Origin of the sequence: Dactylosporangium sp. NPDC005572 (assembly GCF_040605515.1) — a bacterium.
In the GTDB taxonomy this organism is placed as follows: Bacteria; Actinomycetota; Actinomycetes; order Mycobacteriales; family Micromonosporaceae; genus Dactylosporangium.
This window is the reverse complement of record NZ_JBEXCY010000083.1, coordinates 1-45,972: the sequence shown is the minus strand read 5'-3', so window position 1 is coordinate 45,972 and position 45,972 is coordinate 1. Positions and strand designations below refer to the sequence as shown.

The following is a 45,972-nucleotide window of genomic DNA, read 5'->3' as shown; positions in this document are numbered from 1 at the left end:
ACACGGGCGGCCCGTCGAACTCCTCGTCGAACGTCGCCAACTGGGTCAACTACCCGTAACGATCCGGTGCGCTGTCCCGGGCCGGCGGCTGGCCCGGGGCAGCGTCGGTGCCGGCTGCGCGAGTCCAAAGCGTGTACCGCCGAGACGAAATCGATCGCGTGCGATCGCGTGCTGCGCCGATTTTCCACGCTCGACGTTTGAGTCATCGTTGCGCCGCTTGTTGCAACTTTTGGAGGTGTTTAGGTGCACAGATTTGCGAGGCTTGCCTCTACTGCATTGATTGCATCGGTGTTCGCGACCGGCTTGACTGTTGCCTCGGGGCAGGTCGCTGCCCAGGCGGCGGTCGTGTGGAATGAAGAATTTAACGGCGCCTCCGGGCAGGGAGTCGACTCCTCGAAGTGGAGTTTCGACACTGGCGGCGGCGGTTTCGGCAACCAGGAGCTCGAGTACTACAACAGCGGCACCAGTAATGTCTTCCAAGATGGTCAGGGTAACCTCGTGATCGAGGCTCGCCGGGAAAGCGGCGGTCGTAGCTGCTGGTATGGCACCTGTCAGTGGACGTCCGGGCGGATTCAGACCTCCGGTAAGTTCACTCAGTTGTACGGTCACATTGAGGCCAGGATTCAGGTCCCCAAGGGGCCCGGCCTGTGGCCAGCCTTCTGGATGCTCGGTGGGGGAACCTGGCCGAATGGCGGCGAGATTGACATTATGGAGAATGTCGGGCGCGACCCGAATACGGTGTACGGCACGGTTCACGGTCCCGGATATTCGGGCGGAAGTGCAGTTGGTGGCACGCGCAACATCGGCCAGCCGGTAGGGAACGCCTTCCATGTGTTCGCGATCGACTGGTCTCCGAATCTGATCGTCTGGACGCTCGACGGTGCGGAGTACTTCCGGGCGACTCCAGCCAGTCTTCGCGGCAACCGGTGGGTTTTTGATCACCCGTTCTTCATCATCTTGAATCTGGCGGTCGGTGGCAACTTCCCAGGCGCTCCGAACACCAGCACACCGGCGATCAACCGAATGCTTATCGACTACATCCACGTCAGCACGTCGGGGGGTCCGCCAAGCAACCCGCCAACGAATCCGCCCACCGGTAGTGTCAGTGCACTCCGGGGTGTCGAGAGCGGGCGTTGTATTGATGTGCCCGGGGCTAACTCTGCGAACGGGGTCCGCCTGCAGATCTACGACTGCAACGGCACAGCTGCTCAACAGTGGACGGTTGCTTCGGACGGCACCATCCGCGCCCTTGGAAAGTGCATGGACGTTGCGGCGGCAAGTACGGCGAATGGTGCTGCGGTGCAACTGTATACGTGTAATGGCACCAATGCTCAAAAGTTCACCATCTCCGCGGCTGGCGAACTGAGAAACACTGGTTCCGGCAAGTGCGTTGATGTGGTTGGTCACGGCGTTGGGAACGGGGCGCAACTTCAGCTGTGGGACTGCGTCAGTGGCGCAAATCAGAGGTGGTCCAGGATCTGATCAAACACGGACCATGCTGATTGAACTGGGCATCGGAGTGCCACCGCAGTGAAGGTGGTTCCGATCCAAGTTTGATGAACGCATTTTGTCCCTGCGTCAAGGGCCAGTATTGCTAGTCGGCATTTGACGCAGGGACCCGGTCCGCGGCATCAGTACCGTGGTGATCAATCTTGTGGCGACTCACCCGAACATCGAATTTGACCACTGTTAGTGATCGAGAGGAAAACCGGGGTGATCTCGAAACCTGCGATTGTGTTTCCAGCAACGTTCGCCGCCGCGCTTGTCGTCGGTTGCCTGGTGACTCCAGGTCATGCCTTGGCGGCGTCCACAATCTACGAGGCGGAACAGGCTACCGTCTCACGCGGCACGGTGGACTCCAATCATGCTGGCTTTACGGGCACGGGCTTCGTCAACACCGCAAACGAGGTTGGTGTCTACGTCGAGTTCGCGATATCTGCCGTAACGTCGACAAGTGTCAACATCGGCTTCCGGTATGCGAACGGAACCACCGTGAACCGTCCAGGTAGCATCAGCCTCAATGGCAAAGCCGTGGCCACCCTTCCCTTCCCGGGCAGAGGGAACTGGGACGACTGGGAGATCGCGTCGGTTCCGGTAACCCTCGCGCCCGGCGCGAATCTGGTACGCATCACCGGAACCAATGCCAATGGCCTGGCAAACCTCGACTCGCTCACCGTTTCGGACGGGCAGACCGGCGAAACGAACTGGGCCGACGCTATGGTTGACTCCACGATGCGGCGGTTCACTCCGTCGAGTGTAGGCGGCTGGAGCTACCCGGTCGGACTGTACATGATGGGTCAATACGAGGTTGCCCAGCGCACGACCGACCCGATCCGTCGGGCTGCGCTGATCGGCTACATCAGGAGCTGGGCCGACCGGTTCGTTGACAGCTCGGGCCACATCAACAACGGATTCACCAACCTGGACAGCATGATGCCCGGCCAGGTGATGATTGCAATGTACCGCGAGACAGGCCAGGCGAAGTACCGCTTAGCCGCCAAACAGATCCACGACCGACTCGTCCCTGGCGGTGGCTACCCCATCACAAGTGACGGTGGATTCTGGCACGCTACGAATCTGGCCCGTCAGTTGTGGGCAGACGGCACGTTCATGGCAGACCCATTCATGGCTCAGTACGGCCGGTACGTCGGCGACAGCACCCAGTCCTTCGATATCGCCACGAAACAACTGGTCGTGTACGCCAGCCACTTGCAGCAGCCCAATGGACTCATGAAGCACGCCTATGACGAATCGAAGGCGGCGTCTTGGGCGAACCCATCGACCGGCTTGGCCTCTGAATACTGGTGTCGTGCCGTGGGCTGGTTTGGTGTCGCCGCCATCCAGGTGCTCGATCTAATCCCGCCTGACCACCCGCGCCGCGCCCAGCTGGTCTCCATTGTGCAGAACCTGGTAAGAGGCTTTGCCACCTACCAAGACCCAGCCAGCGGTCGCTGGTTCCAGGTCGTTGACAAGAGTGGTCGGGGAGACAACTGGACCGAGACGTCGTGCTCGGCGATGTATGCCTACACCATCAACGCGGCGGTGAGACACGGATACGTACCTGCGACCTACCAACCAAACGCGGATTCAGGCAAGCGGGGTGAGCTGGACCGGATCTCGCTGCACAGCGACGGGCTGACCTACCTATCGAACATCTCCATCGGTACCGGTGTTGGCAGCTACCCCTACTACGTCAGCCGCCCCCAAGCCACCAACGATTTCCATGGCCTTGGCGCGTTCCTTCTCTTCTACGAGGAGGTGTCGCGCTAGCAATGTGCAGTGATCGATGAGTTTGCGGGCTTTGCCGAACATCGACGTCTGTGAGGGATTGCATGAGAAAGAAAGTACTGATCGCAAGCACGATCGGTCTCCTGGCGAGCGTCGCGCTGCAGGCGCTGCCGGCCTCGGCCGCACCGACCCGCTATGAGGCTGAGGGGTCGAACTGCGGCATGTCTGCAGGCACAATCGACGCCAATCACGCAGGCTACAGTGGCACCGGCTTCGCCAACGTCGCCAACGTCGTCGGTGCGTGGCTGCAGTGCACTGTGACCGCCAGTGCGGCGGGCAGTGCCACCGTTGGCATCCGCTACTCCAACGGCAGCGGCGTGGCTCGCCCCGCCGATATCAGCGTGAACGGCTCGGTGGTCCAAGCGGCGAGCAACTTCGACGCCACCGCCACCTGGGACACCTGGGCAACCAAAACCGTGACTGTCAACCTCAACGCCGGCGCCAACACGATCCGGATCGCGGCAACCACAGCTGCTGGGCCCGCCAACATCGACGCCATCGACATCGACACTGCCACACCGCCGAGCTTTACCGACTACCAGGCCGAGAACGCCACCATCACACAAGGCATGGTCGCGAACGACCATCTCAACTACACGGGCACCGGATTCGTCGACTACACCAACGTCGCCGGGTCGGCGGTGCAGTTCAACGTCACTCGCGGCACTACCGGTACCGTCCAGCTCACCTTCCGATACGCCAATGCCGGCGGTGCCAACCGGCCGATGGACATCACCGTCAACGGCAACGCCGCCGCGCTGGGCCTAGCGTTCAACCCGACTGCCAACTGGGACACCTGGGCCGACCAGACCATTTCAGTCGCTCTTAACGCTGGGACCAACACAGTTCGAGCGACCGCCATCACCGCCGGCGGTGGCCCCAACCTGGACAGGCTGCGGGTCACCGGCCAGTCCGACTCGCAAGCCCCGTCCCCGCCAGGCGCGCCGTCCTGCAGCAATATCGCAGACACCCATCTCGATCTTACCTGGCCCCCATCAAGCGACAACGTGGCGGTCACGGCATACGACATCTACCGTGATGGCAATCTGTTGCGTTCCGTGGGCAATGTAACTTCGACCACCCTGACGGGTCTGACACCAAACACCACATACAACCTGGTGGTCTTCGGCCGAGACGCGGCCGGCAACACCTCGCTGGCCAGTCCGCAGACGCCTTGCACCACTCGGCCCAGCGCCGACGGCCAACCGCCAACCGCACCAACGAACCTGGCAGTGAGCAACCTCAGCGGATCCAGCGCGACCCTCACCTGGACCGCCGCAACAGACAACGTCGGGGTCACCGCCTACGACATCCGCATCGGCAATACCGTGATCACATCGGTAGCCGGTACTCCACCCGCGCCAACTGCTCTTGTTACCGGTCTGGCATGCAACACCACGTACACGCTGAGCGTTGTCGCCCGCGATGCCGGCGGCAACATATCACCGCCCAGTAATACCGCCACCTTCACCACTACCGGGTGCAGCGGCGGTGTACCGTCCGCGATCGCCACGTACTCCGGCGGCTGGACCATCCCGTGGGGCATTGCCTTCGCCCCGGACGGCCAATCCGCTCTCGTCACCGAACGGGACGACAAGGTCGTGGGCGGACAGTTCCGGGTATACCGGCTTGCCACGACTGGCGGTGTCAAGACGCTCGTCGGCAGCGTCCCTAACGTGGTCACGACCAACGGCGAGGGTGGCCTGCTTGGCGTCGCTTTCGACCCGAACTGGGCCACAAACAGGTTCGTCTACTTCATGCATTCCGCTGCGGAGGGTAACCGGATCGTCCGGATGACCTACACCGGCTCGTCGTTGAGCGGTTATACAGTCCTGCTTCAGGGCATCGCCAAGAACCAGTACCACAACGGCGGCCGCCTGGCGTTTGGCCCGGACGGATACCTTTACGCCACCACCGGCGACGGACAGACCTCCAGCCGGGCCCAGGATCTCAACTCGCTCAACGGCAAGATCCTCCGGATGCGCACCGATGGCACGCCGGCGCCCGGCAACCCGTTCGGCACGCTCGTCTACAGCTACGGCCACCGCAATCCGCAAGGTCTCGCTTGGGACTCACAAGGCCGTCTATGGGAGGCAGAGTTCGGGAACGTACAGTTCGACGAACTCAACCTCATTAAACCGGGCCGCAACTACGGCTGGCCAACCTGTGAAGGCACCTGCGGCGTGGCCGGCATGGAGAACCCGAAGCGGCAGTGGTCGACCGGCGAGGCTTCGCCGAGCGGCATCACGATCGTCCGTGACGTGGTCTACATGGCCGCCCTACGAGGTCAGCGGCTCTGGCGAATCCCAATCCTGACGGGTGAGACTACCGGCACACCGACGGCTTACTACACCGGCGCTTACGGCAGACTCCGCACCGTCATCAAGGTGCCCGGTGCAGACGCATTCTGGCTCACCACTACCAACTGTGACAACAACGGCGGCGCAGCCAACGGAGCCGACATCATCCTCAGAGTTACCGTCACCTGATCTGCAGCCTGGTTGGCCGGGGCGACTGAACATGTCCCGGCCAACCAACAACGCCCATCCAGCCCACGTCGCCCGAGGCCAGCGCCGGATTGGGAACCTTCCACAAGTTGAAGGTTCGCGATCAGCAAGGTCGACAGATGCCTGCCGACACAGAGAAGGCACGCCGTACCGTTGGTAAGTACTTCGCGCCCGGTCCCGAGCCGGGCGGACCTCACCGAGCAACCGTTTGCTGCAGTGAATGTGCAGCGCGTGGAGTCGAGTAGTCGACGTTCGGTCTCGCATCACGATGCATCAGGTGGCACGATCGGCAGTGCGCGCTACCTTCGGGATATGCCGATCGGCAGGAGTGCACCGTACCGGTTCGCGATCCTCGGCCCGGTTCGCGCCTGGCACGGCACGGACGAGATAGACCTGGGACCGCCTCAGCAGAGGATGGTCCTGGCGGCACTGTTGATGAGCGCCGGTGCCTCGGTGCCGCTGGGGCACCTGCTCGACGCGCTCTGGGACGGGGACTATCCGCGTTCCGCGGAGCATACCGTCCGTACTTACATCTATCGGCTCCGCAGAAGTCTGGCGCAGGTTGATGCCCGCTCGCCATTGATCCGCTCGATTGGTGCGAGCTATCTGCTCGAGGCCGGCGCGTACGATGTTGATCTGGCGGACTTCCGGCGTCTGACGGACTCTGCGGAGCGTGCTCGCCGAGCCGGTGACTCCGGCGGCGCAGTCGAATCGCTGCGCCATGCCGTGGAGCTTTGGAAGGGCGAGGCGTTGGCCGGCCTGACTGGCCGCTACGTCCAACAGTCCCGCGACGCCTTGGACAAGCTGCGGCTCAACGCTCTGGAGACCTTGAATGGACTCCAGGTCGAGCTTGGCTCCTACCAGAAGGCGATCGAGGATCTTATGCCCCTGGTCGCCGCGTACCCACTCGACGAGCGGTTCCGGCGACTGCTCATGCTTGCCCTTCACAACACTGGCCAGCAAGCCGCAGCGCTGGCCGTGTATCAGGATACGCAGCGTGTCCTCGCTGCAGAGCTAGGCATCGACCCAGGTCCTGCGCTGCAGGAGTTGAACTTGCAAATTCTGCGGGGCAGCGCACCGATGGCGCCTCTCGGGCCGGCCGCCGCAGCTGGACCAGCGCAGCTGCCCGCCGACCTCCTGGACTTCACCGGACGCGAAAAGCAGATGCGCCAGCTTGATCTGCTTCTGCCGACGGGCGACGCGCCGCCGGGAGGCACTGTTGTGGCCGTGATCCATGGCATGGGAGGGGCGGGGAAGACCGCACTGGCAGTGCACTGGGCGCACCAGGTTGCCGATCGGTTCCCCGACGGCGAGGTCTACCTCAACTTGCGCGGGTTTCACCCAACCGAGCAAGCAATGTCGGCTGGCGAGGCGCAGCGCGTGGTACTCGAATCGTTCGGCGTCCGGCCGGAGCAGGTGTCAGCCGACCCTGATGCCCAGACTGCCCAGTATCGAACGATGTTGGCCCGCCGTCGAGTGTTGATTCTGCTCGACAACGCGGCTGACGCCGAGCAAGTCCGACCGCTGGTGCCCGGCTCGGCTGGCTGCTTCGTACTGGTCACAAGCCGCGCCAGAATGTCCGGGCTCATCGCCCGGGAGCAGGCCCGCTCGGTCGAGGTACATGCGTGGACTGACACCGAGGGGCGAGGATTCCTGCGGTCAAGAGCTGGACTGGCGAACGACGAGCGTGAGTGGGTATCCGCACTGCTCGAGGCATGCGGCCACCTGCCACTGGCGCTGAGCATTGTTGCGGCACGGATCGTCATGAACCCGCAGTGGTCAATGACGGATGTCATGGGACAGCTGAACGATGGCGTACTTGGAGTGCTGGGTGATCCCGACCAGGCAGTCGACCTGTCGGCCGTCTTCTCCTGGTCGCTCCGCCGAGTGAGTCGTTCTGCCTCCCGTGCGTTCACTATGCTGGCCCTTCACCCAGGCCCGGACGCAGCACTGTCCACCGCGGCCAGTGTATTGGCGTGGCCCGTCGGCCAGACACGGGCTGCGATGGCTGAACTGACCGAGGCGAACCTGGTTCGCGAGCACCGACCCGGGCGCTACGTCATGCACGACCTGCTACGGGAGTACGCGGCGGAACTGGCGCGCACCACCGAGGTCGATACCGAGCGGCGGGCAGCGGTGCACCGGCTGCTCGATCACTATCTACACGCAACATACGACTCAGTCGTCGCGCTACAGCCACAGTGGCAACCGCCGAAGCTACCGCCTGCACTTGTCGGCGTCGTAACGGCCGCGATAACGGACCATCACACCGCTCGGGAGTGGTTGACGACCGAGCACCACGCCTTGGTCGCAATGATTCGACTGGCCGACCGGTACCAGTTTGAGGAATACATCGAGCGGTTCGCGGCGACAGTATCGGACCTGTTCCAGCGACATGGACATTGGCGAGAGCAGGTCTACTTGCAACAGCTGGCCCTGGACACCGGGGAGCGTACTCGGCACGTTCGGGCACAGGCCGATGCTCGGCGCAGTCTCGGCAGTGCATACGCACGACTGAACCGGCCCAAGGACGCCGCCAAGCAGCTATCAGCAGCGCTGGAGCTCTATGACGGGATCGGTGACCTCGCCAGCCGAGGGCGAACCCACCGCGCCGTGGCCTACTTACATGGCAATCAGCGTGAGTACCAGCTTGCGCTCATCCATAGCGAGCGGGCGCTGCACTTGTACCAATCGATTGGCGATGAGGCAGGCATTGCCAGCGCGCTCAATGACCGCGGTTGGTGCCACGCTCTGTTGGGAGACCACCAGCGTGCTCTTGCTGACTGCCGCGGAGCAATGGCGGCGTTCCAAAGGGCGGGCAGCCTCGACGGTATGGCCAGCACGCTCGACAGCCTCGGCTACATTCATGCCCAGCTCGGCGCCTTGCCGGAGGCCGTTGAGTCCCACTGTCGCGCTGGCACGCTGTTCAGGCAGCTTGGTGACCGGTACAACGAAGCAATCTCGCTGGTGCATCTCGGCGACTGCTATCGGAACGCCGACGATTTTTCGGCGGCCGAGTTGGCGTGGAAGCGGGCACTCGAGCTGTTCGACGATCTGGGTCACGTCGGGGCCAACCAGGTCCGCATCAAGCTGGATGGTCTCGCCGGCAGGTGATCCACGGCGGTCGCCCTCTCGCTACCTGGGTGGCGGTATGCGCCGCCCGCCGAGTCGCGCCCAAGCCTGTGGGTGGGTCCCCTGCGAGGCGGACTGCGGCTCGATCTCTGCACCTGTGGCTCAGGATCGGCATCGGTTCGGTACCAGGCTCTAACGTCACCGATTCGGCGTCGATATCGGACTGGTGGACTGCTGTCGGTCCTTAAGCCGAGGGGAGTAGCCCGTCATGACGACGATCGATGTCGAGCCGCAATGGGCCGACCGCGGTGCTCAGTCTCCAGAGGAACGAATGCGCACCCTGTACGAAGCGACTGCTAAGCCGCTACTGTGGTACCTCCTGAAGTTGACCTCGGGGCGTCGGCAACTCGCCGAGGATCTGTTGCAGGAGACGTTCCTACGAGCCTGGCGGTTCGTCGATCGGCTGCCGACCAACCCGGGTCAGGCGCGGTCTTGGTTGTTCACGGTCGCCAAGCGGGTCGCCATTGACGCCGCCCGGGCCGACCGGGTCAGACCGCTCGAGATGAGTGTCGCGGACATGGAGATATTTGCTGGTATCGCCGATCCTACGGAATCCGTCGTCAACGTGGGGCTGATACGCGGCATCCTGCAAAAAGTCAGCCACCGACATCGAGAGGTGCTGGTCGAGGTGTATTTACGCGGTGCTTCGCTTCGCGAGGCTGCCGAGCAGTTCGGCGTCCCGCTCGGCACGGCCCGTTCCCGCGCGTTCTATGCACTGCGTTCGGCACGCGCGCAGATACCTGACGGCCGGGGCGCGGACGGCGCGTGCTGACCTGCCACCGCATCAGTGACTCTGGCGACATACGCCTGAGATCCGCCGAGTAAGCCGGCGCCGTGCGATGGGATGCCATCTTCAGGGCGTCCCATCGCAAGCTGTTCGAGGGGTTCACCAGCCAGGCGACCTGGGCAACCCTGACCAAGGCGTGACCGAGTCCGTCGCCGGCTCGGCGGACCTGCGGATCGGCGTCGCACCGCTGCGGCGAGTTGTTTGAGATCCAGGCCGGGCCTGTTTGGCATCCAGGCCAGCCCGGAGCAGGATACTGCGGGCGGGCCGTCGTTGCCGATTACCCGCCACCGTACACGCGGGATAGAGCGCAGATCACCCGTGACTACTCGAAACTGAGCTCCCCCGCTTTGATGGAGCGGTGGTTACCGGCCTCCGGCTGCGGCAGGGGTGAGCAGGTTGGGCGCCGGTGTCGCCCGCGGGTCTTGGCGGGTTGACCCGCCGCGCCAGCCGCGGCGCAGGAACGCGCCCTGCCAGCCCTCCGGTGGGTTGTGGCGGGTAGCTCGAACGCTTCACCGGCCAGAAGGCCACCCTCACCACCAGAAGCCAACCAGCCGCCGCCTGTTGGCCCGGGTGGGAGGAGGCACCAACCATCCCGACAACGTTCCTGACGTTCCTACGTCAGGGCATCAAGTTCTATCTATGTCAGTAAGGAGATCCACGTGGTGCCGGACAACCTGGGTGCTGCCGAGGCTGAGCGGATCTACTGTCGAGCGGCACGTCGTTTCCGGTAGCCGGCGACGGCGAGTGGTCCGAAGACGGCTATGAGCCCGACCGCCCAGGCCAGGGTGCCGAGCAGGGGGCGCGTGAGCGGGCCGCCGTGGGCCAGCACGCGCATCGCCTCGGCAAGCAGCGAGACCGGGTTGCCCCGCGCGATGGGCTGGGCCCAGCCGGGCAGATCGGCCAACGAGACCATGCCGGTGGAGAGAAACGAGATCAGGAGAAATCCTGCGTTCAGACCGGACGTCAGGGACTCGGCGCTGGTGGCTCGTACCGCCGCGGCGAGCACCAGCGACACGACGCCTAACGCGAATACTAGTGGCAGGACGAAGAAGCCGATGATCGAGGCCGGGCCCGTGTTGAACCGGAAGCCCATGACTATCCCGACCGCGACTACCAATACCAGTGTCATCAGGTTGCGGAGGGAGTCGGCGGCGATTCGGCCTAGCAGCGGCGCCGCCGCCGAGACGGGCATCGTCCGCAGGCGGGTGTCGAACCCCGCCTGGAGGTCGATGGTCGTGGTCGCGCCGGTGCCTAGTGTGGAGAACAGGACACCCATGACGGCGAACAGCGGCAGGCCGAAGTTCACGAAGGCCCGGTATCCCTGACCCGGCAGGACGATCGTGCCGAAGCTGGCTGTCATGAGTAGCAGCAGGAGTACGGGGAAGACCACGGCGATGAACAGGGCGGTCGGGTAGCGAAGGGTGACCAGCAGGGTCCGGCCGGTCATGACCATGGTGTCGTGCAGCAGGGAGGCCCGCGCGGGTGGCGGTACGGCGATAGTCACGCGGCACGTCCGATGGCACGGGTGGCGAAGCCGAGCCCGACGACGAGGAGGCCGGCCAGCCATGTCGTGGCGATGAGCAGCGGCCGGGTCAGACCGACGTCGGTGTCGGCGAGGGCCCTGATGGCGTCGGCGACGCGGCTGACTGGCTGGTGTTCCACCACGGGTCGTAGCCAGGACGGGAAGGCCCAGGCCGGGGCGAAAGCATTGGACAGTAGCAGGGCCGGGAAGTAGATGAGGTTGCTTGCTCCCTGGACGGCTTCCACTCGGCGCAGTGTGAGACCCATCGCGATGAAGCAGGTACACAGGACCGCGGCGAAGGCCAGCGACGCCAGTATGAAGCCGGCCGAGGCCAGAAGACCACCACGGAAGCGGAACCCCAGCGCCACGGATGCCGGTACCAGCGCCCCGATCGACAGCGCCGCGCGGGTTACCTCGGCCCAGAGCAGCCCGAACACCGGGGCGGTACGGCGGATCGGCATGACGCGCAGGCGGCGCAGCGTCCCGCCGGTCACGTCTTCGGCGGCGAGTTGCGCGCTGGACATCGCGGTGAAGAAAGTGGCCTGGATGATGATCGCGGGCAGCAGGTAGAAGATGTAGTCGATGCCGGCGCGGTCCATGACCTTGCCGAACACGGTGAAGAAGAGCAGGGCGAACAGCAGTGGCAGGATGACCGCGCCCATGATCGAGGCCGGTCGACGGGACATGAGCCGCAGGTGTCGCCCAGCGAGCACTGTCGAGTCGAGGCTCATGTCGCCACCTCGGCGGTTTCGGGGTGGGCGCCCTGGCCGGTGAGGCGCAGGAACACGTCCTCCAGGGTCGGGCGGCGTAGACCGATGTCTTCTATGTCCACATCGGACAGTGTTGTGGCCGTGGCTTCGTCGAGCCGGCGTACCACGGCCACGAGGGTCTCCGGGCCGGCTGCAGGGAGGCTGACCCCGTCGGGAAGGACGGTCACCTCGCCGAGGTCGGCCAGCTCGCGGGCAACCCGTTCGCGGGTGGCGTTGTCCGGCAGCGTGATGTGGCAGACAGAGCCGCCGGCCCGCTGTTTCAGTTCCCCGGCCGTACCCTCGGCGACGACCCGGCCGTGGTCGATGACCGCGATCCGGTCGGCCAGTTCGTCGGCCTCGGCCAGGTACTGCGTGGTGAGCAGGACGGTGATGCCGTTGTCCCGTAGCTCGCGCACCATGTCCCAGAGTGCGATCCGGCTGTGTGGGTCGAGGCCGGTCGTCGGCTCGTCGAGGAACAGCACGGTCGGCTCGCGGGTCAGCGACGCGGCCAGGTCCAGCCGTCGCCGCATGCCGCCGGAGTAGGTCTTGGTCCGCCGGGCGCCGGCCTCGACCAGGTCGAAGCGTTCGAGCAGTTCCCGTGCACGTGCCTTGGCCTGCTGCCGGCCGAGTTTCATGAGCCGGCCGAAGAGGACGAGGTTCTCCAGCCCGGTCAGGTTGTCGTCGAGCGCTGCGAACTGTCCCGTCACGCCGATGACGCCGCGGACCTGTGCTGCGTCACGGGTCACGTCGTAGCCGGCGACGCGGACCTGGCCGGCGTCGGGCCGTTCGAGGGTGGTGAACACGTTGATGGCGGTGGTCTTGCCGGCGCCATTGGGGCCGAGGAGCCCGAAGATCGTGCCCTGCTCGATCCTGAGCGACAGACCGTCCAGTGCGCGCACGGTGCCGAACGTCTTCATCAGGTCGTTCGCCTCGACCATGACAGAACTCATGAACCCTCCAGTGGCATCCGCCGCACCAGGCCGCCGTGGTGGCCGACGGAGTTGCTTCCATCATGTTTGGTGAGGCTAACCTAATATGCAAGACCTGATGTTCCCATTTGCCGACGACGGAAAGATCGACACATGTCTGAGACGTACCCCGTCCTCGCCCGTGAGCTGCGGGACCTGCCGCAGGAGATCCTCGATGTCGCAGGGCCGCCAGTACCGATGGTGGACCCGCCGTACCGGATTCGTGCCGCGGAACCCAACGGCCCGGACACGGCGATGATCACGGCGTGGATGAATCAGCCGCACCTCGCCGCGGCATGGGAGTACGACTGGCCGGAGGAGCGTTGGTACGCACACCTGCGTGCGCAGGTCGACGGCACGTACTCGCTGCCGCTGATCGCTGAGTTCAATGACACGCCGATCGCCTACTTGGAGATCTACCGCACTGCCAAGGACCAGATCGCCGGTACGTATGACGCGGACCCGTACGACCTCGGCATGCACGCGGCGATCGCGGTGACGTCGATGGTCAACAAGGGTCTGGGTCCACGACTGCTGCCCCAGTTGATCCGCAGCATCTTCGAGTTGGAGCCCAAATGCCGTCGCGTGGTCTTCGAGCCGGACTACCGCAACGCCGTCATGCGCCGGCTGTCGGCGTTCGGTGGTGGCGTGTTTCTGGGCGAGCACTACATGCGGGCGGACCGCAAGGTTGCGTTGTACGTGGTGCCCCGCACCCCCGACGACCTTCCGTCGTTCCCGCTCCCGGAGCGTGAGCCGCCTATCCGGCCGAGCGCATCATGACGTCATGATGCGCCACCGCCCCGGGGGTTCACGTCATTTCCAGTAGGCCTGCGCCTTGATGGACTGCTTCGGCAGTGCGTGCCGGCCGCGCATGGTCTGCGTGATCGATCGGGTTGTGAGGCCGTCGCAGCCGATCCAGGCGAACGCGTCGGGCGGGCAGGTGATCTGCTCGGCGGCCTCGCGCAGCAGTTGACCGTCGTTGATCCGCTCCAGCCAGGTGATGGTGGTCGTGTCGCGCGCACGCACCGGGATGTCCTTGTCGGAGTCGTGCTGCCATTCCAGCCAGACCCGGGCGGGCGTGTCGCCGATCGCGTCGAGCAGGGAGTTGATGGCGGGCAGCGATGCGGTGTCGCCGAAGATGACGAACTCCGACGGGAGCGGATCGGGGACCTTAAATTTCGAGCCCATCACGGTCGCCTCGATTTCGGCCCCGGGCTGGGCCTGCCGTGCCCATCGGGCCGCGGGTCCCTCGTGAAGCGCGAACTCGATGTCGAAGGTGTCGCTGGCGGAGTCTGGGTCCACCAGCGTATAGCCGCGCTGCTGCAGGGTCCCGGAGCCGTCGGCGAACCACAGGCGGACCCATTGCGTGGGATGGATCGGGTGGTCGGCGAGCAGGCCGCCGCCGGTGAAGCCCAGCCGGAGGTAGGAATCGGTGATCTGCCGGGTGGAGGTCACGGTGAGCCGGTAGTCGCTACCACCGAACGCCTTGAGGACCAGACCGTTGAAGCCTTTGCTCATGGCGCTTAGGTTAGCCTGACCTATCTTTTGCCAAAAGGTGGGAACGTCAGGCCGGCTCGCCATGCGACGGAGTTCGTTTCAGAGTTGCGGCACCACGAACGGCAGGACGCTGCGCAGCTTCTCGCAGGTCTCCTCGAACTCCCGGTCGGGGACGGATCCCTTGACGATCCCCGCTCCGGCCCGCAGCCACGCCTGGCCGTCCTCCTGGAAGACGGCCCGGAGCACCAGCGCGGCGTCGAGGTCGCCCTCGGAGGATGTCATCACCACACAGCCGGAGTAGAGCCCGCGCGGCTCGTCGAGGCGGTTGATCGCGTCGACAGAGCCGGCCTTCGGCACGCCGGACGCGGTGATCGCCGGGAACAGCGCCTCGAACGCGTCCCAGCCGGTTCGGGCCTCCGCGAGCTGCCCCTGTACGGTCGAGGCCAGGTGCTGGACGCTGCCGCGCTCGGCGACGCCCATGAATTCCGACACCCGCGCGCTGCCGGGTACCGACACCGAGCGGATCTCCTCCAGTGCGGTGCGCACCGAGATGGCATGCTCGTAGACCTCTTTCGGGTCGGTGACGAGCTCGGCCCGCGCCGCCAGGTCGGCGAGGCTGCCGAATCCGAATGCCCGGGTCCCGGCGAGAGGGTTGGTCGTCACCAGGCCGTGCTTGTCGATGGTCACCACGAGCTCCGGGCTGAAACCCGCGCAGTGCAGGCCGTCCAGGCCCAGCAGGAACGACCGCGCAGGGGTATTGGCCCGGCGGCCGGCGACATAGGTGGCCGGGAAGTCGACCGGGCCGGGCAGGGGAACCCGCCGGGAGAGGATGACCTTCTCGTACCGGCCTGCGGCGATCTCCGACAACGCCAGGCGGACGTGGTCGCGGTAGCCCTGCTTGTCCTGGCGTACGTCGACGAGTTCCGGTCCCGGTGCGGGGAACGGCCGGTCGGAATCGATGACGGCGCGGATGGCGTCAGCCTCCGCGGGATCGATACTGGTGATCTCGACGCGGTCCGCGCTGGCCCTGACCTCGACCGACGGGATGAGCAGCCGGGCCAGCCGCCTGGCGGGGCGTCCGCCGGTGTCGGTGCCGCCGGCGAAGTCGAACCCGATCCAGCCGTATGCGCGCCATTGTGGCATAGGTAGGGCGGCCAGCGCGGTGGCCAGGGCTACCGCTCCTCCATTGTGGACGGTCTCGGTGCGGCGGGTGCCGTCGGGCAAGACAATCTCCACCCGGTCCGAGTCGAGGGCGATCCGGCACCGGGTGCCTCCGGCGTAGACCCATTCACCGGCCCGCTCGTACACGACGTACTCGTCGTGCAAACCGGACCGGGCGAGGCCCGCGACCAGCGCGATCGGGTCGGTCTTGGTGATGTCCGGGGCAGCGCGTTCCCCGATGATCATGGGCGTCTCCGGCGCGTCGAGTAGGTTAGGCTAACCAAACATAGTGCGGACGCTTGACCGTGTCACCCTCTCTACTTAGCCTAGCCTTACCTAAATATCCATCGAGTAGGGCCAACTTCACGCAGGTTCGGCACGGGGCGACCTTCGAGCTGTGGTGGCTGACCAGGCCGAGCGTCGGCGGTGCTCCGGTGCTGATCCTGCGCATGGCCCGGGAGACAACATGACCTCACCGATTCAATCGTTACGCCTCGATGGGTTCGTCCCGGTGCCCGACGACGTCGCCGCCGGCTACCGGAAGCGCGGGCTGTGGCGCGGCGTCCGGCTCGGTGACCTCCCGCGGGTCTGGGCCGACCGCTGGCCGGACCGGCCGGCCGTGCTGGGACACAGCGCGCTCACCTTCGCGGAGCTGGATGAGCGGGTCGGCGCTGCGGCGGCCGGCTTCGTCGGCCTCGGCCTCGGACCCCACGACCGGGTGATCGTGCAGATGCCCAACACCGCGGACTTCCCCGTCGTACTGTTCGGGCTGCTGCGCTGCGGCGCACTGCCGGTTCTGTGCCTGCCCGGCCATCGGGAGGCCGAGCTCACGCATCTGGCCACGCTGGCCAGCGCGACCGCACTGATCACCGCGGACATCGTCGCCGGGTTCGATCACCGCGAGCTGGCCGCTCGGGTGTGCGCCGACGTACCGGCCATCCGGCACGTCGTCATCGCCGGCGAGGCGGGCCCCTACCGATCGCTCGCCGGGCTGATCGCCGACCATCGCCACGCGGCGGGCGAAGACTGGCCCGGGTCGGCCGCCGACCCCTCCGAGCCCGCCCTGCTGCTCATCTCGGGCGGCACGACCGGACGCCCCAAGCTCATCCCGCGAACCCACGACGACTACGACCTCAACGCCCGGGCGAGCGCGGACGTCTGCGGGCTGACCGCCGACGACGTGTACATGGCCACCCTGCCCAGCGCCCACAACTTCCCGCTCGCCTGCCCGGGCATCATCGGCGCGCTCGGCGTCGGCGCGGCGGTGCACCTCCTGGCCGACCCGAGCCCGGAGTCGGCGTTCGCGGCCATCGAGCGGCACCGGGTGACCGTTACTGCGGTTGTGCCGCCGCTGGCCCAGCTGTGGGTGGCGGCCACCGAGTGGGAGGACGCTGACCTGTCCAGCCTGCGGTTGCTGCAGGTGGGCGGAGCAAAGCTGGCCGCCGTGACCGCCCGTGCCATCCCGGACGCGCTTGGCTGCACCGTGCAACAGGTCTTCGGGATGGCCGAGGGCCTGCTCAACTACACCCGCTCGGACGACTCCGCCGAGGTGGTGGCGACGACCCAGGGCCGGCCGCTGCTGGCCGAGGACGAGATCCTGGTCGTGGACACCGAGGGCCGTCCGGTCACCCCGGGAACCGTGGGCGAGTTGCTGACCCGCGGTCCGTACACCATCCGCGGCTACTACCGGGCAGCGGAGCACAACCGTCGCGCGTTCACCGCGGACGGCTTCTACCGCAGCGGGGACCTCGTGCAGGTGCAGCCTAGCGGCCACCTTGTCGTAACCGGGCGGGTCAAGGACGTGGTGAACCGCGGCGGCGAGGGCGTCCCGGCCGACGAGCTCGAGCAACTCCTGCTCGGGCACCCCGACATCCGGGACGCTGCCGTGATCGGGCTGCCCGACGCGACGCTGGGGGAGCGGGTCTGCGCCGTCGTCGTCCCCCGGGCGGCAGTGGTGCCGACCCTGGCCGGCCTGATCGAGCATCTACGGGCGAGCGGGCTGGCGACCTTCAAATTCCCGGACTCGCTGCAGGTCCTGGACGCGCTGCCGCTGACCGCCGTCGGCAAGATCGACAAGAAGGCGCTGGTCGTACGGTTCACCGCGACATGACGCCGGTGCAACCCGGCCCGCCGCAGATGTCGCGCGAGCAGCAGCGGATGTGGTTCCTGGCGAAGGCGCACCCGCAGAGCAGCGCGCTCAACCTCGGAATCGCGCTGCACGTCGTCGGCGCCCTCGACCTCGACGTCCTGGACGCCGCGATCCGGGACGCGGCCGAACGGTTCCCGGTCATCACCGCCACCTACACGCTCGACGCCGCAGGTGAGCCCCGGCCGGTCACTGACGGCGTAGTCACGGGTCTGGTCAATCAATGGACCGTCTCCGAGCCGGCCGGTGGACCGCCCGCCGCGAGCGAACCGGTGCGGGTGCTCATCCGGCGCGAGTTCGGGCACGTATTCGACGTCGAGCGCGAGCCGCCGGTCCGGGTGAGCGTCATCCGGTTGACCGCCGAACGGCACGTCCTCGTCGTCGTGGCGCATCGCATCGCCTGGGACGAAGGGTGCTGGGGCGGGTACTTCGGCGCGCTCACCGACGCCTACCGGAGGGTCTCCCAGGGCATTGCGGGCGACGTGGCCGCCGGCGCGGACCCCTTTGCCGACCTCACGGCGGCTTCGGACGTCCGGCTGGTGCCGATCGCCGATCCGCCGGAGCCGATCGAGTTCCCGGGTGAGACCACCGGCGGCCGCGTACCGCGGACGGACTCGGCAATGACCGAGACCGTGCTGTCCGTGGCGCAGACCGTCGCGCTGGACCGCCTGGCTCGCCGCGCCGGCACGGATCTGGCCGCGGTGCTGCTGACCGCGTTCCAGATCGTCGTCACGCGCGCCTGCCGGGCCGAGGAGCTCCTGATCGCGTTGGGCAACGTCGCCGCCGCGGCCGTCCTACGGGGCCGGGTCGACGAGCGCCGGCGGCTCGGCGAGCTGGTGTCCCAAGTCGCCGCCGACGCGCGGGCGGCCCAGCGGCACAGTGCCGGCGACCCGCTGGTGCGGCTTCGCTTCGCCCGGCTCCGTCCGCCGGCCACCCTCTTCGCGCCACCCGGTGGATCCGCGACGATCCTGACCTCCCACACCGGGCACACCGATGTCCCGCTGAGCCTCGCCTACGAGATCCGTGACACTGCCGCCGGACGGGAGTGCGTGCTCCGGTTGGAGTACCAGGTGGATGTCATCCAGCGGGCGGTCGCCGACGCCATGACCGAGCAGACGGTGTGCGTGCTGACGAGGTTCACCGACGACGCGCTCACGCGGCCGATCGGTGACCTGCCGGTGCTGCCGGACCGGGCCCGCAACCGCGTGCTCGCCATGTCGCGCGGCGCCGAGGACCACACCGCACCGACGACGCTGCCGGAGCTGTTCGCCCACCAGGTCCGCACCCGGCCCCGGGCCCACGCCGTCGTCACCGATACCGGTGCGATCACGTACCGCGAGCTCGACGCGCTGTCCGACCTCGCCGCGGACCGGCTGGCCGCCCAGGGAATCCGCGCCGGTTCCCGGGTGGCGTGCGTACTGCCTCCGTCGGCCGACCTCGTCGTTGCCGCACTGGCCGCGGTGAAGCTCGGCGCGGTGTACCTGCCGATCGATCCGGCGCAACCCGAAGAGCACATCGCCCACATCGTCGGTGACGCCCGCCCGGCAGTTGTGATCGGCCCGCGCGACGACCTCGCCGCCGGCAAATCTCCGCACCGCCCGCCGCGCCGGCCTGGCGGCGGCACCGGGCCGCGACCAGAGTACCCGGCATACGTCATCTACACCTCGGCGTCGACCGGCCAGCCGAAGGGCGTGCTGGTCCCCCATCGCGCCATCACCGAATACCTCGGCTGGATCCTGCGCAGCTCCGGCCTCGGGGCCGGGGACTCGGTCCTGCAGGTCGCCTCGCCAGGCTTCGACGCGAGCATCGGCGAGATCTTCGGCTGCCTGGCCAGCGGCGCCCGCCTGGTCATCCCGCGCGAGACCGGACTCACCGACGTGGGGTACCTGACCGGCCTGCTGCGCGAGCACGACATCACCTCGATGCACCTGGTCCCCTCACAGCTGGCGGCCTTTCTGGCGCGCCCGGCGGTGGAACGATGGACGTCGCTGCACTGGGTCCCGGTCGGCGGCGAGGCACTCCCGGGCGCCCTCGCCGACCGGTTCAACGCGACGTTCGACGCCCGGCTGTCTCACTTCTACGGCCCGACCGAGGCCACCCTGGCGGTGAGCCGGTACGAGGTCGCGGTGGCGCAGGGACAGCGCACTGTCCCGATCGGCACGCCCAAGGACAACACCCAGGTTTACGTGCTCGATGACCGCCTGCGGCTGGTCGACATCGGCGTGGTCGGCGAGATCTACGTCGGGGGCGGCCAACTCGCGCTCGGCTACCTCGGCCAGCCCAGTCCGACCGCTGCACGGTTCGTCGCCGACCCGTTCACCCAGGGCGGACGGCTCTACCGCACCGGCGACCTCGGCCGATGGTCGCCGGACGGCGTCCTGGAGTTCCTGGGTCGGGCCGAGGAGCAAGTGAGGCTGCACGGTTCCCGGATCGAGTTCGGCAAGATCGAGTCGGTGGTCGCCCGGGCGGCAGACGTCGCGCAGTGCGTCGTCACGCTGGACGACCATCCGACCCGAGGCCGGCGCCTGATCGCCCATGTCGTCCTGCCCGGCGGCGGGCCCCTCTCGCCGGATGCCGAGCACCGCATCCAGCGGGCCGCGGCGGCGAGCCTGCCGAGCCACCTGGTGCCGCAGCGGATCGTCGGAATCGACGCGATCCCGCTGACGCGCAACGGCAAGCTCGACCGCGACGCGCTCCTCGGACCCCTGGAACGGTCCGTCACCGCAGCGCGGAAACCGGCCGCCGCGACCGAACGCCGGCTGTGCGCCATGTTCGCCGAGCTGACCGGGGCCGCGGAGGTGGCGGTCAACGACTCGTTCTTCGACCTCGGCGGGCATCCGCTCCTGGCGGCCCGGCTACTCGGCCGGGTGCGGGCGGAGTTCGGCGTCGACCTGCCGGTGGACACGCTGTCCGAACGTCCGACGCCGGCCGCCCTGGCCGAACGCCTCGACCTGGCCCGGGTGACGGCCCGGCGGGTACCGGCCCGGATACCCGCCGCCCGCAGCGGGACCGGGCCAGCGCCGGGCGACTTCTCGCTCGCGTCCGGGCCGAAACTGTCCGTGCGGCAGACCGACATCCTGGACGGCTTCGCCGGCGACGGACCCGGCCCGACCGACAACGTCGTATTCGGCGTGCAGGTCCGCGGGCCGCTGGACCGGTCGGCGCTGGAGTCCGCGCTGGGTGATCTGCTGGCCCGGCACGACATCCTGCGCACGACATACGGCCGCGACGCGGACGGAGTGTGCCGCCCGCGCGTCCATCCGGCCCCGACTGGGGGCGGCCTGCGGGTCTCGACTTCGGTCGCCGGTGACGACGTCGCAGCGATGTGGCGGGCCGCCGTCCGCCGAATCGACGTCGGGCGCGAGCTTCCAGTACAGGCCGAGCTGGTGGTGCAGGCGCCCGACCGCGCCTTGGTGCTGCTCGTCGTGCACCACGTCGCCGCCGACCGCTGGTCGATGCCGGTCCTGGCCGCCGACCTGGCGACCGCCTACCGCGCGAGGGCGACCGGCGCGGCCCCGCAGTGGCCGCCGTACCCGATGCACCACGGCGAGTTCGCGCTGTGGCAACGCTCGCTCGCCGCCGGGGAGCACGCCGCGCACTGGGCCCGGGAGCTGCAGATCCCTGTCGCCAGGGGGAGCGACGCCGCTCGCCGCGGACGGCCTGCCGTCGATCACGTCCGGCTGGCGCCGGACCCGGTCCTGCGGTCGATGGTCGAGAGCCTGGCCGGGCTGGCAGGATCTGACGAGCGGTCGGTGCTGCTGGCGGCGGTCGGCCGGCTGCTCGGTCCGGACGCGCCCATCCTGTGGATGGCGGCGCCCGACGGCGTCCCTTCCACCGTCGAGGGCACCGTCGGCCCCCTCGTGCACCACATCCCGGTGCGCATCGACGCCGCGGCCGTGGCCGCGGAGCCGGTGCCGACCGTGCGGGGCATCTACGAGCGGGTCATGCGGGGCCTGAACCACCTCGGCCGGCCGGTGCTCGGCCCGCCCGAGCGGGTCGTGGTGGCGTTCGGGCGCCCGGACGCCCCGAGCGTTCGGGTGGGCCCCGCCGGCCCGACCACGATGGTGCCGCTCGCGCCTGTCCACCCGGCGAGCACCACCGACCTCACCTTCGACATCTGGCCGGGTGTCGCCGGCCTGGAGATCGACATCACGTTCCGTACGGATCGATACCGGCGCGACGCTGTCGCCGGGCTCGGCCAACGCCTGGCCGACATGCTCACGCCAGTCCGGGGCGAGCTCATCGGTTCGACTGCGGGGAAGGAGCATCACGGATGAGGGCGCCGACCCTGGTATGCATCGGCGGCGGGCCCAAGGCGCTGGCCGTTGCCGTGAAGGCGCGGGTGCTGGCCGACCTCGGCCTGCCGGCCCCCGAGGTGATCATCGTCGAGCGGGAGGCGGTCGGGGCCAACTGGACCGCGGCCGGTGGCTGGACCGACGGCATGCACCGGCTTGGGACGAGCCCGGAGAAGGACCTCGGCTTCCCGTACCGCTCGGCCGACTTCCGTGGCTTCAACCGTTACATCGACCACGCGATGCTGCGCTACTCCTGGGGCTCATACCTGGTGGCGGCCGGCAGCTTCGGCGAGTGGGTCGACCGGGGGCGGCCGCCGCCCCGGCACCGCGACTGGGCGCGGTATCTGCAGTGGGCGGCCACTCAGGCCGAGGCGCGGGTGGTGACCGCGCAGGTGCGCACAGCGTCGGTCTCCACCGATCGCTGGACGATCGAACTCGACAGCGCCGACGGGTCTGACGGCGGCACCGGAGGCTGGCCGCAGGCGGACACCCTGACCGCGGACGCCCTGATGGTCACCGGCCCGGGCGCGCCGGTCAGCGAATGGGAGACGCTCGATACCAACGTCGTCGGCCCGGCGACCTTCTGGCGTCAGGTGGCGAACCGCTCGCTGCCGGCGGTGGACCGGGCCGCGGTCATCGGGGGCGGGGAGACCGCCGGGGCGATCCTGCACGAGATGTGCCGCCACGAGGCGACGAGCATCTCGGTGATCGCGCCGCGGGCGAGCCTGTTCACCCGCGGCGAGGGCTACTTCGAGAACAGCGTGTTCACCGACAGCGTCCGGTGGGAGACACTGTCGCTTGCCCAGCGCCGGGAGGTCATCAAGCGCGCCGACCGCGGGGTCTTCTCGGCCCGGGTGATGGACGAACTGCGTCTAGACACCCGCATCGTGCACGTCGAGGGCCGGGTCAGCGGCGTCGAGACCGTCAACGACCAGATCGCGTTGGGCATTGAGACCGCCAGCGGCCACCTCAGCCAGTGGTACGACTACGTCATCGACGCCCGCGGGTCATGGAAGCTGTGGATGCTGCAGCTGTTCGACGGCTCCGCCCTGGATCGGCTGGAGCTGGCGATCGGCGGGGCCGCGACCACGGAGCGGGTCCAGATGTCGATCGAGCGGTCGCTGTCCGTCGGCGGTATGACCCCCGCGCTGTACCTCCCGGGCCTGGCCGATCTACGGCAGGGCCCCGGGTTTCCCAACCTGAGCTGTCTCGGGCTGCTCAGCGACCGGATCTGCGCCAGCCTGGGCGCCGTCGATCCGTCCCCGGCCACCATCAACCGTCACATGAACCTGGAGCAGCTGAGTGACCACTAGGGATGACGTACGCCAGATGATCTCCGAAGAACTCGGGATCCGACCGGAGTCCATCGCCGCCGACGACAACCTCATGGCGCTGGGCATGCACTCCCTGGCGTTGATGAAGCTCGCGGGCCGCCTGCGCAAGGCCGGACACCAGATCCACTACTCGGCGATGGCGCTGCACCCCACGCTCGACGGCTGGGCCGAACTGCTCGGCGTCTCGCCCGCCGAGCCCGCGGCCATCGAGAACAACAACAGCGGCGCCGACGACGGCGACGAGTTCGGCCTGGCCACCATGCAGCACGCGTACTGGATCGGCCGACAGCAGGGTCAGCGTCTGGGCGGAGTCGCGGCCCACCTCTACGTGGAGTTCGACGGCGCGGGCATCGACGCGAACCGCCTCGAGCGGGCGTTGCGGCGCACCATTGCGCGGCACGAGATGCTCAGAGTCGCATTCGGCGACAACGGCACCCAACGCATCCTCGACTGGGCCCCGGCTGGCGTATGGTCGGCGACGGACCTGCGCCACCTCACCGACGAGGCCGACCTCGCCCGCCGGCTCGACGACGTGCGGGACGCGAAGAGCCACCAGCAGCTGGACGTCTCGGCCGGCCAGGTCATCGACGTTGCGGCGACGCTGCTGCCGGGTGGTGCGCACCGCATCCACGTGGACGTCGACATGCTGGCCGCCGACGCGATGAGCTACCGCCGCATCCTGGCCGACCTCGCCGAGTACTACATCAAAGATTCCGACAACGCCCTGCCGCCCATCGGCTACAGCTATCGCGAGTACCTGGCGGCCCGCCGGCGATCCGCCGCCGACGACCGCCATCAGCATTGGTGGCAGGAGCGCATCCCCGACCTGCCGGACGTGCCGGACCTGCCCACGGTCAACGAGGCGGAGCGCGCCGACCCGACCCGCAGCATCCGCCGGCATCACTGGTTCGACGCCGGACGCAAGCGGCGGTTCGAGGAGGTGGCGTTCGGCCACGGGATCACGCCAGCGGTCCTGCTGGCCACGCTGTTCTGCGAGGTGATCGCCGGATGGTCGGCGACGCAACGGTTCCTGCTCAACATTCCGCTGTTCCACCGCGAGCCGATCCACCCCGAGGTCGACCAGCTCGTCGGCGACTTCACGAACTCCGTCCTGCTCGACGTCGACCTCACCGAGCGTCTGCCGCTCCTGGAGCGGGCGCGGCAGTTCGGCCACGCGCTGCACACAACCTCGGCCCACAGCGACTACGAGGGCCTCGACGTCCTGCGCGACCTCGGCCGCCACCGGGGCAGTGCGGTGACGCCCTCCGTGGTGTTCACCTCCGGCCTGAACCTGGGCGAGCTGTTCTCCGGCGCTGTGACCGACGTCTTCGGCGAACCGGTGTGGATCATCTCGCAAGGCCCCCAGGTCGACCTCGATGCGCAGGTCGCCGAGGTGAACGGCGGGATGCTGCTGAATTGGGACGTCCGCCGGGACGCGCTGCCCGCCGGCGTGGTCGACGAGATGTTCGCCCGCTTCATCGCGCTGCTGGAAGCGGTCGTCGAGCCGGTCTTCGACTGGGAGTCGGCCCGGTTCGCGGTACCACCGCCGGGGCAGGCGCAACGGCGGGCCGCGATCAACGCGGCGCTGGCCGCGGACCTGCCGGTGCGCACGCTGCACGGCCGCTTCTTCGACCTCGCGCAGGCGGACCCCGGGCGCCCGGCCCTGGTCTGGGGCGCCGAGGCCACACAGACCTACGGCGACCTCGCGACGGATGCGCTGCGACTGGCGGCGGCGCTCGCTGCGGCTGGCGTCGGCCGCAGCGACCGCGTGGCGATCCACCTGCCGCGTGGGCCGCGCCAGGTGACTGCGGTGCTCGGCGTGCTGGCGGCCGGCGCCGCCTACGTACCAGTCAGCGTCGATCTGCCCGCCGCGCGGCGCGACGCGATCGTCGGGCGCGCGGGCGTCCGGGTGGTAGTCACGGACGGCGCCGGACCCGGCTCCGCCCTCGATCTCGGCACCGCCCTCGCCGGTGATCCGGCCGCCGCACCCGTCGAGGCCGAACCCGGTGACCTCGCCTACGTGCTGTTCACCTCCGGCTCGACCGGCGAGCCAAAGGGGGTCGAGGTGCCGCACGCCGCCGCCGCGGCCACCGTCGACGCGATCGCCCGGCACTTCGACGTCGGCGCCGAGGACCGGTGGATCGCGCTGTCGGCGCTGGAGTTCGACCTGTCGGTGCTCGACATCTTCGGCGCGCTCGGCTACGGCGGGTCCCTCGCGTGCCTCGACCCCGCGACCGCCCGCGACCCCGACGCCTGGTGCGCGGTGATCGCCACCCGACAGGTCAGCATCGTCAACGCGGCCCCCGGCCTGATCGCGATGCTCGCCGACACCGCCGGGCAGGCGGCCATCGCGCCCGTGCGGCTGGTCCTCACCGGCGGCGACCGTGTCGACGTCGCAGTGGGCCGCCGGCTGCGCGCGGCCGGCTCGGGGCTGCGGTTCGTCGGCCTCGGCGGTACCACCGAGACCGCGATCCACTCCACGGTCTGCGAACTCACCGACGACACGCCAGCCGACTGGACGTACCTGCCCTACGGCGTGCCGATGGACGGCGTGGCCCTGCGCGTGGTCAACGGCCGAGGCGAGGACTGCCCCGACTGGGTGCCCGGCGAGATCTGGATCGGCGGCCGCGGGGTCGCCCGCGGCTATCACAATGACCCGCGGCAGACGGCCGAGCGGTTCCTGACGATCGGCACGACGCGTTGGTACCGCACCGGCGACCGCGGCCGCTACCGGCCCGACGGCACCGTCGACTTCCTGGGCCGCCGCGACCACCAGATCAAGCTGCGCGGCCACCGCGTCGAGCTCGGCGAGGTGGAGGCGGCGCTGCTGCAACAGCCCGGCGTCACCGCCGCGGTCGCCACCGTCCTGGGCGAACCGGCGGCCCGCCTGGTCGCCGCCGTCGCCGGCACCGGCCCGGACGGACCGGCGGTCCGCGCCGCCGTCGCGCAGGTCCTGCCCACCTATATGGTCCCGGACACGGTCGAGGTCCTCGACGCGATGCCGGTCACCCGCAACGGCAAGACCGACCGGGCCCAGGTCGTGGCGCGGCTCGCGGCCGGCACGGCCGAGCGGTTCCAGGACGCCTACGTGGTCCCCTCCGACGACGTCGAAGCGGCCCTGGAGTACATCATGTCCGCCGTGCTGGAGGTGGAGCGTTTCGGCGTCGAAACCGACTTCTTCGAGGCGGGCGGCAACTCGCTCTCGGCGACGACGTTCATCGCCAAGGTGCGGGGCCTGCTGCTGGCCCGCGACGCCTTCATCGTCGACCTGTTCGACGCGCGCACCGTGCGCAATTTGGCCCGCCTGCTGCGCGGCCGCGGGGACGTCGCCCAGCTGGAGCGGGCCTCGGCACTCCTGCTCGAGGTGGCCCGGGCCAGCGTCTGACCCGAGCGGCTCAGCCCGGCTGATCCGGTCGCGGGCCGGGGCGCCCATCGAGGAGGTGCCCCAGTTCGCGCAGATCGGCGGCGCCGAACACGTCCGCCGCGTCGACCTGGTAGCCGCGCCGGCGCAGGCTCGTCACCAGGTCCATGACCGCGAGGCTGTCGAGCCCGGCATCGGCGAGCGCGGTGTCCGGTGGCAGGCCGGCGACCTCGCTCAGGGCTGCCTCGGTCGAGGTGATCGGTTCGGCACCGCCAGCCGCTGGCCGGGCTGTGTCGATGATCCGGGCCGCGGCGGCCAGGTCGAGCTTGTCGTTTCGGTTCAACGGAATCTGGTCGACGTTCACGATGAGGGCCGGCACCATGAAGTGCGGGAGCCGGTCGGTGAGGGCTTCGCGGATCGCGGCGGCGGCATGGTCCGAAACGACCAGGGCCGCCAGCCGGGTCCGTCCCTTGTGGACGTCCACGAGTACCTCCGCATTGCGCACGCCGGGGAGCTGGCGCAGGGTCGCGGAGACCTCGCTCGGCTCCACCCGATAGCCGTTGATCTTGATCTGGTTGTCGACCCGGCCGAGGTAGGCGACGCCGCCGTCGGCCATGAGGCAGACGAGGTCGCCGGTGCGGTACCGGCGCCGGCCGTCCGGACCGGCAACGAAGGCGGCCGCGGTGAGCCCTGGTTGACCGAGATACCCCATGGCCAGCTGGGGACCGGAGAGGTACAGCTCGCCCACGCCGCCGGTCGGCACGGGCCGCAGCCGGTGGTCAAGCACCTCCGCCGTCATCGTCAGCGTCGGAGCCCCGATCGAGGTGTGCTCGTGATCGGCGACGTCGGCCATGAAGGCGTCGACGGTGGTCTCGGTGGGGCCGTAGAAGTTCAGCACGCGCGTCGCGTCGAGCCGCCGTAGCCGCTGCCAGGTGTCGTCCTGGATCGCCTCGCCGCCAAGCCCGAGGATGCGCAGGAAACACGCCTCCTCGCCCGGCGACCCCGAGAGCAGGCCGGCCTCGGCCAGCCGGAGGAACATCGACGGTGACGTCTCCATGAAGTCCACGTCGTTTTCGGTGATGAAGGAGACGAGCCGCTTCGGGTCGTTGCGGGCCTCGTCCGGGACGATCACCAGCGTGTGGCCGCTGAGCAGGGCCACGGTCGGCTGCCAGGCCGCGTCGAAGCCGGTCGACCAGTTGTGCCCGACCCGCAGGGTGCGCCCCAGCGTGGCCACCAGCGGCGCGTAGACGCGCCGGGCGTGATGCGCCCAAAATGCCAGCAGCCCCCGGTGCGAGGTCACCACGCCCTTCGGCCGGTTGGTCGTGCCGGAGGTGAAGATGGCGTACAGCGGGCGCCCGGGGTGGAACCGTGGCGGCACCGGTGCCTCGGGGGCGGCGGGTGCTGGCGCGGGGGAGAGGTGTCCGGCTCCGTCCGGCGTGAGCAGGCGGATGGGCCGGCCGAGCTCCTCGGCGACAGCATCGACCAGCGGCCGGTGCGACGGTTCGGCCAGCACGACGCCGACGCCGGAACCGTCCAGAATGGACGCAAGCCGGCCGGCGGGTGTGTCCGGGTCGAGGTGCACACACAGAGCGCCGGTGCCGGCCACGCCGAACGGCGCCTGCAGCACGCGCCGGTCTCGCCGCAGCATCACGCCGACACGGTCGTCCGGCCGTACGCCGTGCAGGAGCAGTTCCTCGGTCAGGGTCCGGACCGCGGCGCCGAAGTCCGGCACCGTCTGCGCGCCCCAGCGGTCGATCACCGCGATCGAGGCCGGAGGCCGCGCGTCGAGCGCCTCGGCGAGCGCCTGTGGCACCGTGCGGTGCATCGACTCGTCCGGCGCCGCCGCCGGCCCGGTCGTGGCCGCCTCCCCGTCCAGGAGCACCGCCACCGACGACAGGGTTGGCGCCTCGATGATCCGCCGCACGACCGCGAGGAACCGCCGGGCGAGGACCTCGGGACGGAAGCGGGGGACCAGATCGGGGCGGATCTCCACCCGGGTGATGATCTCGCCGTCGATGACGATCGGGACCACGACGACCGGGAAGTGGGTGAACGAGTCGATGCGCCCGGTGCCGAGCCGGCCGCCGCCGGGCAGCTCGACCCAGGCGTCCGCGCCGACCACGGGGATATTCTCGAATACCAACAGCGAGTCGAACAGCGTGGCCACCCCGACGGCCGACGCGATCTGGTTGACCCCGAGGTGATCGTGGGCGCGCAGCTGCGAACCCTCGCGCTGCACCGCCACACCGACCTCGGCCGGAGGCCCCGCCGACACCCGGACCCGGACCGGGACGGTGGCGATGAGCCCGCCGACCATGCGCTCGGCGCCCGGCAGCGACGGGTCGCGGCCGGTGGTGGTCTGGCCGAACACCACGTCATCGCGCGACGTCAGCCCGGACAGCACCCGGGCCCAGGCCAGCTGGAAGACCGTGTTGAGGGTGAGACCGTGGCGCCGCGCCCACGCTGACACCGCGTCGCCGTCGGCCCGGCTCAGCCGCGCCTCGCCGACCTCGGGCAGGTCGGCCGGGGCGGGCGGGGCGAGGGTGGGACTGTCGGCGAGACCATCGAGGGCGGCCCGCCAGGCCTCGATCGCCGCGTCGACCGGCCGGCGGGCCAGCCAGGCCGCGTGCTCTCGGATCGGCAGGGCGGCCGGCAGCGCGTCGGCGGCCCCGGTGAGCAGCGCGACGAGGTCGCCGTAGAGCAGCGGCACCGAGAAGCCGTCGACCACGACGTGATGGATCGTGAACATGAGCTCGTGCTCGCGTTCGGCCAGCCGGGCGGCCACCACCCGGGTGAGGGGCCCGCCGGTCAGGTCCAGCTTCCGGCGTCCCTCGGCTCGGTAGACCTCGTCGGCGGCGAGCTGCACCGCGGGCGCGCCGCGCAGGTCCCGCTCCTCCCAGTGCGCGTGCGGTGCCGCCGGTACCACCAGCACCGGATGGGGCAGGCCGGCCGAGACGACGCTCGCGGCGAGATGCGGGTAGCGGCGCAGCAGCTGCTCGATCGCCGCCCGGACCGGCCCGACGTCGGTCAGACCGCTCAGCCGCACCGAGAACTGCACGTTGTACGGGTCGACGTCCGGGCTGCTCGCGCTGACCAGGTACATCGCCCGCTGCGTGGGCGAGAGGGCGACGATATCGGCAATCTCCGGGGCCATCGAGGCGTGTCCTCCATCGATCGGTTCCAGCAGAGGCATGCGGGCATCCGGCATCGCACCGGGATGCCATAGCGGCGAAAGTTAGGTTAGCCTACGCTGGCTTAGGTCGAGTGTCGATGGATGAGACCGCGCGTGCCGTCCCGTCCCGTTGGTTCGCCAAGTCGTCTCCGCCGGTCGCCGAAAGGGAGTCATGACCGAGTCCAACATCAAGCTTCTGACCGAGCGACTCGCGAACAACCGGGATCCGGCACCCCTCGCGCAGGGCGCCGACCGCGTTCCGCTCTCGCTGACCCAGCAGGCCTTGATCCGGCAGCAGCGGTCCGGCCTGGTCAGCCGCAACCTGCACGCGGCCTGGATGATCTCGCCCCCGCCTGACCCCGGGCGCCTCGAGGCGGCCGCGCAGCTGCTGCTGCGGCGCCACGAGATCCTGCGCACGATCTACCCGGCCGACCGCCGCCTGCCGTACCAGCGAGTGCTCGACACACCGGCGCAGGTCGTTGAGCACGTCAAGGTCGACACCGCCGACGACACCGTCGACGACGCGGCGGTGCGACGCGCGGTCGACGGCCATGCCGCGACCGCCATCGACCCCTCGGCGCAGCTGCCGATCCGGTTCGCGGCGTTCGGCACTGGGGACTGGGTGGTGCTGTCGGTGACGGTGCATCAACTCGCCGCCGACGACGCGGCACTGGCGCAGATCGTCCACGAACTGGCGCGCGGCTACGCGGCCGCGCACGACGGTGCGCCGCCTGCGCAGTACCGCGACTTCTCCGCCGCGCAGCTGCGCGCGGCCACCGCCACGCCAGCGACCGACTCCGACCTCGGCTACTGGGCCGAGCACCTGGCCGCGATGCCGGACCGGGTCGTTCCGGTGTCCAATGCACGGACCATCACCGCGGACGAGATCACCCTCCGCGTCCACGTGGACGCCGCCGGGCCGGACGCGGCGCTGCTCGCGCTCATCGCCGGCGCGATCCACCGAGAGTGGGGCGCCGTGGACATCGCGATCGGTGTGCTCGACGCCGACCGTCCCACCGGCGCCGAGACGGTCGTCGGCCACTTCGCGAACCGCCTCGTCTGCCGGGTCCGCATCGACCCGGACCGCAGCCCGGCCGAGCTGGCCGGTGCGATCGCGTCAGCCGCCGAGCGGGCACTGGCCCACCGGGGCACCCGAATCGAGCGCATTGCGGCGCTGGCCGGCAGCGCGCCGCTGCCACCCTTCCAGGTGTCCTACTCCAGGTTCCGTTCCGCGCCGCCCCGGCTCGTCCTCGACGGGCACCAGGTGCAGGCCTGGGCCCACCGTACTGCCGTACCGCCCGGGGCCGACCTGGCCTTCGCGGTGTGGCCGGAGGCCACGGGGTGCTCGATCGAGGTGACCGCGACCCCGCAGTTGGCCGCGGCCAACGACATCGATGGGTTCGCCGCGCGCCTCGCCGCGCTCGCGCCGCAATGGGCCGCCGACCCGCGCCGCGCGTTGGGTGAGCAGCGCCGGCCCGGCGCCGGCGATGCAGGTGCCCCGGACCATGCGTTGCCGCCAGAGCCGGAGCTGGCGCGGCTGACGGGACTTGGCGGCCCGCCGCGGGGCGCGAGCGAGCAGGCGCTCGCGATGGCGATCCGGGCCGTCCTCAAGCTCGACGACGATGCCGAGGTCGGCCGCGAGGACACCTTCTTCGCCTTGGGCGGGGACAGCCTGGCAGCGCTGCGACTGGTCGCGCGGCTGCAGGCGGACGGCCGGCCGATCGAGGTGCAGACCGTGTTCCTGCATCCGGTGCTACACGAACTCGCGGCGCAGATCGATCAGGCCGGCGTCGAGGCCGCGCAGACCGCTCCGGATTCGCCGTCCCCGGCCGAACCCATGTCGGCCTCCGGCCTCGACGCGTCCGTCCTGGCAGCATTGCAGGCTCGGCTGGGCGCGCCCGGCCGACAGATGGGAGACCGGTGATGGCGCCGAACACCGACCACGCTGGGGCCGAGGCGCGAGCGTCCGCCAGCGGATGGGCGCTGTCGCCGCCCTCGGCGACCCCGCCGCCGGACCGGGTGGCCCTCAAGCAGCAGGCCCGGCGGGACAAGGCGGCGGCCGCGCAGCTGCTTGCGCCGGTCGACCGCTCGATCTCGCTGGCCGGACTGCTCGTCGCCGCGGCCGCGGTCTGCGCGGTCGTGCCGTTCATCCTGATCGTCGAGGCGGCCCGGCGGCTCCTGCGGGACCCCGTGGACACCGGCACGGTGACCCGCCTGGTGGTCGCGGCGTTCATCGTTCTGGCGCTGCGCGGGGTGCTGCAGGTGATCGGGCTGATCTGGACGCACCAGATCGATGCGGGCTTCCAGCTCGCGCTGCGTCGGCAGCTGGCCGCCAAGCTGTCCCGGGTCCCCCTGGGCTGGTTCAACGAGCGCAGCTCCGTGCAGGTCAAGCGGCTGCTGGCCGACGACGTCGAGGCGCTGCACTACCTCGTCGCCCACGCGCGTCTGGAGAACGTCAACGCGACGGTCATTCCCCTGGTCACCGTCGGCTACCTGGTCTTCGTCGACTGGAGGCTGACGCTGGTGCTCCTGGTCCCAGTGATCGCCTACCTGTTCGCACTGAACACCATGATGAGCCCGGCCCACAACGCCCGGCTGGGCCTGTTCAATCGCGGCGAACAGGCCGTGGAGAGCATGACGGTCGAGTTCGTCGACGGTATCGCGGTGGTCCGGGCGTTCGGCCAGACCCGCCGGGCGCACAAGGGCTTCCGCGACGCCGTCGACCGGTACGCCGACGCGCTCAACGCCTGGAAGCTACCGATGACCCGCATCCAGTCCTCGGCCGACGTCCTGCTCACGCCGGTGTTCCTGACTTTCGTGGTCACCGCGGCCTCGCTCGGGATGGCAGCGGCCGGCTGGGTCGAGCCGATCGACCTTGTGCCGTTCCTGCTCGTCGGCGTCGGGCTCGGCGCCAGCCTGCTCGGGCTGGCCTACGGCGCCCAGGCGCTGCGGGCCGGGGCAGCCGCGGCGACCCGCCTGCGCGAGCTGCAGGCACTGCCCGAGCTCGCGACGCCGGCACCGACACCTGGCGATCCGGGCGGCGAGGACAGCCGCGACGCGACGCCGCACGGTCCCGGCAGGGTCGAGTTCCGGGCCGTCGGCTTCGGCTACCGCAAGGACCAGCCGGTGCTGCGCGAGGTGAGCGCCGAGCTCGCCCCCGGCACCGTGACCGCCCTCGTCGGCCCGAGCGGCTCAGGCAAGTCGACGATGGCCCGCCTGCTCGCCCGGTTCTACGACGTGACCGACGGCGCGATACTCATCGACGGGCGCGACGTGCGGGAGCTGTCGCTGGAGGAGCTCTACCGCATCGTCGGCTTCGTCCTGCAGGAGGTGCACCTCATCCGCGGCACGGTGGCCGACAACCTGCGGCTAGCCCGACCGTCGGCCACAGCGGAGGAACTGGAGGCCGCGGCCCGTACCGCGCAGATCCACGACCGTATCGTGGCCCTTGCGCGGGGCTACGACTCGGAGATCGGAGTGGACGCCATCCTCTCCGGGGGCGAGGCGCAGCGGCTGTCGATCGCTCGCACACTGCTGGCCGACAGCCGGGTGCTGGTGCTCGACGAGGCCACCGCCTACGCCGACCCGGAGGCCGAGGCCGCCGTCCAGGACGCCCTCGCCTCGCTGATCGCCGACCGCACGGTGCTGGTGATCGCCCACCGGCTGCACACCATCACCGAGGTCGACCAGATCCTGGTCCTGTCCGACGGGCGGATCGCCGAACGCGGTGACCATCCGACGCTGCGCCGGTCCGGCGGACTGTACCAGCGATTGTGGCAGACGAACGAGGAGGCGATGGCGATTCTCGCGGAGCCCGGCACGCACGAGGAGTTGGTCTGAGATGATCCGCAAGGCCCTGGCTCTGGTGCCGGCCGACGCCCGCCGTCCGCTGCCGGCGTTCCTGACCTCAATCGGCGTCAACAGCATCGCGCAGGCCGCCGCCTACGTCGTGTTGGTCCCGCTGTTGGATGAGTTCCTCGCGCGTGACTGGAGTACCGCCGCGATCTGGCTCGCGGTGCTTGCGGGTGCGGTCGCGGTCGCCGCGGTCGCGTCCTACCAACAGTCCATGCTCGGCCTGCGGATCGGGGTCGGTATGCTGCGCGGGGTCTCCAACCGCCTCGGCGACCACCTGAGCACGCTGCCGCTGGGCTGGTTCACCGCCCGCGACTCCGCCGGCATCGCCCGGGTCGTCGTGGGCGAGGTACGCGAGGTGCTCGGCATCTTCGCCCGCCTGCTGGCCATTCTGGTCGCCAGCATCGCGGTCCCTCTGGGCATCGCGGTCGGGATGCTGTTCGTCGACTGGCACCTCGGCGCAGCCATGCTCGTAGGCTTGCCGGTGATGGCCCTGGTCAACGCCGTCGCGGGCCGCTCCTACCGCAGTGTGGACGACCGGATGCACGCCGCCGCGGCCGAGGCCAACGGGCGGGTGCTGGAGTTCGCCGTGGCCCAGCCGGCGCTGCGCGCGTTCGGTGCGGTCGGCAGCGGCACCCGCGGACTGGAGCTGGCGCTGGCCAAGCAGCAGCGCGCCGCGAAGGCGCTGACGGCGGCGTCCGTGCCGAGCCTGGCGGCGTTCACGCTGGTCGTGCAGCTGGTCTTCCTCGCCCTGGTCTTCCTGGCGATCTCCTGGGCCACTGGGGGCGGGGTCTCCGCCGGATCGGCGATCGCGCTCATCGTGGTGATCGCGCGGTTCATCGAGCCGCTGACCCTGCTTGCCCAGGTCGGCCCGGCCACCCGCGCCGCCTCCGCCGCGGTGGACCGCGTGCACGAGCTGCTGGGGGCCGAAGAGGTCCGCGACCCGGACGTCGACACCCCGCCAGCGGACAACTCGATCACCTTCGACAGCGTCGGGTTCGGATATGTTCCGGGTACTCGGGTGGCCAGCGACCAGTCGTTCGTCGTGCCAGCCGGGACGACGACCGCCATCGTGGGGCCTAGCGGCTCGGGCAAGACGACGATCCTCCGCCTGGCCGCCCGGTTCTACGACGTCGACGCTGGCGTCATCCGCATCGGCGGCCAGAACGTGCGGGAGATGTCGATGGAGCGTCTCATGGCGCAGATCTCGCCGGTGTTCCAGGACGTCTACCTGTTCAACCAGACGATCGAGGAGAACGTCCGGATCGGCCGGCCGGACGCCACTGACGACGAGGTCCGCCGGGCCGCGCGGATCGCCGCGGTGGACGAGATCGTCGAGCGTCTCCCCGACGGCTGGGCGACCGTCGTCGGCGAGCGCGGGGCGAACCTGTCGGGCGGCGAACGGCAGCGGATCTCGATCGCCCGGGCGCTGCTCAAGAACGCCCCGATCGTGCTGCTCGACGAGGCCACCAGTGCACTCGACCCGCACAACGAGGCCGTCGTGGTCCGCGGGCTGCGCGAGCTCACCGAGGGCAAGACCGTGGTGGTCGTCGCGCACAAACTGTCCACGGTCGCGCACGCCGACCAGATCCTGGTCGTCGAGGACGGGAGGATCGTCGACCGCGGCACCCACGCCGAGCTCAGCGGGCGCGAGGGGCGCTACGCGCAGTTCTGCCAGCAGCGGGACCAGGCCCGGGGATGGCGGCTGACGGCTAGCGCTCCGGGCTAGAATTAGGTTAGCCTATCCTTACTAGCGCGAGCCGGTTGGTCCACATCGGACAGACGTCAGGGGGGAGACGCGTACATGCGGTCGTTCGACGCGGTGGAAGCGGCGATACGGGCCCGGCTCGTCGCAGAGGGCATGGTCACGCCCGACGACGGCGTGCCCCGGCGAGCGGACGTGGAGCGAGCGCCGCTGTCGTCCTCGCAGCGCGGCATCTGGACCTACCAGCAGCTCGCCCCAGACAGCGTCGTGTACAATCTCTGCCTCGCCCTCACCTTCGACGGACCGGTCGACGACAGTGCACTGCAGGCGGCCTTCAAGGCCGTCGGACGCCGGCACGAGGTGCTGCGCACCACCTACCACGTCGACGAGTCCGGCGAACCGTACCAGCGCATCCATCGCGAGCTGCCGATCCGGTGCCGGCGGGTCGACCTACGCGACCAGCCCGAGGCCGAGCGGCGCCTGCGGGAGCTGGTCGAGGACGTGGTGGCCGAGCCCTTCGACCTCAGCGCCGAGTCGTCGATGCGCACGACCCTGGTCCGGCTGAACAGCGAGCGGCTGGTCGCCGTCGTGCTGATGCAGCACATCGCGTGGGACGGCATGACGCTAGCGGCGCTCTCGCGCGACCTCGAGCGCTTCTACCCGCAGGCCCTCGAAGGCCGGATCACGGTCCCGCCGCTCGACCGGCAGGTGGCCGACTTCGCCGAGTGGGAGCAGCGCCGCTTCGCCGGCGGCGACCACACCACCGACATGGCCTTCTGGGAGCAGACCTTCGCTGCCGAACTCGACGCGTTACAGCTGCCGTTCGACCGCCGCCCGGCCGACGCGGGCACGCGCGGCGCCCGCGTCGACCGCACCCTGTCGGCCGGGGCCGACGCCGCCCTGCGGGCCCTGAGCCGGCGGCTGCGCCGCACACCCTTCGAGGTGTTCCTGGCCGCGTACTACGTCTCACTGCGCCAGCTCACCGGGCAGCACGACATCGTCGTCGGCACCACCGTCGCCAACCGCGAGGAGGCCGGCCAGGAACTGCTCATCGGCAACCTGAGCAACACCCTCGCACTGCGCCTGGCCGCCACCGACGGCGACACGTTCGCCGACCTCGTCGCCCACGTGCACGACGTCAACACCGAGACCTTCCGGCACAAGACCTTCCCGTACGAGCACGCGGTGCGGGCAGCCAGACGGGTGAACCCGGACCTCGGCGCCGGCCTGTTCGACTCGCTGGTGCTGTTCCTCGACCGGAAGATCGACGGCCCGCAGCTGCCCGGCTGCCGTACCACCTGGGAGCTGATCGACAACGGCGCCGCACTCCTCCCGCTGGCAGTCGAGGTGTTCCTGCTCGACGACCGCACCGACGTCCAGGTCACCTACCAGACCGCCCTCTTCGACGCCACGACGGTCGACCGGCTCCACGAGTACCTCGACCGGACCCTGGTGGCGGCCGACGCCGACGTCACGATCGGCGACCTGGCCATGCTGTCGAACGGCGACCGGACGCGGCTGAACGGCTGGAGCCGCGGGCCGGACATGGAGATCGCGCCGCTGACCATCGACGCGATGACCAGGGAGACCGCCGCCCACCATCCCGCCCGCACCGCGGTGGTGTTCGAGGACGTCGAGCTCACCTACGCCGAGTTCGACCGCAGAGTGAACCAGTGCGCCCGGCTGTTGATCGCCCGAGGTGTCCGGCCCGGCGACGCGGTGGCCGTGCACGCCGACCGCAGCGAGTGGCTGCCGGTGATGGTGATCGGCCTGCTGCGGGCCGGGGGCGTGTATGTGCCGATCGACCCCGACCTGCCAGCCGACCGGGTGGAATACATCATCCGCGACGCCCGACCGGTGATCGTGCTGCGGAGCCTCACTCCGGAGCGGTCGTTCGGTTCGCCCACGGTACCCATGCTGGACCTCACCGATCCCGCGGTGCACACCGCGTTGGCCGCGCACCGCGGCGACCCGGTCCAGCCGGGCGAGCTTGAGCGCCCCATCCGGCCGCAGGACCCCGCCTACGTGATCTACACCTCCGGCACCACCGGCCTGCCCAAGGGCGTCGTGGTCAACCACCTCGCGGTGGCCAACAAGGTGCAGTGGATGCGCAACCACTTCGGCATGATCGAGGACGAGCGCGTCCTGCAGAAGACGCCGATCGGCTTCGACGTGTCGGTGGGCGAGATCGTCGCTGCCCTCACACTGGGCGCCGCCCTGGTACTCGGCCGCCCCGGCTGGTGGTGGATGGACGCGCAGGCGTTGACCGAGTGCATCGAGCGGTACCGCATCACCGTCCTGTCGTTCGTCCCGACCATGCTCCGGGCGTTTCTCGACGCCGGACCCGGCGAGGATCGCCTGCGCTCCGTGCGCTTCCTGTTCACCGGCGGCGAGGCGGTCACGCCCTGGCTAGCAGAGGAGGCGGGCCGGGCGTTCGGCTGCCCCGTCGTGGGCCTCTACGGCCCCACCGAGGCGACCATGGACATCACCTTCGAAGACTTCAGCGCGGTCACCGGCCGGTCCGAGTACCGCAGCGCGCTGATCGGCGTCCCGGAGTCGAACTCGAGCGTGTGGGTGCTCGACGAGCGCCTGCGGCAGCTGCCGCCGGGCGTGGTCGGCGAGCTCTACCTCGGCGGCCCGCAGCTGGCCGTCGGGTACCACGACCGCGCCGGCCTGACTGCGGCGGCATTCGTCGCCAGCCCGTTCGGCGCCCACCCGGGCGAGCGGATGTACCGCACCGGCGACCTGGTGCGCTGGAACGCCCGCGGCCGCCTCGAGTTCATCGGCCGGGCCGACGACCAGGTCAAGATCAGCGGACACCGGATCGAGCTCGGCGAGATCGACACCGTGCTGCGCCAGGTCCCCGGCATCACGTCCGCCGCCTCCGTCGCGATCAGGCGGGACGGCCGCTCGATGCTGGCCGCCTACTACGTCGCCGACCCCGCCACGGCTGGCGCCGGCGACGAACCCGCCGAGCGGATCCGGGCGTACCTCGGCCAGCGGCTGCCGCCGTACATGGTGCCGTCGTTCCTGACCCGCCTGGCCACCCTGCCGCTGACCCCGAACGGTAAGCTCGACCAGAAGGCCCTCCCGGCCCCGGACGCCGACACCTCGGGAGCGGGCCGGGCCCTGCGCGGGGACCGGGAGCACCTCGTCGCCGAAGTCGTCCGGGCCGGGCTCGAGCTCTCCGCCGACACCGAACTGGCCGCCGACGACGACTTCCTGCGGCTGGGCGGCGACTCGATCAGCGCCATCCGGATGGCCGCCGCCCTCAAGCAGCGCGGCCTGCACATCACCACCAAGGCGCTCTTCGAGGCCCGGACGATCGCCCGGATCGCCGCCGCCACCGAGGAGGTCGCGGTCAGCCACGCTCCGGAGCTGGCCCGGATCGACGACGAATCCGGCCCGGTACCGATGCTACCGGCGGCCGCGATGCTGCTCGACAAGGTCACCGACTACGCCGGATACGGCCAGGCCACCACGCTCGTCACGCCCGCCGGCGCCACCGCCGAGGACATCACCGCAGTCCTCCGGCTGCTGGTGGACCGCCATCCAGTGCTGCGCGCAACGGTCGGGCGAGGTGCGGGCGGCGAGCCCGCGCTCGTCATCCCGGCCTCGGCAACGGACAACGCCGTGTCGCTGGTCGAGCGGATCGTCGACGCCGAACGGTGGCCGCAGCTCGCGTCGGTGCTGACCGAGGAGCTCGGCCACGCGGGCCGGCGCCTGGACCCGGCGGCCGGGCCGATGGTCGCCGCCGCCTTCGTGCACCGTGGGGACGCACGGCCGGGCCGCCTGCTGATGGTCATCCACCACCTCGTGGTCGACGGCGTGTCCTGGCGGGTCCTGCACGAGGACCTCGCGGGCCTGTGGGCTGGCACACTCACCCGGAGACCCGGCGCCACCCCGGTCAAGGCCTGGGCCCTGAGCCTCGCTGAGGCTGCGCGGTCCGAGCGTTTCGTCGCGCAGACCGGCTTCTGGCGCGCCGCCGAGGTCACCGCCGCGCCGCCGCTGGGCGGCCGGGCGCTCGATCCGGCCGTCGACACCGTCGCGACCATCCGCGAGATCACCGTGACGCTGGACACCGACGACACCGAGTTCCTCGGCAGCGTCGTCACCGAGGCGTTCGGGTGCGACCTCACCGACATCCAGGTGGCCGCGCTGGTGCACGCGGTGCGGCAGGTGCGCGGGACCGAAGCCGGGGATCAGGTGTCCGTGACGATCGAGCGGCACGGCCGCGACGAGAGCCTGTTCCGCGACGCCGATCTGACGTCGACGGTCGGCTGGTTCACGTCCACCTATCCGGTGACCTTCGCGGCGCAGGGCGACGCCCCGGTCGTCGACGTGCTCAAGGCGGTCAAGGAGCGGCTGCTGGCCGTCCCGGACGCGGGGATCGGCTGGGGACTGCTGCGCTACCTCAACGCCGAGACGGCCGGGGTCCTCGCCCAGCGGCCGGTGCCCCACATCAGCTTCAACTACCTCGGGCGCTTCGCCGTGCCCGAACCGTCGGCGGAGCGGGAGTGGAGCCCGGCCGCGGAGTTCCCGTACCTGTCTGGGCACGCCGATCCGTCGCTGCCCGCCCCGGCCGTGCTCGACGTCAACACGGCCGCTCTCGCCGACGGCGGGGCGGCCCGGCTCGAGGCCGCGTTCCGGTTCCCCGAGTCGGCGCTGCCCGCCGCCGACGCGCAGGCCATCGCTGACGGCTGGTTGGCGGCGCTGCGGGACCTCGCCGCCGCGGTCCGCGCCCGCCCCGGCCGGTACCTGACTCCGAGCGCCGTACTGGCCGACGCGGTCGGCCAGGCCGACCTCGACCGTTGGCAGCTACGCTACGGCGACGTCGCCGACGTGCACCCGCTCGCCCCGATGCAGGAGGCGATCTACCTCGCGAGCCTGGGCGCTGCGGGCCGGGACATCTACTCCTTCCAGATGGTCATCGGCGTGCGGGGCGAGCTCGACACCAACCGACTGGCCGAATCGGCGCGGCTGGTCATCAACCAGTACCCCAACCTCCGCGCCGCGTTCGTGGTCACGCAGACCGGCACCCCTGTCGCCGTCATCCCGGCGCAGGCTTCGTTCGGGCTCGCCGAGATCGACCTGCGCGAGGGCGGCGGCGACATCACCGACCGGCTGGAGCACCTCCTCAACGACGACCTGGTCGCGCAGTTCGACCTGAGCCGGGGCCCGCTGCTGCGCGGCTCGGTGGTCCACCTGCCCGGCGACGAGCACCTTCTGGTGCTCACCGCCCACCACATCATCTCCGACGGGTGGTCAGGTCAGCTGATCACCCGCGAGGTGTTCCGCGACTACGCCACCCGCACCGGCTTCGTGGGGCCGGCGGAGTCGCCCACCTTCACCGCGTTTCTCGCCGACGTCCACGGCCGGCGGGACGCGGCCGACGCCGCCTGGGAGCGGTACCTGGCCCTGGTCACCGAGCCGACGATCGTCGCCGCCGGCCACGAGAGCAGCGCCACCGAGCCTCCGGTCGACTACGAGTTCGAGCTCGAGGAAGCACTGGTGGCCGCGCTGCGCACAGTCGCGGCCGATGCCGCGACCACTTTCAGCTCGGTCTGCCAGCTTGCCTGGGCCAACGTCCTGCGCGAGCTCACCGGCACCGACCGGCCTGTGTTCGGCGAGGTGGTTGCTGGGCGGCCGACGGACATCGCCGATATCGAGACCGCGGTCGGCTCCTACGCCAACACGGTGCCGCGGGTGGTTGAGCTCGACCCGGCGCAGTCCTGGCGCTCGCTGCTGGAGCTGCTGCGCGTGCGCCGCACGGAGCTGATGGAGTTCGAGCAGTACCCGATCACCGCCGCCCACCGGGTGGCCGGCGTGCGGCGGCTGTTCGACACCATGGTCTCGTTCCAGTCGTACCCATCCGGCCGGGCCGAACTGGAGACCTTCCTGGCCCGGCGCGGCCTCGAGCTGCTCACCTTCACCGGCCGGGGCGCGTCCGAGCATGCGCTGCGCTTGAGCGTCTTCCCCGACGAACGGGTGCTGATCGTGCTGTCCTACGCGCCGGCGTCGTTCGACGACCACGAAGTGAAGATCATCCAGGCGGCGTTCGTCGAGACGCTGCGCGCCATCGGCACGTCGCCCGACGCCCGGCTCGGCGACACATCCGTGCTCGACGACAACGACCAGGGCCAGCTCGCGATGCGCCGGCTGTGGCAGTGAGGAGCATGTAGTGACGCGATCCCTTGGCTGGCTCCGCCAGTTCGACGCGCCCGGCCGACCGGACGCGGCGCCGCTGGTGATCTGCCCCCACGCCGGGACAGGCGCGGCCTCCTACCGCGCGTTCTCGAAGGCGTTCTCGGCCTATTTCAGCGTGTACCTGCTGCAGTACCCGGGGCGCCAGGACCGGCTGGCCGAGCCGGCTGCCACCTCGATCGCCGAGCTCGGCGGGGCGTCGCTGGCGGAGTTCGCCACCTCGCCGTATCACCGCGGCCGGCCGGTGACGCTGTTCGGCCACAGCATGGGCGGGATCGTCGCCTTCGAGTTCGCGCGGGCGGCCGAGGCGGCCGGGGTTCCGGTGGCTACCCTCGCCGTCTCGGCCGTGGTGGCGCCCAGCCAGATCGCCGACCTGCCGCCGCACCCGAGCGAGGACGAGGAGATCCTCAGCCGGCTCACCGCGCTGCAGGGCACCAGCGCCGAGATCCTGGCGAGTCGGGAGATCCTGCGGATGGCCCTGCCGGTGCTGAAGGCCGACTACGCCGCGATCGACGCGTACACCTGCGAGCCGGACGTCACGGTGTCCGCGCCGGTTGTCGCCCTCGACGGCGACCGCGACCCGATCGTGTCGCTCGCCGACCTCTACGGCTGGGGGCGGCACACCACTGCCGGCGTCTCGGTATCGCTGTTCAGCGGCGGGCACTTCTACCTCAACGACAACGTCGAGGGCATCGCCGAGACGCTCGGCGCCACCGCGGGCGCAGAGGCCAGCCGATGAGCGGCACCGCGCCGATCGGCGACGACGACGTCGTGGTGGTGGGGATGGCGGTGGAGGCCCCCGGCGGGGTCAGCACCCCCGAGCAGTTCTGGCAGGTGCTGGCCGACGGCCGCGAGACCATCGGGCCGATGCCCACCGACCGGGGCTGGGACCTGGAGCTGCTGGCTTCGCTCGGCGACCGCGAGGGGTGGAGCGCCGTTCCGGACGCGGGTGGCTTCCTCGACGGCGCCGCCGACTTCGATCCCGGCTTCTTCGGTATCTCACCGCGGGAGGCCGTGGCCATGGACCCCCAGCAGCGGGTCGGGCTGCGGGTGGCGTGGCGGGCGCTGGAGAACGCCGGCATCAACCCGGAGACGGCGGCTGGCACGGACATGGGCTGCTTCATGGGTGCGATGATCAACGACTACGGCCCGTCCATGGCCTCGATCAACGACCACAACGGCTATCTGCTCGGCGGGACCTCACTGAGCGCCATCGCCGGGCGTATCTCGCACAACCTGGGCGCGATGGGGCCCTCGCTGACCGTCGACACCGGCTGCGCCGCCTCGCTGTCCGCGGTGCACGTGGCCTGCAACGCGATCCGGCTCGGCGAGTGCGAGACGGCCCTGGCCGGCGGCGTCACCGTCATGGGGTCGGAGTTGATGTTCGTTGAGTTCGCCAAGAACGGCGCGCTGTCCGCCGACGGGCACTGCCGGCCCTACTGCGAGTCGGGCGGCGGCACGGTGTGGGCCGAGGGTGCCGGAGTCCTGGTGCTTGAGACGGCGGCCCACGCCCGCCGGTCGGGCCACCGGATCCTCGGCCGCATCCTCGCCTCGACGAACAACCACAACGGTGCCGGTGCGCCGATGACCGTGCCGGGACAGACGGGCCAGCAGCGGCTTATCGACAAGACGGTCGCCGCTGCCGGCATCGATCCGAGCACGGTCGGGCTCATCGAGGGGCACGGCACCGGCACCGCGGTCGGCGACCCGATCGAGCTCGCCGCGCTGAGTGCCACCTACGGCGCGGCCGCGGCCGCGGCCGGGCGCCGGATCCGGCTGGGCTCGGCGAAGTCGAACCTCGGCCACACCCAGGCCGCGGCCGGCGTGATCGGACTGATCAAGCTGCTGCTGTGCGGCCGGTTCGGACGGTACGCGCCGACCCTGTGGGCGGAGACGCCGGCGACGTGGATGGACTGGGACGCCTCGGGCCTTGAACTGTCGGCGAAGTGCGAGCCGTGGGATGCTCTCGACGGCCAGCGGGTCGGGGCCGTGTCAGCGTTCGGCATCGGCGGCAGCAACACCCATCTCATCGTCACGATGCCGGCCGGCGCCGAGGACGACGCCCGATGACCCCTGTCGCGTCGCCGCGCCACCTGTTACCGGACGGTCGCATGGGCGTCCTGCTCAGCGGCGACAGCCCGGCCCAGTTGCGGGCCGAAGCCGCCGCGGTGGCGGCCTACCTGCGCGAGCACCCCCGAGTGACCCCGGCCGAGGTCGCGGACATGCTGGCCCGCTCCCGGCGGGTCCGCCGCCACCGTGCGCTCGCCGCGGTCTCCGGACCCGCCGACCTGGTCTCGGCGCTCGATGCGGTCGCCGCCAACGAGCCCGACGACCGGGCGACGGTCGGCGAGCGGCCCGCGCGTCCGCGCCGCATCGCGCTGGTGTACCCGGGCCAGGGCAGCCAGCGGCCCGGGATGGGCCGGTTGTTCTACACATCGTCGTCCGCGTACGCCGAGGTCGTAGACGCCTGCGAGGACATCCTGCGCCGCGAGCACAGCATGTCGGTGCGCGACTACCTGCTCGGCGACCTCCCCGCCGACGCGCCGCAGGCCGGTGACGTGCGGACCGTGCAGCCGGCGCTGCTGGCGCAGATGCTCGGCATCACGGCCATGTGGCGCTCTGTCGGGGTGGTGCCGCACGCCGTCATCGGCCACTCCCAGGGCGAGATCGCCGCCGCCCACGTGAGCGGCGCCATCCCGCTGGCGGACGCGCTGCGGGTCGTGGTGACCCGTGCCCGGCTGCTGGCCGCGTTCGGGACCGACGAGCACCGCGTGGCCCTGCTCGGGATATCGCCGAAGGACTGCACCCGCCTGCTGGCGCGCTCGGACGGCCGGGCCGAGCTCTCCGTCGTCAACGCGCCGGAGGCCGTCTGCGTCTCCGGCGACGCCGGCCCGGTCGCCGAACTCGTCGACACCGTCCGGGCCTCCGGCCGCTTCGCCCGGGAGATCGGGCTCAGCTTCCCCGCGCACACTTCCCGGATGTGGGCCCTGAAGGACGACCTCATCACCGACCTGCATCACCACCTCGAGTACCCGACCTTTCGGCCCCCGGCCATCGAATGTTTCAGCTCGGCCCTGGGCGGCGAGCGCATTACCGGCGGGCTCGACGCCGGCCGCTATTGGTTTCTGAACCTGCGTAACGTGGTCCGGTTCGACGAGGCGGTCGAGGCTGCGCTCGCCGCGGGGAGCACGGTATTCGTCGAGGCTGCCGAGCACCCGACCCTCCAGAGCGCCGTAGAGGCCACCGTGGGCGCCGCCGGATTGCCCGAACGGCCCCTGGTCGTGGGCACCTCACGGCGGGACGCCCAGGACCTGTCCGAATTCACTCGGGCCCTCGGTGCCGTGGCCGTCGACGACGAGCTTTTCGATTGGTCGGTACTGCGTGGGGCCGCCGACGCCGCCCGGACGCTGCCGCTCCCAGGGTTCCCCAACACGGTGCTGACCGAACGTCCGATGTGGGCGGTCAAGCAGCCGGCGGCGCGGCCCGCAATCACCCCGTCCCAGGTCGCGGACGGGCGGCCTCCCCGCCGATGGGTCGAGGCCTGGACCCCGTTGCGGCGCCGGGCGTTGATCCGGCCCACCCGGGTGGTAGTCCTGGACCCGACCGGGAACTGCGCCGAACCGGCCGCAGCCATCGCCGCCCAGGCCGCCCGGCACGGGGCGGTCGGCTGCCGGTGGGAGCCGGGGCTGCCGCTGCACCGCGACGATGTCGCGGTCGTGCTGCTGCCGCCGGAGCCGGTGATGGACGGCCGGGCGGCGTCGGCGCGGCTCGGTGCCTACCTGTCCGGATCGGTGGAGTGGCTGCCCCTGGTGGACGCGGCGGGCGCCTGCTGGGTGGTGACCGTCAACGGCGAGGCGGTGGGCGAGGGCGAGGTGCCCCAGCTGTGGCACGCCGCAGCCGGCGTCGCTAGCCGCTGCCTGGTCGCGCAATGCCCGAGCACCCGGTTCGGCCATCTCGACATCGATGCCGCCGTCCTGGAGTCGCCGACGGGGGCGGGGGAGATCCTGGCCGCGGTACACACGGCGGGGGAGTCCGAGCTGGCGCTGCGTGATGGCGTACTGCACGCGAAGCGGCTTGAGCGGGCCGATCGGGACACCGAGCCCGGCGACCTGACCGAGGTGGTCATTGTCGGTGGTACCGGTCGCGTCGGCCTCGAGTTCGCTCAGGACCTCGCCCGGCGTGGAGCTGGGCGGATCACCTTGCTCAACCGCTCCGGCGAACGTCGCGACCTCGCCGGCGAAGTGCTCGTCGAGGTGGCCGAGGATGACCCGGTCGGGCGGCATCCCCTCGGC

General features: G+C 70.0%; 23 protein-coding genes. 17 read left to right on the top strand and 6 right to left on the bottom strand.

Annotated elements, in window-relative coordinates; translation table 11 throughout:
- The first annotated feature begins 243 nt into the window (after positions 1–243).
- From ABZS66_RS32390 to ABZS66_RS32370, 5 genes are all read left to right on the top strand, one after another.
- Positions 244–1,482, top strand: a complete 1,239-nt coding sequence (locus ABZS66_RS32390) for a ricin-type beta-trefoil lectin domain protein (RefSeq protein ID WP_354764348.1) — start codon at positions 244–246, stop codon at positions 1,480–1,482.
- Between the two features lie 231 nt (positions 1,483–1,713).
- A complete protein-coding gene (locus ABZS66_RS32385) occupies positions 1,714–3,270 on the top strand; it encodes a glycoside hydrolase family 88 protein (RefSeq protein ID WP_354764346.1) in 1,557 nt (518 codons plus the stop codon).
- A gap of 62 nt (positions 3,271–3,332) precedes the next feature.
- Complete coding sequence (locus ABZS66_RS32380) at positions 3,333–5,777, top strand: PQQ-dependent sugar dehydrogenase (protein WP_354764344.1); 2,445 nt, start codon at positions 3,333–3,335, stop codon at positions 5,775–5,777.
- Positions 5,778–6,107: 330 nt separating this feature from the next.
- On the top strand, positions 6,108–8,909 hold the full coding sequence (locus ABZS66_RS32375) for a BTAD domain-containing putative transcriptional regulator (protein WP_354764342.1): 2,802 nt from the start codon (positions 6,108–6,110) through the stop codon (positions 8,907–8,909).
- A gap of 226 nt (positions 8,910–9,135) precedes the next feature.
- Positions 9,136–9,699, top strand: coding sequence for a sigma-70 family RNA polymerase sigma factor (locus ABZS66_RS32370; RefSeq protein WP_354764340.1), 564 nt, complete (start codon positions 9,136–9,138; stop codon positions 9,697–9,699).
- A 715-nt stretch (positions 9,700–10,414) separates the two neighbouring features.
- On the opposite strand, the gene ABZS66_RS32365 is transcribed toward ABZS66_RS32370, so the two are convergent.
- The 3 genes from ABZS66_RS32365 to ABZS66_RS32355 are packed head-to-tail and all read right to left on the bottom strand — an operon-like array spanning position 10,415 to position 12,935.
- Entirely contained in the window at positions 10,415–11,218 is an 804-nt protein-coding gene (locus ABZS66_RS32365) for an ABC transporter permease (RefSeq protein ID WP_354764338.1), read from the bottom strand.
- Complete coding sequence (locus ABZS66_RS32360) at positions 11,215–11,967, bottom strand: ABC transporter permease (RefSeq protein ID WP_354764336.1); 753 nt, start codon at positions 11,965–11,967, stop codon at positions 11,215–11,217. Before ABZS66_RS32360 ends, ABZS66_RS32365 begins: the two co-directional genes overlap by 4 nt.
- On the bottom strand, positions 11,964–12,935 hold the full coding sequence (locus ABZS66_RS32355; RefSeq protein WP_354764334.1) for an ATP-binding cassette domain-containing protein: 972 nt from the start codon (positions 12,933–12,935) through the stop codon (positions 11,964–11,966). The genes ABZS66_RS32360 and ABZS66_RS32355 overlap by 4 nt, the downstream gene beginning before the upstream one ends.
- A gap of 132 nt (positions 12,936–13,067) precedes the next feature.
- On the opposite strand from ABZS66_RS32355, the gene ABZS66_RS32350 reads away from it, so the two are divergent.
- Entirely contained in the window at positions 13,068–13,733 is a 666-nt protein-coding gene (locus ABZS66_RS32350) for a GNAT family N-acetyltransferase (protein WP_354764332.1), read from the top strand.
- A 33-nt stretch (positions 13,734–13,766) separates the two neighbouring features.
- On the opposite strand, the gene ABZS66_RS32345 is transcribed toward ABZS66_RS32350, so the two are convergent.
- A complete protein-coding gene (locus tag ABZS66_RS32345) occupies positions 13,767–14,471 on the bottom strand; it encodes a siderophore-interacting protein (protein WP_354764330.1) in 705 nt (234 codons plus the stop codon).
- A 78-nt stretch (positions 14,472–14,549) separates the two neighbouring features.
- Positions 14,550–15,857: a salicylate synthase gene (locus tag ABZS66_RS32340; RefSeq protein ID WP_354764328.1), complete on the bottom strand. Its 1,308-nt coding sequence runs from the start codon at positions 15,855–15,857 to the stop codon at positions 14,550–14,552.
- A 220-nt stretch (positions 15,858–16,077) separates the two neighbouring features.
- Here ABZS66_RS32340 and ABZS66_RS32335 point away from each other — a divergent pair, with 220 nt between their 5' ends.
- From ABZS66_RS32335 to ABZS66_RS32320, 4 genes are read left to right on the top strand one after another with little or no spacing between them, the layout of a single operon-like run.
- Positions 16,078–17,721, top strand: coding sequence for an AMP-binding protein (locus ABZS66_RS32335; RefSeq protein ID WP_354764326.1), 1,644 nt, complete (start codon positions 16,078–16,080; stop codon positions 17,719–17,721).
- Positions 17,718–22,034: an amino acid adenylation domain-containing protein gene (locus ABZS66_RS32330; protein WP_354764324.1), complete on the top strand. Its 4,317-nt coding sequence runs from the start codon at positions 17,718–17,720 to the stop codon at positions 22,032–22,034. Before ABZS66_RS32335 ends, ABZS66_RS32330 begins: the two co-directional genes overlap by 4 nt.
- Positions 22,031–23,365: a SidA/IucD/PvdA family monooxygenase gene (locus tag ABZS66_RS32325; RefSeq protein ID WP_354764322.1), complete on the top strand. Its 1,335-nt coding sequence runs from the start codon at positions 22,031–22,033 to the stop codon at positions 23,363–23,365. Before ABZS66_RS32330 ends, ABZS66_RS32325 begins: the two co-directional genes overlap by 4 nt.
- 16 nt (positions 23,366–23,381) lie before the next feature.
- On the top strand, positions 23,382–26,771 hold the full coding sequence (locus tag ABZS66_RS32320; protein WP_354764320.1) for an amino acid adenylation domain-containing protein: 3,390 nt from the start codon (positions 23,382–23,384) through the stop codon (positions 26,769–26,771).
- Positions 26,772–26,781: 10 nt separating this feature from the next.
- Here ABZS66_RS32320 and ABZS66_RS32315 read toward each other — a convergent pair whose 3' ends face one another.
- Positions 26,782–29,901 (bottom strand): AMP-binding protein, encoded by a 3,120-nt coding sequence (locus tag ABZS66_RS32315; protein WP_354764318.1) that lies wholly within the window; start codon positions 29,899–29,901, stop codon positions 26,782–26,784.
- Between the two features lie 190 nt (positions 29,902–30,091).
- Here ABZS66_RS32315 and ABZS66_RS32310 point away from each other — a divergent pair, with 190 nt between their 5' ends.
- The 7 genes from ABZS66_RS32310 to ABZS66_RS32280 form a co-directional block, all read left to right on the top strand.
- Positions 30,092–31,843, top strand: coding sequence for a condensation domain-containing protein (locus ABZS66_RS32310; RefSeq protein ID WP_354764316.1), 1,752 nt, complete (start codon positions 30,092–30,094; stop codon positions 31,841–31,843).
- The gene (locus ABZS66_RS32305; RefSeq protein WP_354764314.1) at positions 31,843–33,759 is read left to right on the top strand and encodes an ABC transporter ATP-binding protein; all 1,917 of its coding nucleotides are present in this window, start codon (positions 31,843–31,845) and stop codon (positions 33,757–33,759) included. The genes ABZS66_RS32310 and ABZS66_RS32305 overlap by 1 nt, the downstream gene beginning before the upstream one ends.
- A 1-nt stretch (position 33,760) precedes the next feature.
- On the top strand, positions 33,761–35,500 hold the full coding sequence (locus tag ABZS66_RS32300; protein ID WP_354764312.1) for an ABC transporter ATP-binding protein: 1,740 nt from the start codon (positions 33,761–33,763) through the stop codon (positions 35,498–35,500).
- Between the two features lie 75 nt (positions 35,501–35,575).
- Positions 35,576–41,647, top strand: coding sequence for an amino acid adenylation domain-containing protein (locus tag ABZS66_RS32295; protein WP_354764310.1), 6,072 nt, complete (start codon positions 35,576–35,578; stop codon positions 41,645–41,647).
- Between the two features lie 10 nt (positions 41,648–41,657).
- Positions 41,658–42,419 (top strand): alpha/beta fold hydrolase, encoded by a 762-nt coding sequence (locus ABZS66_RS32290; RefSeq protein WP_354764308.1) that lies wholly within the window; start codon positions 41,658–41,660, stop codon positions 42,417–42,419.
- Positions 42,416–43,750: a polyketide synthase gene (locus tag ABZS66_RS32285; protein WP_354764306.1), complete on the top strand. Its 1,335-nt coding sequence runs from the start codon at positions 42,416–42,418 to the stop codon at positions 43,748–43,750. The genes ABZS66_RS32290 and ABZS66_RS32285 overlap by 4 nt, the downstream gene beginning before the upstream one ends.
- Positions 43,747–45,972, top strand: a 2,226-nt coding sequence (locus ABZS66_RS32280; protein WP_354764304.1) for an acyltransferase domain-containing protein, incomplete at its 3' end; no start/stop codon positions are given. The genes ABZS66_RS32285 and ABZS66_RS32280, both read left to right, overlap by 4 nt.

Bases quoted from the DNA above. Each gene is read 5' to 3' on its own strand.
- ABZS66_RS32380 (WP_354764344.1), top strand. From the start codon at position 3,333: ATGAGAAAGAAAGTACTGATCGCAAGCACGATCGGTCTCCTGGCGAGC.
- ABZS66_RS32375 (WP_354764342.1), top strand. From the start codon at position 6,108: ATGCCGATCGGCAGGAGTGCACCGTACCGGTTCGCGATCCTCGGCCCG.
- ABZS66_RS32370 (WP_354764340.1), top strand. From the start codon at position 9,136: ATGACGACGATCGATGTCGAGCCGCAATGGGCCGACCGCGGTGCTCAG.
- ABZS66_RS32360 (WP_354764336.1), bottom strand. From the start codon at position 11,967: ATGAGCCTCGACTCGACAGTGCTCGCTGGGCGACACCTGCGGCTCATG.
- ABZS66_RS32355 (WP_354764334.1), bottom strand. From the start codon at position 12,935: ATGAGTTCTGTCATGGTCGAGGCGAACGACCTGATGAAGACGTTCGGC.
- ABZS66_RS32350 (WP_354764332.1), top strand. From the start codon at position 13,068: ATGTCTGAGACGTACCCCGTCCTCGCCCGTGAGCTGCGGGACCTGCCG.
- ABZS66_RS32345 (WP_354764330.1), bottom strand. From the start codon at position 14,471: ATGAGCAAAGGCTTCAACGGTCTGGTCCTCAAGGCGTTCGGTGGTAGC.
- ABZS66_RS32340 (WP_354764328.1), bottom strand. From the start codon at position 15,857: ATGATCATCGGGGAACGCGCTGCCCCGGACATCACCAAGACCGACCCG.
- ABZS66_RS32335 (WP_354764326.1), top strand. From the start codon at position 16,078: ATGACCTCACCGATTCAATCGTTACGCCTCGATGGGTTCGTCCCGGTG.
- ABZS66_RS32330 (WP_354764324.1), top strand. From the start codon at position 17,718: ATGACGCCGGTGCAACCCGGCCCGCCGCAGATGTCGCGCGAGCAGCAG.
- ABZS66_RS32325 (WP_354764322.1), top strand. From the start codon at position 22,031: ATGAGGGCGCCGACCCTGGTATGCATCGGCGGCGGGCCCAAGGCGCTG.
- ABZS66_RS32320 (WP_354764320.1), top strand. From the start codon at position 23,382: ATGATCTCCGAAGAACTCGGGATCCGACCGGAGTCCATCGCCGCCGAC.
- ABZS66_RS32315 (WP_354764318.1), bottom strand. From the start codon at position 29,901: ATGGCCCCGGAGATTGCCGATATCGTCGCCCTCTCGCCCACGCAGCGG.
- ABZS66_RS32310 (WP_354764316.1), top strand. From the start codon at position 30,092: ATGACCGAGTCCAACATCAAGCTTCTGACCGAGCGACTCGCGAACAAC.
- ABZS66_RS32305 (WP_354764314.1), top strand. From the start codon at position 31,843: ATGGCGCCGAACACCGACCACGCTGGGGCCGAGGCGCGAGCGTCCGCC.
- ABZS66_RS32300 (WP_354764312.1), top strand. From the start codon at position 33,761: ATGATCCGCAAGGCCCTGGCTCTGGTGCCGGCCGACGCCCGCCGTCCG.
- ABZS66_RS32295 (WP_354764310.1), top strand. From the start codon at position 35,576: ATGCGGTCGTTCGACGCGGTGGAAGCGGCGATACGGGCCCGGCTCGTC.
- ABZS66_RS32285 (WP_354764306.1), top strand. From the start codon at position 42,416: ATGAGCGGCACCGCGCCGATCGGCGACGACGACGTCGTGGTGGTGGGG.